Annotated in this window: 29 protein-coding genes (1 of these 29 running past the window's edge); 21 read left to right on the plus strand and 8 right to left on the minus strand. The window is 45.7% G+C overall.

Annotation, left to right across the window (positions count from 1 at the left end):
- The first annotated feature begins 1,000 nt into the window (after positions 1–1,000).
- Positions 1,001–3,895: a TonB-dependent receptor gene (locus EAG18_RS05025; RefSeq protein ID WP_125251309.1), complete on the plus strand. Its 2,895-nt coding sequence runs from the start codon at positions 1,001–1,003 to the stop codon at positions 3,893–3,895.
- Positions 3,896–4,006: 111 nt separating this feature from the next.
- Here EAG18_RS05025 and EAG18_RS05030 read toward each other — a convergent pair whose 3' ends face one another.
- Positions 4,007–4,819, minus strand: a complete 813-nt coding sequence (locus tag EAG18_RS05030) for a helix-turn-helix transcriptional regulator (protein WP_125251310.1) — start codon at positions 4,817–4,819, stop codon at positions 4,007–4,009.
- Between the two features lie 79 nt (positions 4,820–4,898).
- On the opposite strand from EAG18_RS05030, the gene EAG18_RS05035 reads away from it, so the two are divergent.
- On the plus strand, positions 4,899–6,071 hold the full coding sequence (locus EAG18_RS05035; protein WP_125251311.1) for an MFS transporter: 1,173 nt from the start codon (positions 4,899–4,901) through the stop codon (positions 6,069–6,071).
- A gap of 34 nt (positions 6,072–6,105) precedes the next feature.
- Here the strand turns inward: EAG18_RS05035 and EAG18_RS05040 are convergent, their stop codons facing one another.
- Positions 6,106–6,801, minus strand: coding sequence for a S24 family peptidase (locus EAG18_RS05040; RefSeq protein WP_275557231.1), 696 nt, complete (start codon positions 6,799–6,801; stop codon positions 6,106–6,108).
- A gap of 239 nt (positions 6,802–7,040) precedes the next feature.
- Between EAG18_RS05040 and EAG18_RS05045 the strand changes: the two genes are divergently transcribed.
- Entirely contained in the window at positions 7,041–8,453 is a 1,413-nt protein-coding gene (locus EAG18_RS05045; RefSeq protein WP_125251312.1) for a glycosyl hydrolase family 18 protein, read from the plus strand.
- A 55-nt stretch (positions 8,454–8,508) separates the two neighbouring features.
- Here the strand turns inward: EAG18_RS05045 and EAG18_RS05050 are convergent, their stop codons facing one another.
- Entirely contained in the window at positions 8,509–10,551 is a 2,043-nt protein-coding gene (locus EAG18_RS05050; protein WP_125251313.1) for a glycoside hydrolase family 97 protein, read from the minus strand.
- 191 nt (positions 10,552–10,742) lie between these two features.
- Between EAG18_RS05050 and EAG18_RS05055 the strand changes: the two genes are divergently transcribed.
- Together EAG18_RS05055 and EAG18_RS05060 are read left to right on the plus strand one after the other, a co-directional pair.
- Entirely contained in the window at positions 10,743–11,390 is a 648-nt protein-coding gene (locus EAG18_RS05055; protein WP_125251314.1) for a methylamine utilization protein, read from the plus strand.
- Entirely contained in the window at positions 11,371–12,612 is a 1,242-nt protein-coding gene (locus EAG18_RS05060) for a hypothetical protein (protein WP_125251315.1), read from the plus strand. The genes EAG18_RS05055 and EAG18_RS05060 overlap by 20 nt, the downstream gene beginning before the upstream one ends.
- Positions 12,613–12,647: 35 nt before the next feature.
- Here EAG18_RS05060 and sthA read toward each other — a convergent pair whose 3' ends face one another.
- Entirely contained in the window at positions 12,648–14,084 is a 1,437-nt protein-coding gene (sthA, locus tag EAG18_RS05065; protein ID WP_125251316.1) for a Si-specific NAD(P)(+) transhydrogenase, read from the minus strand.
- 35 nt (positions 14,085–14,119) lie between these two features.
- A complete protein-coding gene (locus EAG18_RS05070; protein ID WP_125251317.1) occupies positions 14,120–15,247 on the minus strand; it encodes a fatty acid desaturase in 1,128 nt (375 codons plus the stop codon).
- Between the two features lie 124 nt (positions 15,248–15,371).
- Between EAG18_RS05070 and fabR the strand changes: the two genes are divergently transcribed.
- From fabR to EAG18_RS05100, 6 genes are all read left to right on the plus strand, one after another.
- Positions 15,372–15,995: an HTH-type transcriptional repressor FabR gene (gene fabR / locus EAG18_RS05075; RefSeq protein ID WP_125251318.1), complete on the plus strand. Its 624-nt coding sequence runs from the start codon at positions 15,372–15,374 to the stop codon at positions 15,993–15,995.
- Between the two features lie 377 nt (positions 15,996–16,372).
- Complete coding sequence (gene leuA, locus EAG18_RS05080) at positions 16,373–17,920, plus strand: 2-isopropylmalate synthase (protein WP_125251319.1); 1,548 nt, start codon at positions 16,373–16,375, stop codon at positions 17,918–17,920.
- Positions 17,917–18,993, plus strand: coding sequence for a 3-isopropylmalate dehydrogenase (leuB, locus tag EAG18_RS05085; protein ID WP_125251320.1), 1,077 nt, complete (start codon positions 17,917–17,919; stop codon positions 18,991–18,993). The genes leuA and leuB overlap by 4 nt, the downstream gene beginning before the upstream one ends.
- Before the next feature lie 15 nt (positions 18,994–19,008).
- On the plus strand, positions 19,009–20,412 hold the full coding sequence (gene leuC, locus EAG18_RS05090; RefSeq protein WP_125251321.1) for a 3-isopropylmalate dehydratase large subunit: 1,404 nt from the start codon (positions 19,009–19,011) through the stop codon (positions 20,410–20,412).
- Positions 20,409–21,008, plus strand: a complete 600-nt coding sequence (gene leuD, locus EAG18_RS05095) for a 3-isopropylmalate dehydratase small subunit (RefSeq protein WP_125251322.1) — start codon at positions 20,409–20,411, stop codon at positions 21,006–21,008. The genes leuC and leuD overlap by 4 nt, the downstream gene beginning before the upstream one ends.
- Before the next feature lie 87 nt (positions 21,009–21,095).
- Positions 21,096–21,686 (plus strand): hypothetical protein, encoded by a 591-nt coding sequence (locus EAG18_RS05100; RefSeq protein ID WP_125251323.1) that lies wholly within the window; start codon positions 21,096–21,098, stop codon positions 21,684–21,686.
- A 78-nt stretch (positions 21,687–21,764) separates the two neighbouring features.
- Here EAG18_RS05100 and EAG18_RS05105 read toward each other — a convergent pair whose 3' ends face one another.
- The gene (locus EAG18_RS05105) at positions 21,765–22,139 is read right to left on the minus strand and encodes a hypothetical protein (protein ID WP_125251324.1); all 375 of its coding nucleotides are present in this window, start codon (positions 22,137–22,139) and stop codon (positions 21,765–21,767) included.
- A gap of 54 nt (positions 22,140–22,193) precedes the next feature.
- On the opposite strand from EAG18_RS05105, the gene EAG18_RS05110 reads away from it, so the two are divergent.
- Entirely contained in the window at positions 22,194–22,631 is a 438-nt protein-coding gene (locus EAG18_RS05110; protein ID WP_125251380.1) for a TerB family tellurite resistance protein, read from the plus strand.
- A gap of 21 nt (positions 22,632–22,652) precedes the next feature.
- Here the strand turns inward: EAG18_RS05110 and EAG18_RS05115 are convergent, their stop codons facing one another.
- Entirely contained in the window at positions 22,653–23,165 is a 513-nt protein-coding gene (locus tag EAG18_RS05115) for a sigma-70 family RNA polymerase sigma factor (RefSeq protein WP_125251325.1), read from the minus strand.
- 468 nt (positions 23,166–23,633) lie between these two features.
- On the opposite strand from EAG18_RS05115, the gene EAG18_RS05120 reads away from it, so the two are divergent.
- The 4 genes from EAG18_RS05120 (at position 23,634) to EAG18_RS05135 (ending at position 36,164) form a co-directional block, all read left to right on the plus strand.
- The gene (locus EAG18_RS05120; RefSeq protein ID WP_125251326.1) at positions 23,634–23,837 is read left to right on the plus strand and encodes an MbtH family NRPS accessory protein; all 204 of its coding nucleotides are present in this window, start codon (positions 23,634–23,636) and stop codon (positions 23,835–23,837) included.
- Between the two features lie 152 nt (positions 23,838–23,989).
- Positions 23,990–29,215, plus strand: a complete 5,226-nt coding sequence (locus EAG18_RS05125; protein WP_125251327.1) for a non-ribosomal peptide synthetase — start codon at positions 23,990–23,992, stop codon at positions 29,213–29,215.
- Between the two features lie 3 nt (positions 29,216–29,218).
- Entirely contained in the window at positions 29,219–33,610 is a 4,392-nt protein-coding gene (locus EAG18_RS05130) for a type I polyketide synthase (RefSeq protein WP_125251328.1), read from the plus strand.
- A 130-nt stretch (positions 33,611–33,740) separates the two neighbouring features.
- Positions 33,741–36,164: a penicillin acylase family protein gene (locus EAG18_RS05135; RefSeq protein WP_125251329.1), complete on the plus strand. Its 2,424-nt coding sequence runs from the start codon at positions 33,741–33,743 to the stop codon at positions 36,162–36,164.
- 57 nt (positions 36,165–36,221) lie between these two features.
- Here the strand turns inward: EAG18_RS05135 and EAG18_RS05140 are convergent, their stop codons facing one another.
- The gene (locus tag EAG18_RS05140) at positions 36,222–38,384 is read right to left on the minus strand and encodes a TonB-dependent siderophore receptor (RefSeq protein ID WP_125251330.1); all 2,163 of its coding nucleotides are present in this window, start codon (positions 38,382–38,384) and stop codon (positions 36,222–36,224) included.
- A gap of 235 nt (positions 38,385–38,619) precedes the next feature.
- On the opposite strand from EAG18_RS05140, the gene EAG18_RS05145 reads away from it, so the two are divergent.
- The 5 genes from EAG18_RS05145 to EAG18_RS05165 all read left to right on the plus strand — a co-directional run.
- The gene (locus EAG18_RS05145; protein WP_125251331.1) at positions 38,620–43,236 is read left to right on the plus strand and encodes a non-ribosomal peptide synthetase; all 4,617 of its coding nucleotides are present in this window, start codon (positions 38,620–38,622) and stop codon (positions 43,234–43,236) included.
- 142 nt (positions 43,237–43,378) lie between these two features.
- Positions 43,379–52,462: a non-ribosomal peptide synthetase gene (locus tag EAG18_RS05150; protein ID WP_125251332.1), complete on the plus strand. Its 9,084-nt coding sequence runs from the start codon at positions 43,379–43,381 to the stop codon at positions 52,460–52,462.
- A gap of 241 nt (positions 52,463–52,703) precedes the next feature.
- The gene (locus EAG18_RS05155; protein WP_125251333.1) at positions 52,704–53,765 is read left to right on the plus strand and encodes a TauD/TfdA family dioxygenase; all 1,062 of its coding nucleotides are present in this window, start codon (positions 52,704–52,706) and stop codon (positions 53,763–53,765) included.
- A gap of 15 nt (positions 53,766–53,780) precedes the next feature.
- Positions 53,781–56,891, plus strand: a complete 3,111-nt coding sequence (locus EAG18_RS05160) for an amino acid adenylation domain-containing protein (RefSeq protein WP_125251334.1) — start codon at positions 53,781–53,783, stop codon at positions 56,889–56,891.
- A 250-nt stretch (positions 56,892–57,141) separates the two neighbouring features.
- Positions 57,142–57,671 carry the beginning of an amino acid adenylation domain-containing protein gene (locus EAG18_RS05165; RefSeq protein ID WP_125251335.1) on the plus strand. It continues 3,427 nt past the right edge of the window, so 530 of the gene's 3,957 nt are visible here — the first part of the coding sequence; its start codon is at positions 57,142–57,144; the stop codon falls past the right edge of the window.

The raw sequence follows: 57,671 nt of genomic DNA on the forward strand, positions 1-57,671 counted from the left end.
CGTAGCGAGTCAGGGCCTTATTAGAGAAACCCTTTACAGCAATGCAGCGGGTTTTTTGCTATGTGGGATTTGAAAAGAAAGCCTCACAAGATAATCGACACCTCGAAAAGTAATCAACACCTCGCGAGGTAAACTCGCTCCCACCACAATATCAACAAAGTGCAGCACTGGACTGGTAGGAGGCGATTTACCCGCCGAGCTGTTGGGTCTCTCAAACAAAAAGAATAAAACATCCTACTWYGTAACATCGCGAGGTAAACTCGCTCCCACCACRACAYCAMCAAAGTGCAGCRCTKGTAGGAGGYGGTTTACCCGCCGAGCTGTTGGGTTTGCCAAACAAAAAGAATAAAACAGTCTGCTATGTAACATCGCGAGGTAAACTCGCTCCCACCACRAYATCAACAAAGTGCAGCACTGGTAGGAGGCGGTTTACCCGCCGAGCTGTTGGGTTTCAAACAAAAAGAACAAAGATATCCTACATGCGCTCATCTCAATGAGCTGAGGGCTTCGTAGTTTTTAAACTCGAACATTGCTGTAATACCAATTAGCCTTAATATTTGTTCAATTTGGAGGARTAAATCAGACGTTAACTGCGTTAAAGGGCTCTTATTTAGAAAATCTAAATAAGAGATTTTCTCGCTTCAAATTAGCAAATTAATTATGATAATTGATATAACCAGCTTCGTAGCGGTTCAAAACGGGTTGATCGGGAAATGGAGTAGCTATTTGATTAATAGGCTCAAATAAGCAAGAATAATCAGACTGAAAGCTCTAAGTTGATTACAGTTCCTAACCCTTTTTTGATAAAAAATGTTATTAATAAATTTCAATTTGTTGCATTTTTCACCTCTCTTTCTGATGTTATAAATCTGTTGTTGTTTTATTAAAAATAAAAAAATTCATATTTTTTATAAAAAATCTTGATCTTTTCCTCGTAAAGAAATAGTTTATGTTGTTGCTTTATCGGGAACGAAGTATATAAAAAAGAATAAGGTCATAAATGAATATAACAAACCTAATAACAAAACGAACTCCTGTGTTTTTTGCCGTAAGTTGTGCCATTGCGTCAACCTCAATGAATGTGCTTGCTGAACAAAGCTCCGGAGTTGATGAAGTAGAAAAAATCCAAGTAACAGGTTCTCGCATTTTAAGAGAGGGCGCGATCGCCCCAGCTCCAGTGACAGTTATCAGTGGAGAGGCTTTGTTAGCTAGCGGTGTAACAAGCATCGGTGAAGCATTAAATGATATGCCAGCGTTAGCAAACACCTACTCTCTTGCGAATGCTGGAAGAAGTATTGGTACCGCAGGTCTGAGTTTACTTGACCTACGAGGTATGGGCACTGCAAGAACATTGGTGTTGGTTGATGGTAAGCGCCATGTGTCAAGTAGTCCGGGTTCTGCATCTGTTGATGTTAATAATATTCCTTCAAACTGGATCGAGCGTGTTGAAATTATCACGGGTGGTGCGTCAGCTGTATACGGTGCTGATGCGGTAACAGGTGTAGTTAACTTCATTTTGAAAAAAGACATTCAAGGTTTTGACTTAAGTGTGTCTAAAGGTACTGCTGCGGAAGGGCCGTATGAAAATGAAAAGTTCAGCCTTTCTTACGGCCTAGACTTTGATGGCGGTAAGGGTAATGTCGGTATTTCAGTATCTCATGTGAGCCAAGATGGTATGAATGCTACCGACCGCGCTCAAACTAATAGGCTGATTAGCTCAATCACTAACCCAAATGATGGTGACATCGCTGGCGAAGATGGTAACTATATTCATGATGGGATAGCTGATAGGTTAACAATCACTAATGCCGGTTATTATGATGACTCCGTAAATGGTAACTTTTATCAGCAGGAAAATGGCGAGTTAGTTTGGTATACCTTTAACCCAGACGGCAGTGTTAGACCACAAAAACTAGGTACAACCTATGAAAATGACTGGGCAATTTGTTCTGGCGACTGTGATATCCTTGACCTAACCCGTTATCGAGAATTACAGCCAACGTTTGAAAATACAAACGTAAATATTAAAGCTAACTACGATATTACGTCAGATTTAAATGTATACGCCTCTGCAAAGTATACAAAATCAGAGGCGGATTCTATTGGTCAGCCGTCGTATTTTGAATATGGTGACAGCCGTGGTACAGGCGCATTTGTGATCAAAAGAGATAATGCTTATATACATGAGTCTCTAGCACAGCTAATGGATAGAAATGGCGTCGATGAATTTAATATGCACCGTTTCATGGAAGATGCTGGTCGTCGCTATGAACTGAATGAGCGTGAGACAACACGTTTTGTTGCAGGGCTGAGCGGAGTTGTAGCTGAAGACTGGGATTTTGAAGCGTCAGCTGTGTATGGTAAGACAGAGATCACGCAGACCAATGCAGGTAATACGATTAAAGCACGTATTAAGCAGTCAGCTGATGCTATTCGATTAGACAATGGTGATATTGTTTGTCGTGATGAGCAAGCTCGCGCGGCAGGATGTGTACCAACAAGTATGTTTGGTTATGGTGCAGTAAGTGATGAAGCCGCAGCTTGGTTCAATACAACAAGTGTCAGTAAGTCTGAGATTAAGCAAACAGTATTGAATGCCAATATCAGTAATAGCGGACTATTTGAATTACCAGCAGGTTATGTGGGCGTATCATTTGGTCTTGAGTATCGAAAAGAAGAAAGTGATTCCTTACCTGATGCCTTTGCTGCAACGGGTGCAACATTCTTGAATGCAATCCAAGAAGAGCATGGAGACTTCAGTGTAAGAGAAGCCTTTTCTGAAATTTCTGTCCCATTACTTGCCGACATGATGTTAGTGCAGGATTTATCATTAGATGTCGCTGTACGTTATGCTGATTATTCAACTATCGGAGATACCGTAAGCTGGAAAACGGGTTTAAACTGGACGGTAACAGATGAGTTACGAGTTCGAACCACTAAGTCTAGAGCGATGCGAGCACCAAATATTTCGGAACTATACGGGCCTCAAAGTGAGAACTTTTTTAGAAGTATCACTGATCCCTGTAAGCGTGGTGAAGTTCAAGATGCTAACCGCAGAGCAAACTGTGACGCGCTTGGTATCCCAGAAGATTTTGATGCAATAGCGACGGTTTCTTCTATACCTGGCGTACTTGGTGGCAACCCAGACCTTAAAGAAGAAGAATCTGATAGCCTTACATTTGGTGTAGTATATACACCAGAAGCAATATCGGGTCTTTCTATAACGCTTGACTACTGGGAAATTGAGATTGAAGATGCAATTAATAATATCTCAGGCCAGGACATTCTTGATAAATGTGTTGATTCGTTAAGTGGTATTGATAACCAGTTCTGTGCGTTGGTGACACGAGATGCGGACGGAGAGTTAACCGGTATTCGTTCAATTACGCAAAACGTTGCTAAACAGAACGCAGAAGGAATAGATTTTGAGATTGGCTATGACTTTGATTTATTCGAAGGTCGTATGACTTCCAGCCTAATAGGAACCTATCTGAAGAGTCGTGAAGAATTTCCTTTCCAGTCTGACTTATCAGACTCTGAAGAGTACGCTGGGACAACAGGTGAAGCAGAATGGCAAGCTATGGTATCACTTGGCTATAAGGTCAATAACTGGCACTTTAGCTCGAAAACGCGTTACTTAGATGAAGTTAGCCTATATACCGATAAGTCTCTAAATAAAAACCCAGATCCTAGTAACATTATGAGCTATGGCAGCTACTTTATTACTGATATACGTGGTGGCTATCGTTTCGACAATGGCATTACGTTGGAACTTGGCGTTGATAACGTGTTTGATAGAGATCTACCAGGCTACACTACAGGCACAGGTGCAAGTAGTGCAAGTTATGACAATATCGGGCGGATGTATTACGGTGCCTTTACTTATCAATTTTAGATGTAAATCTTAGAGTGTTAAGAATAGCTCTAGAGTGACAACTTTGAAGGGTATGCAGTTGTATACCCTTTTGCTTTTACTCAACTATCAAAACGTACAGAGGCTACTCGGTCACTTTTTTAGATATTGCCCTGGTGGTTTTCCAAATACCTTCTTAAACGCACTGCTAAATGCCGCGGTTGAGTCAAAACCTAAATACTGTGCTGCTTGTTGCTGAGAATATCCGCCTTTTAACAATTCGATTGCTTTGATTGCCCTTAATTTTTGGCGCCAGTCACTAAAGCCCATCATAAAGCACTTGTGGAATAAGCGGTTTAGTGTACGAGTGGATGCGCCCACTTGACCACTCCATTCCTCCAAACTTACTTTACATCCTGGGTTAGTATGCAGCTCGGTTACAATGGGTAAGATTCGAGCATCTTGTGCGCTTGGGATAAAAAAGTGGCAAGTTGCAGCTGATGTTAGCCTATCAATAAAGACCGTTATAAATCGCTCTGTTTTTTCATCTAGGTGGTAATCTTCCTGCCAAGTACAGATCTCCAAAATAAATTGTTTTAGTAGTTCATCGACAACAATCAACTTGGCTTTATTTCCCAGTAACTCAGTATATTTAGTATCAATATACACACTACGAAAGTCTCCACCGTAGCGACAATATGTCTCATGTGGCAGGCCTGGGGGGAGCCACAAAGCTTGGTCAGGAGGGATCACAAATGTGCCCTCTGGGGTCACAATAGTGATCACGCCATTACTGGTATATGCAAGCTGGCCCCAATCATGTTGATGTTGTTGGACATGTTCCCATTCAGCTTTTTTTACTGCCCTAGGAAGAATTGGTCGACCAAGTGCAGGTTTTAAAAAGCGCTTCGACTTTGGCTGAATACGCCAAGGGGAGATTGTCTGCTTTGATAAAGAACTTGGCATAATTGTGTATATCAGAAATTAACATATGGCCATATTATAGCCATAACTTTTAATAGTTGTGCTTTATGTGGAGATAATCATGAAGAATGCTTCTCAAGGATGGCAAAGTCCTTTTAATTTCTTAGTGCTCGCAACCGTTGTTATGGCCGTTACGTTCGCAGGTTGGATGGCCATGCTCAATAACTTTGCGATTGAAGCGGCCAACTTTAATGGCGCTAATATGGGAATGTTGCAATCCCTGCGTGAGATCCCCGGGTTTTTAGCGTTTACAGCGGTATTTGTTTTATTGGTGTTAAAGGAGCAAACCTTTGCACTGATCAGCTTATGTTTGTTGTCGCTTGGCGTCGCCATTACGGGGTTGTTGCCAACTATATACGGTTTGTATGCGACCACAGTGTTAATGTCGATAGGCTTTCACTATTTCGAGACGCTGAATCAATCGCTCAGTTTACAATGGTTTAATAAAGATGAGGCACCGGCAAAACTGGGTATCTTGCTCTCGATTAAATCCATCGCCTCTTTAATCACCTACGCGATAATATGGTTGGGTTTTAGCTACTTCTCTGCGGACTATCAGTGGATGTATCTACTAATTGGCGGTATTGGTTTTATTATTGTGTTACTTATGTTTATTGGATTTCCGACGTTTGAAATACACACCAGGCAGCATAAGAAGCTGATTTTAAGGAAAGAGTACAGCCTATATTACGCCTTGATTTTCTTCTCAGGCGCGAGAAGACAAATATTTATGGTGTTTGCGGGTTTCTTAATGGTAGAAAAGTTTGGTTTTGATGTTGCACAGATCACCGCGCTTTACATGTTGAATCATTTGATAAACATATTTGTCGCTCCCAAGATTGGTAAAATGATTGGGCATATAGGTGAGCGTAAAACCCTGACAATAGAATATGTTGGGCTGATTGCTGTGTTTATCGGCTACGCATTAGTAGAGTCAGCAAGCTTTGCAGCGGCACTTTATGTGATTGATCATTTATTTTTTGCGATGGCGATTGCACTTAAAACTTATTTCCAAAAAATTGCTCGACCAGAAGATATCGCGGCAACAGCTGGTGTTAGCTTTACCATTAACCATATTGCTGCGGTGGTGATCCCTGCAAGTTTTGGGGTGGTATGGCTGTACGATCAATCCTTGGTATTTTACTTTGGGGCTGCACTGGCTGTATGTTCGTTAGTGCTAAGCCAATTTGTGAATACACACAAGGGACAGGAAACGCTGGCTAAGTCAGTGTGATGTTGGTGCATCACACTGTAAAGTAGGGTGTGACTTATATACTGCGACCACACCAAACAACACGTCCTGCAATGCCGTGACTATCGGCATTGTCAGCGGTGATCTCCCAGCTCGGGTAGTCAGGGTTGTCGCTGATCACCTGGATTCGGTTCTGTCTCTGTTGCACGCGTTTTGCCATTAGGCCGTCTTGCGTTTGTACGATATAAACGGCATCTTTACTAGGCTGATGTTGTGATAAATCCACAAGTACCATATCGCCGTCTAATAATGTAGGCTGCATACTATCACCACGGATAGAGACAAAGGCGAGTTTATCTGAGTACACGCCAAGATGGGAGTTTAGCCAACGACGGTTGAGTGCAAATTGCTCGGTGACTTCCTCATGACCAATTACACTACCCATACCTGCACTGGCCTCAATGTCGAGTTTTGGAATGAGTGTAAGTTCATCTTGGAGCTGGCCTTGTGGCTTATCGAGAGGTTGCTCTCCTGTCAGTAGCCAATTTAAGTCAACGGCAAAGAGATTATAAAGATGTTCAAGATAAATCATAGATGGGCGGCTCAAGCCGCGACAAATACGGTAAATATGGGAAGGGGATTTACCTGTTAGTTGGGCAAATTGACGTTTATTGCCGCCTGCAAACTGCTCCACTAAAGTTACAAATCGTCTCGAAAATGCCGTACTCATTTCAGTGTTATTCTCTTTTTCAGCGCCTAAACTTGCAAGCATACTGAGCTCTGTCTTATCTGTACAGCCTACGAGCATCAATTGCACATATTATAAACGTGCTCCACTGCAAATACACGAATGGAATAGAAAGTAAGACGCTTTATCATTGTATTAGACTAAGGTCGTAGCACCGCGTGTTGTACGAAATTTATCCATGCTGATAGTCTAGAATCGCAAGTTAACATTTATTTAAACTCGGCATGGCTTGCTTTAGCCGACATACAACATGGAAAAAGGTAATGAAATATACAAATCTATTGATAGCACTTCCGCTCTTAGGTGCGATGGAAGTTGCATTAGCTGTGGACTGTAGCAACTTAACGCAATGGCAACCACAGCAGGTCTATACCGGTGGAGATGCTGTCACTTATCAGTCTTCCAAATACACAGCTAAATGGTGGACACAAAACCAAAATCCAGCACAGCATTCTGAAACTTACGGAGTCTGGCAAGCAAACGGACGCTGTGATGCGACTACGCCACTTCCCATTGTGTCGGTTACTTCTCCGAGCAGCAATGCACGCGTTGTGGTTGGTTCGCCCGTTAGTCTTGCTGCAACAGTAAGTCATCCGCAAAATACTACCATTGATAATGTTGAGTTTTATCTTGATGGTACGCTTGTGGCGTCTGATAGCACTCCACCCTATGAGGTCATGTGGCAAGCGCAGGGGCTTGGTGCTCGTGCGTTAACCGTCTATGCCACTGATACATCCGGGGCGAGAGGTGAGTCGAGTTCTGTGAGCTTTAGTGTAGTTTCTGATGATACACCTCCTGGCGATCCTAATTTTAAAATTGTCGGCTACTTCCCAAGTTGGCAAGGCTCCGTGAGCGACATTCAACTTGATAAGCTCACCCATATCAATTACTCATTTTTACTTCCTAATGCTGATGGCACACTAAGACCGCTCGAAAATTTAAGCAAAATGACAGCGCTAGTAAATTCAGCTCATGCCAATAATGTGAAGGTAGGGATTGCCATTGGTGGCTGGAATGGCGGTGACGATAGTGCGTTTGAGACATTTGCTAGCTCGGAGCAAGGTCGAGCGCGTTTTGTCCAAGAGGTTATTGCGTTTGTTGAGCAGCACAATCTTGATGGGGTTGATATGGACTGGGAGTATCCAGATCCTGGAGCTTCGGCAAATAATTATGCGTTACTGATGAAGGCGCTAAGCGTTGAGTTGCGTGCCAGAGGTAAATTTTTGACAGCCGCAGTGGTGGCGCTTGGGTACACTGGTAGTGGCGTGTTGGAATCTGTATTCCAAGATATCGACTTTTTAAATTTGATGGCGTATGACGCGAACAATGGCGATCATGCTTCTATGCAATATGCCAAAGATTCTATTGCTTATTGGCAAGGTCGTGGTTTGAGCAAGGAAAAAACGGTATTAGGTGTACCATTTTATGCAAGACCTACTTGGAAGGCATACCGCACCTTACTGCAAGAAAACCCAGCCAATGCGTGTCGTGATAGTGATGGCAGCAGCTACTATAATGGTATCCCGACGATCCGTGCAAAAACGCAGTACGCTAAGCTCAATGCTGGCGGCATTATGAATTGGGAGCTCTCGCACGATAGCAACGGTCCTGCATCATTGCTAACGGCGAAGTGGGAAATAGCTAAAGGGTTAACCCCTAGCTATCAGTGTCAGTAATACTCAGCGGTAATTTAAAATGGTGGTCGCCCTATAGAGGGTGACCACCGGTTGTTTATAGTGCTTTAAAGCGGATCGCAACCCCACCACCGGCTGCCAGTTTTAACATCAGCTTGTCAGTACTGGTTACTTTTTTACGGTAAATGTTCATTTCATACGGATTGTGCTTCCATTCAGCTTTGTCACCGTCTGCGTAAATTTGTGCTTCGAAGGTTTTACCTGGTTCGAGGAAGTCTAAAGTAATAGAAATGTCTCTTGCTTCTTCATCCGTCACTGCGCCTAAGAACCAGTCGTTACCGCTGTATTGTTTATGTTTACGTTCCTTTCTGGCAAAGACAACATAATCACCCACTTCTCCCGCAAGTGCGATACTGTGTTCCCAATCAGTCGGTACATCTTTTATAAATTGAAAGGCATCTGGCTTAGCGAGGTAATTTTCTGGTAAATCGGCCGCCATTTGAATTGGGCTATAAAGTACAACATAAAGCGCTAATTGCTTAGCTAGGGTGGTTTGTGGGCGGTTAGTTTTATCACCAAGGCCATTAAAGCCCATGTCAAAAATACCCGGAGTAAAGTCCATAGGGCCTGCTAACATGCGGGTAAAAGCAAGCATTGGCACATGTTCAGGTGGGTTTGGTGGCGTACCCCATGCGTTAAACTCTTGTCCTCTGGCGCCTTCTCGAGAAATCCAGTTTGGATAGGTGCGGCGCAGCCCTGTGTCCTTGATAGGCTCATGGGTGTTAATGCTGATTTTATGTTTGGCCGCCAGTTTTATGTTGTCTAGGTACTCATTTGCCATAAATTGGCCATCATGCCACTCGAATCTGGCATTGCCCTTGGCATCAATGCGTTTGATGTTGCCGCCATCTGCAACATAGCCCGTTTTTACCTGACGTACACCGGCTTTTTCGTAGAGTGCAAAGGCCTCTTCCATTTGATTTCGATAGTTACTAACATTGCCTGAAGTCTCGTGATGGCCAATTAAGCGAGCGCCGACAGTTTCGCCATGCTTGGCTATTTCGTCTATGTTGAAATCAGGGTAGGCTTCGGTAAAGCTAAAAACATCGCCGTTGAAGAACCAGTCACCATCCCAGCCAGTGTTCCAGCCTTCAACTAATACACCATCAAAGCCATTATCGGCTGCAAAGGTTAGGTATGCTTTAGTGCGCTCAGTCGTTGCACCATGCTTTTCTCCACTTCCCCAAGTGTTTTTATTTATGTGCATTTCCCACCAAATACCGATGTATTTACCCGGTTCAACCCAAGAAACATCGCCTAGTTTGTTTGGCTCATTGAGGTTTAAAATCAAGTGGGAGTTGAGCAAATCTTTAGCCTCATCTCCTATTTGAAGCGTGCGCCAAGATGTGTTGAACTTGCCATTGGTCTTAACTGCAATCCCATCTGACCAAGGAGTTAAATCAGCTATAAATGTGCCGGGACGGCGTTGATTTAATGTCATACCCGCATAATCTATAAGGGCGGCTTCGTGTACACTGATATGCACACCATCTTGGTTCTTTAAGGTAAATGGGGTGTGCACATGAGCAGCATCGTGCAGAGGTGTGGTGTTGTATACATATTCATAGCGATTCCATCCACGTGCTGGGATCCACCATGCGGTAATCTTATCGCTGCTGGCAAAGGTAAACTCGGTGAGCTCTTTGGTAATATAAAGGGCTTGGTTTTGAGCAACCTCATAGCGAAAGCCGACACCATCATCAAACACCTTGACGCGTACAGTATATTGCGGTGATTGGTCGGTCTGTTTGGCAAATGTGACCGCCAGCTCATTATGCTGGTCTTGGATCACGCGAGCCTCACCCCAAGGCTGCTCCCAGCTACTATCGACACTGCTACGGTGATGCGTGGTGATAGTCAACCCATCACGCATAGATGCAGCCTTCGCAAAGTCAAAACCAAGTTTAGAGGGAGCAATAATGGTTTTGTTGTTAAAGCTTATTTGGTAGGTAGGTTGGCGCTTATCGTCATTTAAAGTAAAAGTAATATTGCCATCGGGCGAGCTGACTGCTAATGATGTGGCGAAGCTTGTGCTGGTAAAAAAGCTTAAGCCAATGAGTGAAACTGATAGGGGGCGCATAGCGTTTCCTTTTTGTTGTCGACACGTCTATTCGTGTTCTTTTGCGTATAAGCTAAGCTTACTGTTGTATGCTAAAGTTCACGTAAAAGCTGCATACGTATTCATCCAGTAAATGCGATGAATGTAATATTTATTCCGCTCGGTCTACTGAAGATAAGTACAAAATAAAATAAGGATAGGACAAACCGCTTATGCAAAACCTAACTTTGCTGCGATGTCTTGCCATCGCACTAGTCGCATTACAATCAAGCGCTGTTGGTGCGCTGGAAATACAAGTGTTAGACAATGATAAGCAGCCGCTAGCGAATGCAGCCGTATGGCTTGAAGGTGAAGGCGTCGCGCACTTGGCACCGGAAAATGGTTTCAAGATGGAGCAAAAAGATAAGTCATTTGTGCCGCATATTCTAATGGTACCAACAGGGGCTCAGGTCTCGTTTCCTAATTTAGATTCTATTTTGCATCATGTGTACTCTTTCTCACCAGCCAAGCCCTTTGAGCTGAAGCTCTATCGTGACGACCCAAAAAAGGTACTTTTTGATAAGACAGGGATTGTCGAACTTGGCTGTAATATTCATGACTGGATGTTAGGGTATATCGTGGTTGTAGACAGTCCTTTATTTGCCGTAACTGATAGTAATGGTTATGTCACTCTGGATCTAGATGTGGTGCAAGCAGGCGCGTTACAGCTACATGTGTGGCACGAACGGTTTGAAAACCTAGAGCAAGTTGAGCAGCACCAGCTCTCTGGCTTGAGTAACACCAGTTCAATAACGTATCAATTAAAACAAACGTTGATTGCTCCACTACAGGACTTTTCTGATGGCTTCGATGATTACTAAATTAAGCCCTATGCTAGCATTATTTGCCATTGGGCAAACTAATGCAGTCGAAGTGTCTGGACATGGCCAGTTACAGGCTACCTGGCAGCACGATGACAACCGTAAAGCTTGGTATCAACCAGGTTGGGGGGTAACTCGCTTCGGTCAAGCCGAGTCAGATTTGGTGTTGAGTCGCGGGGTAGTGGATTGGCGCGTTGATTTTGACAGTGCTTGGTCTTTACATGGCGTAATGCAATACGTACCAGATCCAGATGATAAGCTCGGATTTACCGAGTTATATTTACAGTATCGCACCCTTCCCAAAAATGGTCGCCGGTTGATAGTGCGTACAGGTGGTTTCTATCCCAGTTTTTCCATTGAAAACCCAGATATTGGCTGGTCATCTCCTTACCATTACCAGTATTCAGCAATTAATGCTTGGATTGGGGAAGAGGTGCGTGTATTCGGTTCAGAAATAGCCGTGGAGCAGCCATCAACTCGTCGCAGCAGAGGTAAGGGGTATAAAGGGGTTGCTGGGATCTTTAAGGGCAATGATCCCGCAGGTACTTTGTTAGCATGGCGAGGGTTTACAGTTCATGATAGGCAGTCGGTATTTAATGAAAGCATACCCTTTGCCGCCGTTGCGTCGTTAAATACGCCGCAGTTACAGCATCAAGCGCAATATGTTGAGCCTTTCACAGAAATAGATGGTCGTTTTGGATACTACTTTGGGTATCATCATGACTTCTCGGCTCGTAGCGCGGTCAATGTGTATTGGTACGATAATAATGGTGATCCGAGCAAAATTAATTATCGCACAGGCCAATATGCGTGGGATACCAAGTTTATAAGCGCCGCTTGGCGCTATAAGTTATCAACACAAACACAGCTGCTGTTCCAAGGAATGGCTGGCAATACTGCGATGGGGACTAATCGCGGTGTCGATAATGACTTCAATAGTTGGTTTCTGTTATTGACTCATAAGCGTAACGCGTGGCGCTTTAGTGTGCGAGCAGAGCAATTTAAGGTTATCGATAAAGATGACTGGCAGTTCGATCCAAACCAAAGTCATGGCCATGGTTTCACTATAACTGCAAAATATCAGTTGCATTCAAATTGGATAGTAGGAGCGGAATGGCTAGGGCTCACCACTACCGTTGCGAATCGAGAAGCCTTTAATGGTAAACCCAAACAAACAGATAGTGTCTGGCGGCTCAGCGCTGAGTATCGTTTTAGCTTATAAAAAGCGTGATGTGCTAGACGTCACGCTTGTTTTAACTAATCTAGCAGGCGGTTGATCCCATTTAGCGCCGCAACACGATAGGCTTCCGCCATGGTTGGGTAGTTAAATGTGGTGTTGATAAAATACTCTATGTTATTGCCTGCACCCTTTTGTTCCATAATCGCTTGGCCGATATGAATAATTTCAGAAGCGCGCTCACCAAAGCAGTGGATGCCGAGTATTTCTTTGCTCTCAGCATGGAATAAAATTTTTAAACTACCCACTTCAGTGCCTGTTATCTGGGCGCGCGCTAGGTGTTTAAATTGTGCACGACCTACTTCATAAGGAATGCGTGCAGCAGTTAGCTCTTGCTCTGTTTTACCTACTGAGCTCATTTCTGGAATAGTATATATGCCCGTTGGAATATCAGTGATCAAACGGTCATCGCACGCTCCATGCACAATCGCATTGGCAGCAATACGCCCTTGGTCAAACGCGGCACTGGCTAGGCTTGGATAACCAATCACATCACCCACTGCAAAAATATTATCGACTTCTGTTTGGTAATGTTCATTGACTTTGAGTTGTCCACGGCTATCTGCCTTCAATCCAACGCTTTCTAGGTTTAGCGTCTCAGTGTTTCCTGAGCGACCATTGGCCCATAAGATACAATCTGCCCGAACCTTTTTTCCGGATTGCAGGTGAACAATCACGCCTTTCTCATGGGTTTCTACTTTGGCAAATTCTTCGTTGTGTCGAATAACAATACCGTTATTCCAGAAGTGATAGCTTAGCGCATCTGAAATCTCTGCATCCATAAAGGCCAAAAGGCGGTCGCGGGTATTTATCAGATCTACCTTTGCCCCAAGCCCTTTAAAAATCGAGGCATATTCACAACCGATGACGCCAGCGCCATAGATCAATACGCGCTGCGGGTTGTGCTCTAAACTTAAAATAGTATCGCTGTCATACACTCTAGGGTGGGTGAAGTCTACGCCTGGTGGGCGATATGGCCGCGAACCTGTCGCGATGACAATGGTATGAGCGGTTAAGAGTTCCTGTGAGCCATCTTGGTGCAGAACTTGAACCGTGTGGGCATCGATAAAGCTGGCGTCACCTTGGAATAAATGAATACGATTACGGCCATAAAAGCTTGAGCGCAGCGTGGATTGCTTGGAAATGACATCACTCGCATGGTGCAATATGTCTTGAAACGTATGGCGCTGCGGACGCTCGGTAAAACGGTATAAGGGATTAGCTTTGTATTCAATCAGGCGGCTGACGGAGTGGCGCAGTGCCTTGGAAGGAATAGTGCCCCAGTGAACACAGCCGCCACCAACAGCATGTTGACGCTCGATGACCGCGACTTTTTTGCCACTTTTTGAGAGGTTCATGGCGGCGCCCTCGCCACCTGGGCCTGTGCCTATAATTATGGCGTCATATTGATAGGAATCTGGAATACTTTTTGTTTTTTCTGTGGCTTTTTTGCTCACGGCCTCACCCTTATCATTGTTGAGGCCGCTGAGTGTTATGCCGTTTTCAGAAGCCTCGAGTTCAGTGCAATCCAAGCTTGTTTTTGACTTTCCCAAGCTTGTTCTAACTCTTTATATTGTTGCATTAATGCGGAGTGTTCGCATTGTGCACGTACGGCTGCTTTCTTTGCTTCAAGTACTTGCTTTTGCACCGCACAGTAGTTTTGAAGCTTTTTCAGAAGCAAATCATACTCTTGTTGTAACAATGTAAGCTTATCTTGCGCTAAAGGCAATTTTGCGAGGCTAACTTTCGTTTTATTTAGCAGCGTTTCTGCTTTGGCTTTCTCGATACGCTCTATCGGCGTTCGTTTTAGCTTGCTGGCAAGCCCGAGCGCCGCAAAGGTACGGATCAGCCATTTAGTCGGATCGTAGTGATACCAGCGAATACCGTTACGATAGTCACTTGCAAAAATATGGTGAAAATTGTGGTAGCCCTCACCATAAGTAAACAATGCTAAAAAGCCGTTGTCTCTTGCGGTATTTTTCTCTGTATATGGACGGCTTCCCCAGATGTGTGCCAGTGAATTGATAAAAAAGGTAAAGTGTTGACTAAGCACTAATCTCAGCACACCTGCGAGTAGCAGCATACCGATAACATTACCTAGCAATAAGCCCAGCGTGAGCGGAATACCAATATTGGTTAGTAATACCAATTTCATATAATGTTTATGCTGCCACATAACAATCCGATTACGCTGTAAATCGCGTGCGTTGCTGTAATCACCATAGCTGTCGCCTTGATAGTCGCGTAGCATCCAACCAATATGGCTATACCAAAAGCCTCGAGTTGCGGCATAAGGGTCTTTAACGGGATCATCTACTTGGCCGTGATGAATTCGATGATCACTACTCCAGTGTAATGCGCTGTTTTGTAGCGCAAATGCACCGCCTAGCGCAAAGATAACTTGAATAACAGGGTGTGCATCGTAGGCTTTATGTGCCCACAAGCGGTGATAACCTGCTGTAATTGAAAGGCCTGCGTAGAACATGCAGGCAATAAATGCTAGCCAGTGGCTGGTGGTATAACCGTATTCGAAGCCATACCAAGGAACCAAAGTAACGGCTGCCAGAAACGATAAGCTAAAAAACAGCACATTGGTCCATAAAATGGGAGGTTTTTTCATCAGTCAGTCTCAAAATCTTATTTCAGCGTACAACTGTACGCTAAAATAGTATTTCATTCTTGCTGCGTCAAGGTTTAGACTGCGCTTTATTGTTCTTATTTTCGAAGCGAATTGGGGAAAGTCCATGACAGGTGTCCGTGCCCAACAAAAACAGAAGACTCGTCAAGCGCTTATCGAAGCGGCATTTAACCAGCTGAGTGCGGAGCATAGTTTCTCTAATTTGAGCCTGCGTGAGGTTGCAAGAGAGGCTGGTATCGCACCTACTTCTTTTTACCGCCACTTTAAAGATATGAACGAGCTTGGCTTAACTATGGTGGATGAAGCTGGCTTAACCCTGCGGCAATTAATGCGACAGGCAAGACGCCGCATTGCCAAAGGCGGTAGCGTTATTAATACGTCTGTTTATACTTTTATGGAGTTTATTGAGCAGTCGAGTAACCAGTTCCGGTTGTTACTACGTGAACGCTCTGGCACCTCACCGGCATTCCGTGCTGCGGTGGCACGAGAGATAAAGCACTTTATACTTGAGCTTGCACATTACTTAGAGACTGAGACTAGGGTGGATGCGCATCACGCTCATATGCAAGCTGAGGCTATGGTCACTTTGGTATTTAGCTCAGGTGCAGAGGCCTTAGATCAAGACTCACAACAACGTGCAGAACTTACCGAGCGCCTGAAGTGGCAACTGAGGTATATCGCAAAAGGTGCTTCAGGATATGCGAAGCATCCAGAGCCGCCCAAAAAATAGCCTTGCATAGGCTATTTTTTTGCTTGTAATTAAAATTCAAAATTACCCTGTTCATTTCATATACTATCTGTGTTTCTCTCTTAAATTGAAAAATATTGTCTATTAAATGCTTTTTTTAGACTTGAATTTTTATTTTATATATTTTTAAGTCAGTTTTGATGGATAATTTATGCTTGATTGTCACTTTTGAAGCATGTTAAAACATAACTAATTCATCAACAGGAACACCTAGCTCAATGAAACTAACAGCGCGTTTGTCACTCCTTCTTAACCTCCTACTGGTAAACCACAGGGGTGGGGTGTAATTGCGCGAATTGAGCGACATTTACTGTAGACACCCCGCACTTGCGGGGTTTTTTTTGGCTGAGGATAAGGGTATGCAAGATAAAGTTTGGATTTTCGATACAACGTTAAGGGATGGTGAGCAGGCACTAAAGGCCAGCTTAACCGAAGAAGATAAAATACAACTGGCGCATACCATTAGTCGGCTCAATGTGGATGTGATGGAAGTGGGTTTTCCAGTATCCAGCCCCGCGGATTTTCGTGCCGTGCAGCGCATCGCCAAAGAAGTAAGAGGACCTGCAATTTGCGGCCTAGCCCGTGCTGTGGCAAAAGACATTGACGCCTGTGGTGAAGCCTTAAAAGGCGCAGAGCAGCGTCGTATCCATACGTTTATTGCAACCAGCCCACTGCATCTAGAGCATAAGTTAAGAATGAGCTTAGATGACGCGACTAACATGGCGATTAACGCCATTTCTCAGGCCAGAAAGTACACCGATGATGTTGAGTTTTCTTGTGAGGATGCTGGCCGTACCCCTTATCCAAATCTATGTCGGATTGTTGAAGCTGCAATAAATGCTGGCGCCTCTACGATTAACTTGCCTGATACCGTTGGTTACGTGACGCCCGATGAGTATGCCGCGATGATCCACCATATTCGCCATAATGTACCTAACATAGACAAAGCAAGGTTAAGTGTACATTGCCATAACGATTTGGGGCTTGCGGTAGCAAACTCTATCGCTGCGGTACAAGCAGGTGCAAGACAAATTGAATGTACTATCAATGGTATTGGTGAGCGTGCGGGGAACTGTTCACTAGAAGAGGTGGCGATGATCATGAAGATGCGTCAAGACCACCTAAAAGTTCATACCGATATTCGTAGTGAAGAAATCTACCGGGCATCACGTCAGGTCGCTAAAATTTGCAATATGCCGGTACAACCGAATAAAGCAATTGTCGGTGAAAATGCGTTTGCACACAGCTCCGGTATTCATCAAGACGGCGTGCTAAAAGCACAAAATACATACGAAATCATGGCACCTGAAACGGTAGGCGTACCGAGTAACCAGCTAAATATGACGTCTCGCTCGGGTCGTCACGTGATTGAACACCGCCTCAGTGAACTTGGTTATCAACAGTCAGACTACGATATGGATAGCCTATATGACAGCTTCTTAGCGTTAGCTGACCAAAAGGGTACGGTTTATGACTATGACCTAGAAGCGATGATTTACTTCAATCAGATCAAAGATAAAGATGAGCGCTACCAATTGCAGTTCGTTAACGCTTCATCTAACTCGCAATCTATCGCCAGCGCCACGGTTGGAGTCACAATCAATGGGGAACTCAAGCAAGAAGCGGCGACAGGTAATGGTCCGGTGGAAGCGGCATTTTTGGCTATTGAGCGGATCACAAATATGGCGATTGAAGTTGTGGAATATAACTTAGATGCAACTAGTCAGGGCGCCAGTGCACTAGGCCAAGTGAATATCATTGCTAAATTTGATGGTAAGCAGTATCACGGCGTAGGGCTTGCTTCTGACATCGTAGAGGCATCAGTAAGAGCGATGATCCGAGTATATAACCTAATCGATAGAGCACAAAAAGTGTCAAGTCTTAAACAACAAAGGAAAGCAGGATGAGTCAAGCAAGCTATAAAGTAGCAGTACTGGCAGGTGATGGAATCGGTCCAGAGGTGATGCAAGCCGCTGAGCTAGTATTGGATAAAGTGGCGGCTAAGTTCAACTTTACTTTAGATAAGTCGGCGCAAGCGATTGGTGGCGCGGCTATTGATGCGTTTGGCGAAGCCTTACCAGCAGCAACATTAGCTGCATGTGAAGCCGCTGATGCTATTTTATTTGGTTCTGTCGGTGGGCCAAAGTGGGAGCATCTGCCACCGAATGAGCAGCCAGAACGGGCATCTTTATTACCGCTTAGAAAGCACTTCCAGCTTTTTTGTAACCTGCGCCCTGCGCAGCTATTACCCGCATTGAGCGCTGCCTCGCCACTGCGCAGTGACATTAGCCAACAAGGTTTTGATATTTTATGCGTCCGTGAGCTTACTGGCGGGATTTATTTTGGCGACAAAGGTCGCCAAGGTAAAGGCGAAGACGAATCAGCGTTTGATACGCAAACCTACTCGCGCAAAGAAATCGAACGCATCGCCCGTTTTGCGTTTGATGCTGCAAGGCTCAGAAATAATCATGTGACGTCAGTGGATAAAGCGAATGTACTTGCAACTAGTGTGTTGTGGCGTGAAGTGGTCAATGACGTGGCGAAAGAATACCCAGATGTGGCGCTTGATCACATTTATATCGACAATGCTGCGATGCAGCTAGTCAAGCAACCTAGTCAGTTTGATGTCCTATTGTGCGATAACCTGTTCGGTGACATCCTTTCTGATGAATGTGCAATGATCACGGGTTCCATGGGGCTGTTACCATCGGCCAGTTTAAACCAGTCAGGCTTTGGTTTATATGAACCTGCGGGTGGATCAGCGCCAGATATCGCCGGTAAAGGCGTGGCTAATCCTATTGCACAAATCTTAAGTGCTGCGTTGATGCTGCGTTATTCCTTGGCGCAGGACGAAGCCGCGCGGGCAATTGAAAAGGCGGTAGCAGAGGCTGTGAAAGATGGTGTGGGCACACCTGACATCTACCCGCAAGGTGGGTTTACTACAATGGATGTCGCACAAGCGATCGTCGACAGGGTCTAATAAGGGTAAGAGCAAGTGGCAAAAACATTATACGATAAAGTTTGGCAATCCCATGTAGTTGCCAATTTAAATGAACAAACGGATCTGCTGTACATCGACCGTCACCTTGTACACGAAGTTACTTCACCGCAGGCGTTCGCTGGATTGAAGGAGCAGAACCGTTCCGTGCGTTGTCCACATAAAACTTTTGCAACGATGGATCATAATGTATCGACTAAAAGTCGCTCCCTTGATGCAGCCAGTGATGTGAGTAAAAACCAGCTACAAGCCTTGGCACAAAACTGTGAAGAGTTTGGTATTGTACTGTATGACTTAAACTCGATTAACCAAGGCATAGTACACGTAATGGGGCCGGAGCAAGGGATCACTTTGCCAGGCACAACCATAGTGTGTGGTGATAGTCATACTTCAACACATGGCGCATTTGGGGCGCTGGCTCATGGTATTGGTACATCAGAAGTTGAACACGTGCTGGCAACACAAACATTACAACAGAAAAAAGCCAAATCGTTAAAGATCCAAGTGAACGGTGTATTGCGCCCGACCGTGACTGCAAAAGACTTGATCCTCGCTGTGATTGGGCAATTAGGCACAGCTGGTGGCACGGGTTATGTGGCTGAATTTTGTGGCACAGGCATTGAAGCACTGTCGATGGAAGCGCGAATGACGCTCTGTAATATGAGTATTGAAATGGGGGCGAAGGCAGGGCTCATCGCACCTGATGAAAAGACATTTGAATATTTACGTGGGCGTCCATTTTCACCTCAAGGCGAAGACTTTGATGCTGCGGTGCGCTACTGGCAAACGTTGCATAGTGACCCGGATGCCGAATTTGATCGTGTCGTGGAGCTAGACGCTGATAGCGTGCAACCTCAAGTAACCTGGGGAACAAGCCCAGAGCAAGTCATTGGGATTAATGACTTAGTCCCAAACCCTGACGATGAACCTAATTTAGTTAAAGCAGATGCGATGCGCAGCGCGCTGAAATATATGGGCCTCACAGCAGGGCAAAAGCTAAGCGATGCCAAAGTTGATACTGTATTTATTGGCTCTTGCACCAATAGCCGGATTGAAGACTTACGCGCTGCGGCACAAGTGGTAGCGGGTAAACGCGTAGCAGCAGGTGTTGAAGCGCTTATTGTCCCGGGATCTGGCTTGGTAAAGCAGCAAGCCGAACAAGAGGGCTTAGCCGATATTTTTAAAGCGGCAGGATTTGAGTGGCGCGAACCGGGCTGCTCGATGTGCTTGGCGATGAATGACGATCGCCTTGGTGCAGAAAAGCGCTGTGCTTCAACCTCAAACCGTAACTTTGAAGGGCGCCAAGGGCGAGGCGGTCGTACGCACTTGGTGAGTCCAGCAATGGCTGCCGCAGCAGCAATTGCAGGTCACTTTACTGATATTCGAGGAGAGGCGTCATGAGCGTGTTTCACAAGGGCCTAGTTGCGCCACTAGACAAAAATAATGTTGATACGGACCAAATCATTCCCAAGCAGTTTTTAACTTCAACCAGTCGTGACGGCTTCGACAAAGCGCTATTTTATGACTGGCGCTATCTTGATGAAGGTCAGCCAGATCCCAACTTTGTGTTAAATTACCCACAGTATCAAGGGGCATCAATTTTATTAACACGCGATAACTTTGGTTGTGGCTCATCTCGTGAGCATGCTCCTTGGGCACTTAAACAATATGGCTTTACTGTGATCTTAGCCGAGAGCTTTGCAGATATTTTCTTTAACAACTGTGGCAATAATCAGATGCTTTGCATTGCGCTACCAGCCAGTACGCTAGATACGCTTTTCGACGCATGTGAGCAACAATCACAAGTGCATTTGAGTATTGACCTAGAAGCGCAGCAGATAAGCGGAACAGGTATTACGCCAATTGACTTTGAGGTGCGAGAAGACATTAAAGCACGGCTTTTGAGTGGCCTTGATTTTATTGGTGAGACCGAATTATTAAATGCCCAAATTGATGCGTTTGAGCAGCAGCTGGCTACGACAAGACCTTGGCAATAATACTTGTTTACTCAATTTGGTCGAATAATTTTGCCACCAAGCCAGAAGCTGATTAAGCTCTGGCTTTATTTGTTTTAGGTGTCTCCCATGAAAAAATTAACTTTCGCGCTACTCACGACGTTGAGTTGCGCAGCGTTTGCGCGTCCAGCCCCGCTGGTTTCAATTCCTAGTCATGATGCGTTTTTCGATAGTATCAAAGCGCATTGTGGCAAAGCTTATGAAGGTAAAGTAACAGTAGATAATCAAGGTCCCAGCAGCTTTAGCGATGCGCGCCTTGTGATGCACGTTCGCAAATGCAGTGATACTGAGCTTCAGGTACCGTTTCATGTAGGTAAAGATGCGTCAAGGACGTGGATCATCACCAAAACAGGCAGCGGTTTAAGCCTAAAGCACGACCACCGTCATGAAGATGGTAGCGATGATGTTTCTACTATGTATGGTGGGCATACCTTAGATGCAGGGTATAACACAGTGCAGTCGTTCCCAGCGGATGAATACTCAAAACAGCTATTCATCCAGCAAGGGATCCCTCAATCCGTAGGGAATACATGGCAAATGTATATTTACCCAGAGCAGTTCACCTATCGCTTAGTTCGTGAGGGAAGAGAGTTTCGTGTCGACTTTGATTTAACGAAGCCGGTGACTGCACCAAAAGCACCATGGGGATATAAAGACTAAGTTCAGCGCTGAGTTGTAATACTAACTATTCGAAGATTAGGTTAACTATGCAATAAAGAGCCAAAGTAAAGTGTGTGATTACCTTGCCACACACTTTATTTCAACTGTTAAATCATTTTGATAGGGTCTTGGCTCTAATGGGAGCCTGTCAAAATCTTGTACACCACTGAGTAATGTCACTTGTGGGTGAGCACCTTGGCATAAGCGTTTTGCGTGACGTAGCAAGAACACACTTTGCTGCCTGAAGTGTGCATAACTATCAGGCTTTATAGCCAGCTTAAAGTAGATATCACTATAAGTGATTTGCTCATAATGGACTTTATGGTCAAAATCATAGTGTTTCTCAGCCTCACCTTTTGGCACCTGAGTGTATTGACATGCGCTAAGTAATGCTACACCCACTGTTAGGGAACTTAGCTTTAACGCGCTTGGTCTTAATGATAACTTAGGCATAACTATCCTTTTAATCTGCTACATTCATAGTATATCACATAGGAGATGAGCAACTTGCTTAACCAACTAAAAAAGCTGTTCCAAAGCTTGCAAGAAACCGCTTCAAAAGAAGAGCTCGATTTTAACACTGCTTTAGCTGCGTTGTTGGTGGAGGTAATGCGAGCGGACGGTAAGTTGCAGCAATCAGAGTTCGATAAAATCGCAGAGCTGCTAAAAACGCGTTGTGAATTACCACAGGCTCAAGTCACAACCCTTATTGATGAGGCGCAGCAGTTGGTCGAGCAAGCAGTGGACATGTACTCATTTGCTAAACAGATAAACAACCATACCAATGATGTAGAGCGCATCGAGGTAATAGAGCTGCTGTGGCATGTGGCATATGCAGATGGCGAGCTAGACAGTCATGAAGACCATATTATTCGTAAAATTGCCGGTCTATTTTACGTTGCACATGCCGATTTTATTGCCGCTAAGCTCAGAGCTAAACCTTAAGCTAATTCGCTGCTTTTGCCATTAATGACTGACTAACTCTGTTTGGCAGCTGCTGATTGCCTCTTTGATCATAAAGTTGACTAAAGTTGGAGAGATTTTATAAAGGCTGGCAATCTCTTTTTGCTTTAGCCGACCATTACGATAAAAGGAGAGAATGTTTTGGTGGCGTCTTGAGAGCTTTCCAATCGTTTCATTGATTTTTCCGCTCAGCTGTTCATTCTCATATTTTGCTTCAAGATCGACCTGCTGATCGGTAAGTTGCTCTAGATGACCTGCCTCAATATCCACAATATTTTCACGGTTAAACTTTCTGAGCATATCAATGGCGATATTTCTTGCTACTTGATAACAAAAGCTTGTTGCATTTTTGACTGCTAGGTTTTGACAATTAGACATACCAGCCAATCTAATATAAGTATCCTGCAGGGCATCTTCTGCCAAATATGGACAGCGCAAAATACTGCTTAGGTACACAAGTAATTTTGATTCGTTTTCAGAAATAACACGCGACCATTTTAGCGCAAATTGAGACACAGCGACTTACTCCTTAAGTATTCCAAAAATAACAACAATGCAAATGATAATAATTATCAGTTATTCTATTTTTTATCTGGGAGCCATGTCAAGTGAAAAGTTTACTTTTTGTGTATTGTTTTTTCTTCAAATTAACAAAAGTATTTGTTTTGGGTATTCAGCTGGAGAGGTAGATAAATTAATTTCTAACTTATTGTTTTTAAAGCGGGTAAGTAAATTTTTGTATCCATTATGGCCCGTGAGTCATAGAGAAAATAGTGGGGTATTCGCCGTGAATGCAGTGTGATTAATGCTAAAAGTTAATGTTATTAATGTGTTTTTTATTTTGATTTAAGGTTTCTATTTGGGCTTTTGTGTTAATTGGGCTGTGAGGCAGCACAGTATTAACGAATAAATAAAACTAAATAATTTTGTCCGTGAGGCGTCATTGCTAGCAACTTAGTTTATTTACAGTCTGGGTGAAAAGTTATGAGCTTTGATAATGAGAATTGCACATTTAAAGTATTGATAAATCATGAGGAACAGTACTCTTTATGGCCAAGTTATAAAACTATCCCTGGAGGATGGCAAGAAGCTGGCTGCGAAGGAGATAAGCAGACTTGCCTTGATTTTATCAACGAACACTGGGTGGATATGAGACCGCTGAGCTTGCGTCAGGCATCTTCTAGTTAATCATCCGCATTCTTTTTTAATCTATTTAATGTCGATGGGTTTATGGAATTTAGGTTTCATCATTGAGCCCATATTGTCCAATTTTGTTCGTTAGCAAGCGTTTTCAATTAGCCATGTGCTGCTATAAACATCGGAGATCCTCGGAGTAATCTATGTCTGCCATTACCATTACAGACTACCTTGCGCGCCATGCCGAAGCTCAACCTGAGCAACTTGCGTTAGTATGTGTCGAACGCAAAGCAACCACACAGTGGAGTTATCAAGCATTACTAGACAAGGTAATGTCTCTTGCAGGTCACTTTCAACATCATGCAAAGATAGGCGACAGAGCGCTAATCTTGATGGAAACCGGCATTGAATATGTAGCCAGCTTTTTAGCGTGCCAATACTGTGGGATCACCGCTATTCCCAGTTTTCCTCCAGAGTCAACAAAACCACAACACCTAGCGCGAACGATAGGGATTGCTAAAGACGCCAGTGCGACCTTGATCCTGACCACATCACGTTTTAGCGACACGGTGCAAGCGCTGACATCACAAACTCCCGATGCTTCGATGTTGAGTGTTGATACGCTTGCGCCATTTGATGGCAAAGCCGAGCGCGCTGACGTTGCACCAAGTGACATTGCTTTTTTGCAATATACCTCAGGCTCTACTGCTGCTCCGAAAGGCGTTATGGTCAGCCATGAAAACTTGATTGCCAATGAGCGCGTTATTTGCGAGCGAATGGCCACAACCGCTGATGACGTCATGATTAGTTGGTTGCCGCTGTTTCATGATATGGGACTAATTGGCGGCCTGCTACAGCCACTCTTTGTTGGTTATCCGCTGGTATTGACGTCACCTCGTTACTTTATGGAACGACCAGTGAGATGGTTGCAGTTACTGAGTCAATACAAAGGAACGATTTCTGGCGGGCCTGACTTTTCATTTCGCTTATGCTTAGAGCGCATCAAACCACAGGTAATGGAAACGTTAGATCTTAGTCATTGGCGGGTTGCTTTTTCAGGCGCTGAGCCTATCCGGCATGACACCTTGATTGATTTTGCAGAGCGCTTTGCTGTATGTGGGTTGGACAAGCAAGCCATTTACCCTTGCTACGGTCTTGCCGAGGGTACCCTGATGGTGACAGGTAGTCACGCAGGACAGGGGGCATATGTTGCTGCATTTGATAGCGAAGCACTGGCAGCAGGAAAAGCAACTGAGGTGCCGAGTCAGGATTGGCGAAATACCGAGCAATACCGCCATCAGGTTGGATGTGGTGTGGTTGCCAGCGAGCATTTTTTGCGTATTAGCGACCCGCATACACAGCAGCGTCTTGATGATGGTGAAATTGGCGAAATATGGACCGCAGGCCCAAGCATTGCTGTAGGGTATTGGCAAAATGAAGCTGCGACACAAGCAACATTTGTAGAATTGGACGGTAAGCGTTGGTTAAGAACCGGTGATGTCGGTTACATCTATGATGGTCAGTTGTTTATTTCTGGACGAGAAAAAGACCTGATCATCATGAATGGTCACAACGTTTATCCGCAAGATATAGAAAGGATCATTGAGGCGGAACTAAACTTTGTACGCAAAGGTCGAGTCTCAGCGTTTCCGGTACCCAGTACCCAAACGGGTGAAGGGATCGGTCTTGCGATTGAAACCAGTAATAGTTACCGCAACTCAGTTGCGGCTGAACACACCGCAGAAGTTATCAGAAACTTTGTAAGTACCCAATTCGGACATAGTCCCGAGTTAGTGCTGTTACTAGATCAAGGCACGTTACCGAAAACCTCCAGTGGCAAACTACAACGTAGTGCCTGTCTCAAACTGTATCAACGTGAACGGTTGGTACCGTATGGGGCATTTGATAGCGAAGCGCTGCGCAATCTCACTATGGCGGAGTGTAACACTGAAAAGTGGTCTGATTTTGAATTGACCATTGCCCAACTGTGGCAGCAAGTGCTCAACTATCCAGTCACAAGTGATAAAGCAAACTTTTTCTCGTTGGGCGGGAACTCACTCAAAGCGGTGCGCTTAATTGCTGCGATACAAACCCAGTTTGATTGTCAATTAGACACCACTTGTTTGTTCACCGCACCAGAATTTGGTGCATTTTGCGAGTTCGTAAAACAAAACAAAGCGCAACTCAGCACGCAAATACAATTGCAGCCGTCTCAACAAACAGATTATCCATTGAGTGCTCAGCAGCAACGGCAACTATTCCTTTGGCAATTACAGCCAGACAGTAATGCCTATCATATTGGTGCAAAAACTACGTTAACCGGCGCCTTGTCCAATGCGCATATTCAGCAGGCATGTAGTACAGTATTTGAACGCCATCCTATCTTGCGACAGCAATTTATTAAAAGTCGTGATGGTATGTGGCGACAGTCAGCGTCTTCTCGTGGAATGGTTTGGTGTGAAGAAGATTTATCACTGTGTACGCAAGATATACAGTCGCAGTGGATAGCACAGTGGTATCGCACACCTTTCGCACTTGCAGAGGGGGAGTGCTTCAGAGTAGCACTGATAAAAGTTGCGCCACAGCAGCATAGATTACTGATCGCTATGCACCATATCGTTGGTGATGCGTGGTCATTTGAACTGCTACTTAAGCAAATCGCTGAGGCTTATCAAGCTTTGGAAGACGGGGTGGAGACAGCGCAAGCACTTCCGTTATTGCAATATGGTGATTTCGCTCAGTGGCAGCAAGATTGGCTTGAAAGCGCAGAAGCTTTGCAGCAAAAAGCATACTGGCTGGCTCAGTTGTCAGGTGATGGGGATGAGGAACTTATTACACCGCAGTATGGCAATAGCTTAGCAGAGCCTGCGTCTGCGCTACTTGGCGAACGAATCGAGTATCGTCAGGTGCAGCAGCTTCAGGCTTTCGCTCATCAACAAGGTGCCAGTTTGTATATGCTGTTGTTGGCGTCCTTGCAAGTCACGTTTTATCGTTTATACGCCAAGGCCAAGCCAAGAATTGGCGTCCCGATTGCAAACCGTCGTAGTGCTGCTACTCAAGAAATGTTGGGCTTTTTTGTCAACACCCAAGTGATTAGCGCACATATCCAGCCTGCGATGTCATTCACTGAAGTGCTAGCACAGGTTAAGCAGCGTGCCCTTGAGGCGCAGCAACATCAAGACTATCCGTTTGAAAAGTTAGTTGAAGTGCTAAACCCAGAGCGCCAATTGGGGAAAAACCCATTATTCCAGTTCATGCTGAACCATGTGGAATACCAAGCGAACCCATGGGGTGCATGTACATCACTGCGTGCTGAAGGTGTGGAGGCACTCAATCAGCAAGCGCAGTTTGACTTTAGTGTAGACTCAAAATTGTTTGATGACGGTCACCTTGATATCGAGCTGCAATACAACAGTGCGCTATTTTCAGACGCGCAAATGCAGACCTTTATACAAAGTTGGTTGACGGTACTTGAGCATGCTACTCAAGCGCCACAAAAAGCAATCGCGGAGCTGACGACGGTAAAACAGCCCGCTGAGTTATTAGCGCTGGGTCAAGGTAAAGCGAGCAGCGAAGCAACACCTCAGTGGCTGGCACAATTGGCACATCATGCCAACACCAATCCAGACGCAACAGCCATTATTTATCGAGACCAAAATTACAGCTACAGCTGGTTGTGGCAACGGGCACATGCCGTAGCTCGTCAGCTTAATACAGCAGGCCGTGACGAAGAGCTGGTCGTTGGTATTTTGTTACCACGAACACCAGAGATGTTAGCCTGTACTTTAGGATGTCTGCTTGCCGGCGCGGGTTATTTACCATTAGATGTCAACTTCCCAGATGCTAAATTGGCGTTCATGCTGAAGGATGCAAACTGTGGCAAGCTCATCAGTGATGGTAGCAAAGTCAATATAACTTGTGCGGGTGGCGTTTACACTCCTGCTGAGTTATTTGAGACTTTGGATAGCGATAACAGCAATGAAATTAGCGCTACAAATCCGCATACCGTGGCGTATTTGAACTATACCTCGGGCTCTACGGGCACACCAAAAGGTATCGCGATAGCGCATGGCGCATTGGCAAAATATATTGAATCGGCCATCGACTTTATTGGCTTAACAGTGAATGACGTGGTGCTGCAATTTGCAACTGCCAATTTCGATGCCTTTGTTGAGCAGGTATTCCCAACTTGGACTGTCGGCGCAACAGTAGTGCTCAGAGAAGACGCACTGTGGGATGCACAAACCTTGTATCGTCAAGCAAAGCGCCATCATATTAGCGTGATGGATCTCAGCGCCGCTTATTGGCGTTCAATTGCTGCATCATGGGCACAGCAAGCTAAGCGTGATGGCGCGCTGGTATTGCCTCACCTACGCCAAGTTCACTCTGGTGGTGAAGCCATGTCTGTTAGCGGCATTGCGGATTGGCGTGTCGCTGGATTGGCCGATGTGAAATTATTAAATACCTATGGACCAACAGAAATAGTGGTTGAAGCCAGTGTGTTTGATTGTCGCACACTTGGCTCATCGACGACTGTACCTGTAGGTACGGCAATTCAGGGGCGGCAGCTTTATATTTTAGATTCGGCATTACAGTTAGTGCCCCATGGTGAAGTTGGTGAGCTTTACATTGGTGGTGACATTCTTGCTCGCGGATACTGGCAGCAAAGTGCACTTACCGCTTGTAAGTTCATTGCTGATCCATTTAGAGACGATGGTGCTCGCATGTATGCTACGGGCGACTTAGTGCGTTGGCAAGGTGATCAGTTAGCATATATTGGTCGTCGCGATCATCAAGTGAAAATCAGAGGCTTTCGCGTCGAGCTTTCAGAAGTCGAATCACAACTAAGTAAGTTGCCTCAGGTCAATCACGCCGTGGTTCAACTTAGAGAAGGTCAAGACACTGCTAGCCTCGTCGCATTTGTTGAGGCTGAGCACACTTGTGAGTCTGAGTTAAAGCAAGCATTGCAACAGCATTTACCTCATTACATGATCCCAGATGTGATTCAAGTGCTTGATAAGTTACCGCTTTCTGATAGCGGGAAATTAGAGCGTCATAAGCTTCCCAACATCGAATCGACACTTGTTGAACCGCTGTTATCACAACAAACAGGAAGTGCACTAGAGCAACAGTTGCTGCAAGTATTTGCGCGCCACCTACAGCGCGATGCCATTGCCATGGAGCAAAACTTCTTTGACTTAGGCGGTCACTCATTGATGTTAATGGCTATCTTCGATGAGCTAAAACAAGATCACCCATCATTAGTCTTAACGGATCTATTCCAATACCCCAGTATTGCCAGCTTAGCGGCTCATTTAACCAGTCAGTCAAGCACCCAAGTTGCGTCGTCAAACGCGCCAAATAGTAAAAAACAAAAGCAAGCCATGAATGCCTTTGCTGCCAAGAAGCGAAAATCAAGAGAAGCATAAACGATGACAGAGCAAACATTTAACCCTTTAGATATTGCCGTGGTAGGTATGGCAGGCCGCTTTCCTGATGCGGATAATGTTGACGCATTATGGCACAACGTTCGTAGTGGCCACTGCGCGATTAACACCCTCACTGACGACGAGCTTGCAGCCGCGGGGGTAAGCGAAGCACAGCGTGAACATGCCGATTATGTGAAGGCAGCTATCCCATTTGCCAATAAAGATCAGTTTGATGCTGAATTTTTTGGTTACACACCAAAAGAAGCCACCCAGTTAGATCCGCAGCAGCGACTATTTTTGCAAACCTGCTGGCATGCGTTAGAGCAGGCAGGCCTAATGGAAGCAGGCCAGTTTACCGGCGTATTTGCAGGATGTGGTGTGCCTGCATATTTGCTGAAACACCTACTTCCCCAGCAGCAAGATAATGACATTACTAGCTTATTGGCGCTCACCAATGGAAATGAAAAAGACGCACTGGCAACTCGGATCAGTTATGAATTAGATTTAACTGGGCCGGCGGTAACGGTGCAAACTGCTTGCTCAACTTCTTTGGTGGCAGTGCACATGGCCTGTCGCGCGTTGCAAAACTATGAGTGTGATAGTGCGCTTGCAGGTGGGGTGTGGCTCAATCTGCTAGACGACCAAGGCTACCTTGCCCCAGCAGGTGGAAGTTTATCGACTAGCGGTAAATTGAGCGCGTTTGGTGAGCACGCGGATGGCATTTTAATTGGTAGCGGTAGCGCTGCTGTGGTACTCAAACGTGTTGAGGAAGCCATAGAGGATGGCGACCATATCTTAGCGGTGATCAAAGGCTCGGCGGTTAATAATGACGGTAGAGACAAAGTAGGCTACACCGCACCGAGTGTCACAGGGCAGGCGGGTGCAATACGTGCGGCGCTCGAGTTTGCTGATGTTGATCCCCGCTCAATTGGCTACATAGAAACCCACGGTACAGGCACTAAGCTTGGCGATCCTATCGAAGTCGCCGCCTTATCGCAGGCATATCAACACACTGAAAAACAATACTGCGCGCTTGGCTCAATCAAAGCGAATATTGGTCACTTAGACTCAGCGGCTGGCGTAACAGGTTTAATTAAAGCAATACAAGCTTTACGCCATAAAGAGATCCCACCGAGTATCCACAGCACGCCACTCAATAGTAAAATCGACTTTGAGGCGAGTCCTTTTTATTTACCGCAGCAGGTGCAAACGTGGCACAGTGATGTTCCTCGCAGGGCTGCGGTCAGCTCGCTTGGCATGGGTGGAACAAACGCACATGTGATTGTTGAAGAGTATCAAGCGCCCGAGGGTGAGGGGACAAGTGACACCGCGCCTTGGCATATCTTGCCTATATCGGCGGCTAACCCAGACAGTATTAAAAAACAGTGCCAGCAGCTGGCTAAAGTTATAGAGCAGCACCCGCAGCAGCTATCTCTGGTTGCGGCGCAGTTACAACACAAGAAGCGTCGCTTGTCAGCCTGCCATGCTATTGCGGTGAAAGATGCGACTCATGCGCTCGAGATATTAAGTCGTGAGCAGATTGATTGTACCACCACGAAAGCTGAACCGGTTGGTTTGTTGTTTTCAGGTCAAGGTTCGCAATATGTCACGATGGCACAGCCTCTATACCAGAATATCACTGCATTTAAAACGCACTTTGATGATGTAATGGCACGCGTGCCAAGTCAGCTCCAGTCGGAGCTACAAGCCGTGTTTTTCCCATCAGATGAGCAGATTTTGGCAGCCAATCAGCTCTTAAATCAAACCCGAGTTACACAACCTGCACTCTTTATTGTGGCGTATGCGATGGCGAAATGTTATCAGGCGCATGGCGTGCAAATACATGCAATGTTAGGCCACAGCATTGGCGAATATGTTGCTGCGTGTTTGGCTGGCGTTATGTCGGTAGATGATGCCATTACACTGGTCATCGCACGCGGTGAAGCACTACAGCAAATGTCAGAAGGGGCGATGTTATCGGTGATGGCAAGTGCGCAGCAAGTACAGACTTATCTGCATTCTGAGTTAGATATTGCCGCGCAAAATAGCCCTCAAAATACGGTGGTGGCAGGGACAAAAGCAGCGATCAAAGCGCTGCAAAGCACCTTAAAAGAGCAGCAAATAAGCTGTACACGTTTACACGTTTCTCACGCATTTCATAGCCACCTGACAGAACCGGTGTTGGCAACGTTTGCAGAGGCACTAGCAAAGGTTGAGCTACACGCCCCAACACTGCCATTTGTCTCTAATGTTACCGGAGAGTGGATCACGGCGACTCAAGCAACGTCAACACAGTATTGGCTGGATCATATCCGCAAGCCAGTTAAGTTTGCCCAAGGTGTACAAACGCTAGCGCAATCATGCCCAGTGCTAATAGAAGCAGGCCCTGGCGATACGTTGCAAAAACTCAGCATGCAGAATCTTGGTGAGCAAGTACTCGCGCTACACTCAATTGCACATGTAAGAGATCTGAAAGCGGCCATTCCTCCTTTTATCAACACGCTTGCGGCACTTTGGCAGCGCGGCCATGAGATTAGCTGGCAGCAAGTCACTGACTATCCACGTGGTCAAATGATGATCACACCAGAGTATGTATTTGCAGATACGCGTTTTTGGCAAGAGGCACAGCCGTTACAAGCACAGGTTGTTGGATCGCAAGACACTCCCCCTGAGTTACTTACGCCAATCTGGCAACAAACGCCACTGCTACCAAGCGCAAGCAAAGTGCCGAGCGCAGAGCAATGGCTGGTGATTTGTGATGATAGCCCACTTTGCGGTGTGCTAGTGAACGCACTTCAAGCTCAGCAAGTTGCAGTACTTCAGCTGTGGCATAGTCGTGATTTTGAACAGCAGCAGGCGCAAGTATACCGTGGCGATACGCAACAAGCTGAAACCCTAGAAGTGATTACGGCACAATCTGGCAGCATCGACAGAGTCCTTGATTTAAGATTACTCGGTGATGATGTATTGGCATTTTCGAGCCACTTGGCACTGTTTCAATGGGCGGTGGCTAACAAAACCGCGGTAAGCCTTGTGACCACTGGGCTATTTTCGGTGTTGGGACATGAAGCCATATCACCGCAAAAAGCGACACTTTTAGGTGCAACGCGGGCATTGCGCCACGAAGCATCAGAGTTAGCAATACAAGTACTTGATGTTGATGAAGCGATTGCCAACGCCGCGAACAATAGGCTCAATTCGACGTTACTTCAGCATTTACTTTACGATCAGAGCGTGGAAGTGGCTATCCGTGGTAAAAACGCCTTTAGCTTGTCACAACAGACACTGGCGGAGGTGACAGCAGTGCCAGCCCGCACTGAGCAAGCCGTTACCTTTATTACCGGCGGCCTAGGCGGTGTAGCCCTTGTTCTTGCCGAGCAACTTGCACAGCAAGGACATAAACTTGCTCTACTCAGTCGCAGAGCAATACCAGATCCAACACAATGGCAGCGACTGGCAGCGAACGCTGACACAGAAGATGAAAGGGCGCTGTTTACGCAGTTGTGTGCATTACAAACCACAGCAGCTGATTTAATGGTATTACAAGGTGATGTTACTGATTTAACCGAGTTGAGCGATGCGGTCTATAAAGCTGAGACCAACTTAGGCAGTATTACGCATGTTGTGCATGCCGCAGGAGTTGCTGGAGGTGGCGTTCTGCCACAGCTAACCGCTGAGCAAGTGACGATGACATTGGCGGCAAAAGTCTCGGGTGTGGACAATTTACTGACCGTATTTGCACAGCACTCGTTAGCAAAAATGATACTGTGCTCTTCGCTCGCTTCCGTACTCGGGGCGTTTGCGCAAAGTGACTATTGCGCTGCGAATGCCTATCTTGATGCCGTCACTTATCGCGCGTTACCATTTCCCGTTTGCACTATTAACTGGGATGGATGGGACAACATAGGCATGGCCGCAGGGCAGCAAGTGGCAAGTGGGCTTGGTTTAAGTCGTGAACAAGGCGCAGCATTATTCAAGCAGGCGCTGACAAGTGATGTACCACATATTTATGCCGCAGCCATGAGTTGGGCGCAGCGTGAAATCAAACTTCAAGCATTACTTGAGACCCTGAGTCGCGTTGACTCTGCGCAGCCGCTGACGTCACAAGGTAAAGCGCGACCATCTTTGGATGTTGAGTTTGAAGCGCCCGAAAGCGAGCTGGAGCAGCGCCTAGCTAACTTGTGGTGTGAGTCTCTTGGTTATACAGAAGTTGGTATCTTCGATAACTTTTTTGCGTTAGGTGGAGACTCTCTGATAGCGATACAGATGATAGCAAAAGCAAAGCAAATCTTTGCTGTTGAAATCACACCAGCTGCCTTTTTTGAAGATCCCACGATTGATAACTTGGCATTTCTAGTTGAGGAAGCGCTGGTCGCAGAGCTAGAAAATCAATAACTGAAACGGGTGATAATCACCCGTTTTTTATATCTCACCTCATCTTAAACAAGTGATTTACTCCCCCTCGAAACCAATTGCAGCACGACTTCAATTGGTTTTATTACCCAGTAACAAGAAAAGGATAGGTATGAACTCTAATACACTGCTCATTCCATTATTATTATTTGGCTCCGTAGCATGTCAGGCCGACTACTCGTCAATTCAAAGTAATAACAAACAAGACGACAGCAAGCTTAAAGCGAAGATCACGCGTACTGAGTTTGGTATTGCGCATGTTACAGCGCATGATCTGCGCTCTTTGGCTTTTGGCTCTGGCTATGCACAAGCACAAGATCATGCTTGTGTTTTAGCGGATAGTTACTTGCGAGTACGTGGTGAGCGCGCTAAATATTTGGGTGCTGACTTGCATCGTGCGGGCGACAACCGTCATGTAATGTCTGATTACCTGTTTAAGATTGCCGATATTCACCAGCAAGCTAAGTTAGCCTTTCCCCACCTTTCTGAAGATACACAAGCAGCAGCAGAGGGCTTTGCGGCGGGCTTTAACTTGTATCTCGCAGAGGTAGAAGAGGGTAAAGCGAGTTTAGAGCCGACCTGCCAAGGGCAAAACTGGGTGCAACCAATCACCGCAATTGACGTACTTGCTAATATCGCCGCGGCAGGCAGTGGAGCCAGTCTTGGGCAGTTTGCAACGGCTATCTTACAAGCACATCCTGGACAGGCTAATGAATGGCTGCCAAGTGCAGCGAAGCCAGTCTCACTGACCGCTCCCCTTGCTGCTGTCCCAAGTGCAGATACGCTTGTTACTCAAGGCTCTAATGCTTGGGCAATTGGTGGTGCACTGAGTGATGATGGCAAAGGGTTATTGATGGCAAACCCGCACTTTCCTATGACCGGGCAAATGCGTTTTTGGGCGTATCATGCCAACATTCCAGGTCAGCTAGATGTAATGGGGGCATCGTTACTTGGCTTCCCCGCAGCGGTAAATATTGGTTTTAACCGTAATATCGCGTGGAGCCATACCTACTCAGCTTCAACACAGAGTGTAATTTATCGTTTAACGCTCGATGCAACAGATCCATTAAAATATGTTGTTGACGGCGAAACGAAGCAGATAGCGGTCAAGGATGTCTCAATTGAAGTGCTTAGTGATTCAGGTGAAATATACAGACTACACAAACCTGTGTATAAAGCTGAAGGTGGCATGCTGGTCGAAATCCCTAAAGTGTTAGAGTGGAGTGAGCAACATGCCTATGTATTAAAAAATACCAATATAAATAGCTTTGCGGCAATCGATCATTGGTTGGCATTGAATAAAGCGCAAACACTCGCTGAGTTCCAACAAACTTTTAAAGATCACAATGGCTTGATGTTTAATAATGTGATTTATACCGATAAAGACGGACAAACATTTTATATCGATGCTGCCAATGTGCCAGACCTTCCGCCAATTGCATTACAGTATCTCAATGATAACGCGCAGGCGAAGCAGTACTTTGCAAAGTTCAGAGTCCCAGTGCTGCCAGGTGACTCGGCGGCGTATTATTATCAGCAAAGTGTACCGTATGAAGCAAAACCAAAGCTAACACGTACAGATTACGTGCAAAATGCAAATGACTCATATTGGCTCGCCAATGCGAGTGCACCGATAGCTAAAGTTTCTCCACTTTATGGTCAACACAGTGTATTGCAAAGTCGCAGAACACGACATTCCCTAGCTAAAGTGAGTCACCCAGTCGGGGCTGATAATAAATTCAGTGCTGATGAAGTGGCGACCATTTTGTTATCGAATACTGCGCTTATAACTCCAATAATTGACGATGTCATTGCCGCTTGTAAACAAGGTTGGCAACGCAAAACCATCACGATTGATGAGCAATCAATTGCGCTCGCGCCAAGCTGTGCAGCCTTGCAAAAATGGGATGGGCACTTCAATCAAACATCGATTGCGGCGCATCTAGTGCGGGAATTTGTTGCAAGAGTCAATGATAGGGAAGACTTTGAAGTCAGTTTTGATGCGCGAGATCCCGTGAATACGCCGCGCAATATTCGGATTGATGAAGCGTTATTTAAAGAGCTGGCTATCGCGGGTGAAATTATTCGCCATGCAGGCTTTACACTGGAGGCATCGCTTGGAGAGCTACAATTCTTTGAACAGCATGGGCAGCGTTTTGCGTGGCAGGGTAATATGAACGTTGAGGGGGGGCTAAATGTATTTGCAACGCAAAATCGCCTTGACCAAACCATATTTGCACCTGTGGCAACGCCATCTGTAACAACGCCATACAATAACAGGCCACTGTGGAGTGGGTTGTCACAACGTGGATACGAGCTCCACTTTGGTTCGAGTTGGATGATGGTTGTGGACTTTGAGCAAACAGGAGTGAAGGCACAGGGCCTGTTAACCTATTCTCAATCACAACATCCAGATGCAGAGAATAGTAATGATCAAACCCGCCATTATAGTGAACAGAATAAGTTGGTGACGTTACCTTTTAAAGCTGCTGACATTGCCACGACGCAAATATCGACAACCGTTATTAAGCAATAACTATTTTGTAAAGACATTAAAAAAGGGGCTGCTAGCCCCTTTTTTGGTCAACCGCTATTAAAAGCGGTATTTTACGCTGAAGTTATATGCGCGAGGTTCACTGTACTTCTTCGGTACGAAGCCGTAAGTATCGTAGAAGCTTTCATCAGTTAAGTTACTGACATTTAGTTTGAAGCTAAGCTGCTTTGAGTAATCATACTTAACATGAGCATTGATCAGGGTCTGGCTGTCTTGCTCTGCACGTACGGCACCACGACGACCACCGGCTGGAAGGCCAAGGTCAACGCCCGGTACGTTAAGAATGTCTACTTTTCTGTCGGTATCCCATGTCGCGTTTAAGCCAAAGCTCCAAGCTTCATAGGTATACTTAGTGCTGACATTGAGTGTTTGTCTTGGTGCATATAGGTTAATGTCTTCGCCGTTTTCGTCAACGACATCAAAATCACTATAGCCAAGGTTAACTTGCCAGTTATCAGTAATATCCGCATTTAGTTCGATTTCAAAGCCATCAGCTTCTGCACCATCTACAGGGCGATACCTTGCTGGTCTTTGATCCGCATACTCAGGAATAACGACACCAAAGTCTTCTTTTAAGCTATCAAAATAAGCCACGTTTAGGCGTAAACGGTCATCAAGTAGATTCGTTTTCACGCCTACTTCGATATTGCGTGCGGTGATTGGATCAAGTTGCTTTAGGTTTACGTCAACTTTGTCTAGCTGAGGTTCATAAGCATCTGTGTAACTGACATATGTACTAACTTGTTCGTTGATGTCGTAAACAAAGCCTAGGTATAAGCTTTCACCGCTTTCATCTCCTTTATCGCTAGAGAAGCCACTCCACGCAAAGTCACGCTCATTGGTGCGTTCATAATCGAAAAACTTGATACCTGCGATTGCGTGTAGATCATCAGTAAGAACCAATTTACTGCTGATGGCCAAGCTTTGTTCTTTTGTTGTTTTATCCCAATAACCAATAAATTGCTTGTCGGTCGCATTCAAGTGTGAAGCCGGGTGGCGATTATAAATTGACTGAAGTGGATAAAAAACGGTGCGTTTGTTTGCGTCCAACTCTTCATAACGATCATCCGTTGATTCGAAGTCAGCATTGAGATAAGTCACATTGACCTGATGCGAGCGGTCGAATAGCTCAAAGCGGCCCACTAAACCTAAAATAAAGTTGGTACCATCTACAGTTTCTACCCAGCGACGATCACCACCTTGTAACCCCAACCCTGTTTGCTTGTCAGGGTTACCACTAAAGTAGGTCATGGTAATATCAGCTTCTGTTTTGCTGTACTGCGCACCAAAGTTAAGCGCCCAGTCTAAGTTGAGCTGATGCGATAATTTAAAGTGGTAACTTTGATGAGTATTGCCATTGAAGCTATCCGGTGAAGATAGATTGGTTTTTTTGTCAATTTCTACCGATGAGCCATCAGAATAAAAAATAGGTAGTCCCCAAGGTGACAGCTTTAGTTCACTATCTTGGTAATGTACGGTGAATGACGCTTCAGTATCATCAGAAAAATAATGGTGTAGCTGAGTGTAAGCAACGATTTTGTTGCTATTTTCTTTGTCTACAAAGCTGTCTTTATCTTCATAAGCAAGAATAAGGCGGCCAGCAAGCGCTTTATCATCTGTTAACGCACCAGTTGCATCAAGATGCGAGCGCACTTTATTCCAAGAGCCAACCTCAGCACCGACTTCAACAAAACCATCTCTGTCGGGTTGTTTAGTGATCACATTTAAGGTCGCGGATGGCTGTCCTGCTCCAGCCATTAAGCCTGCAGCACCTCTTAGTACTTCTACGCGGTCATAGACAATGGTATCTAAACGACTTTCTTGAGGGCCTGCAATAGAGGTTGGTAAGCCATCTTTTACCAACGCATTGATAAGATAACCGCGAGAGGTAAATTCGGTATTATCACCTGCACCAAACTTATATCGAGAAATACCAGTTGCTTGAACTAAGACATCTTCCAGATCATCAAGCTCAAAATCGTCGATAAAGTCATGGCTTAATACCGTGACAGACTGTGGGGTTTCTTTGATGGTAAGGTCCAAACCTGTTGGGCCTGAGTTACGTTTAATTGGTTGACCAACCACATCAATCCGTTCGATGTTTTTGGTGCTGTTCTGCGTATTGGCTAAAGTAGTAGGTGAGAAGTATATCAGTGACAGCATAAGAGATAATGCTGCTGATTGATGAGCTTTGCTTCGCATGGGTTTTTTCATTCCTGATTTTGTTATTTTGGCCAGTTATGCCATTTTGACTTAATGGTTTATTAAGCAAATTGGTATAAAACGCACTTTTGGCGCGCACCCGTAGGACGAAAAGTCGAAACAAAAATTTAGTAAAAGGAATCATTTTTATTTGCGACTGTTTTTTTCATTTTTTCACTCGTCTACTTGCCAAGTAAAAATGGCAGTTGCATTGTCCTAAACTGGAGACAAGAAAGTGGAAGCACCAACGAGAAAGCGCCAACGAAAATCACGGCTACACTCGACATCAACCCAACAGCTAAATGACCTAATAAAACAAAGAGCAAATGCGGCTCAGGTTAGCTTGTTAAGTCGCTCTGAGATACAAGAACAAGCGCCTTTGACCGCGGCTCAGCAGCGCCTTTGGTATGCTTGGAAAGTTGCTCCGCATGATAAAGCATATAATTTAGCTGGCTCTTTGCACTTTGATGGGCAATTAGATGCGGAGTTGGTCAAACGCAGTTTTGACGTGTTGCAGGCGCGCCATGGCGCACTACAGATCCAGTTCTGCGAAACCGAAGCTGGGGTGTATCAGCAGCAAAATCCACAACTTAACTTTGAATTTTCAGTGGTCTCAATGGCGCAAGCAAATGCCAATCAACCAGCTGATAAGTTAAGCCATGCAATGCGTCCATTCGATCTATTATCAGAGCCGCTATTGCGGGTAGTATTGGTGAATCACGACAACCGCTGTGAATTGCTGATTGTGATGCACCACATCATCACTGATGGCACTTCGATGCAAATTTTATTTGATGAGTTTGTGGATGTTTACCAAGCATATACGCTCGGAAAAGCGCCTGCGACACAAAAACAAGTCGACTTTATCGATTATGCCCGCTGGCAAGCGACACAAGACAACAGCACCAAGCTCGCGCAGCAAAAGCGCAATTGGGTGGCGCAGCTTCCGACACAAATAGAGGCCATCACGTTGCCAGCTGCGGAGTCAGCAAGGCGTCTAGAGACTTACACAATGGCGACGCATAGCGCCACATTGACAGAGAACATAGTGCAGGCGGTGAGTAGTACCGCTGAGCGCTTTGGCACCACGCCTTACTTGGTGATGCTGACCGTTTTTCAAATGACACTACAGCGTTTTTGTGGTCAACGAGATGTCTTAGTCGGTGTCCCCGTGGCAAATCGCCATATAGCAGAGACCTTAGAAGTGATAGGCTTTTTTGTGAATACGCAAGTGAGTGCGCTACGTGTTACTGAGCACGATAGTTTTTCGACACTCATAGCGCAAGCCAAGCAGCATCACCATTTTGCGCAGTCTAACCAAGATTTACCCTTTGAGCAGCTCATTGATGCACTGGCGGTTGAGCGAGTGAACGGCACCCATCCGATCTTTCAAGTGATGTTCAACTATCTGCGTCGTGATAAGCAGCGCGCCAAACAGTTACGTGACGCGACACTCAGTCATGCGCAGGCACATCGCTTTACTATGCCTTTTGACTTACATTTGGATGTTATCGATGTACAAAATGAAGAGGTTCAGTGTCACTTTTATTATGCAGAAGAGCTTTATCAAGCACCGTTTATCGCCCAGTTCCAGAGAGCGTTTTTTACCGCACTCAACCACCTGACTTCATGTTCGACAACACCAATTACACAAGCAAGTTTATGGCAAAGCGATACAGCAAGCCGTTTGCCTATCGGTGAATCGACTCAACCAGGTGCCGATCTGCTCGCACAGTTACAATACTATGGTGAACAACAGCCTGAACAGGTGGCTGTAGTAGGTAAATCCGGTGTCCTGACTTATGGTGAACTGGTGCAGCTTAGCGATAAAGTGGCTGCAATACTACAGAGTAAAGGAATACTTGCACAGCGCCGTGTGGGTCTGCGAATGTCGCGCGATATTACCGCACTGGTAAGTATTTTTGGGGTGCTAAAAGCGGGCATGGCATATGTTCCGATTGATGCCTCACTTCCTGAATCGCGACAACAGTATTTAATAGAGAACAGTGAAGTTGCATTGGTTATTTCGGATCTTGAAACGACGCTAGCGATACAATGTGAGCAGGTGCCGTATCAACAGTTAATGGCACAAACGCCTGCGCCATTAACGCCGCCATTACGTCATAGCAAACAACTGGCTTATGTGCTTTRTACATCAGGTTCAACTGGGCTGCCAAAAGGGGTAGCAGTGACGTTTGCCGGATTAAATAATTACTTAGCCGATGCCTGCGAGCGCTACATGGCAACATGCTCACGAGCCGTGGTCAGTTCAACGTTGTCATTTGATGCCACAATCACCAGTTTACTAGTACCTATTTATGCTGGTAAACGTGTTGATATGATTGCGCAAGATGACGGACTGCTGGAGCAAGTTGCAGAGTGTATTCAACAGGCAACAGACAATACATTATTTAAGCTCACTCCCGCACACCTTGATGGCTTGCTGAGCTTAGGTCGTCATATCACTTCTTCGCTGCATCATTGCTTTGTTATCGGTGGAGATAAACTGATGTCGGGGACAGTGGCGAAGTTGCAACGTCATCTAATCAATAGTCGCTTTATTAACGAGTATGGGCCAACGGAAACTGTGGTGGGGTGCTCCGCATTTTTAGTGACCCCACAATCCTGTGCCGCGCATACGGTGCAACCTATTTCTAACGCACTGAACAATACCGCGCTGTTTGTGTTAGATGAATATCTTAACCATTGCCCTGCGAATGCGGTTGGCGAGTTATACATTGCTGGCGCTGGCTTAGCACAAGGTTATCTAGGTCGTGCTGATTTAACGGCAGAGCGTTTTATTGCCAACCCTTTTAGTGATGACGGTAGTCGGCTCTATCGGACAGGCGATATAGTGCGTTATGAGGCCGATGGCACTTTGCTTTATCTTGGTCGCAGTGACAACCAAGTGAAAATTCGAGGCTATCGTATTGAGCTGGCAGAAATTGAAGCCCAGCTATGCGCGCTACCAAATGTTGACGAGGCGGTAGCGATAGTAGAGGAAGGGGCGACTCACTCTCGGATCATTGGCTATGTGGTTGCAAGCGAAGTTGATGTGCCCGGGGCGCTTAGTCATCTCGAAAAGCATTTACCCCAATATATGCTCCCTGCGCATATTATCGCCTTAGACAGCATTCCGCTAACCGTCAATGGTAAGGTAGATAAAACCGCGTTACCTAAAGCCAGTCTCCAATTAACCCGCGACTATATTGCGCCAGAGGGGGAAATGGAGCAGCTGATAGCCAGACTTTGGCAAGCGCAGCTTGGCCTTGAGCAGATAAGTCGTCACGATAGCTTCTTTAAACTCGGTGGCGACTCTATTATTGCTTTACGGTTTATTGCCGCTTTGGGTAAAGCGCTTGGCTATGCTGTACCGCTTAAGACCTTATTGCTGAATCCGGTGCTAGAGCAGTTTGCAGACGCGATTAATCAGCCGCAGAGTGCGATACTGACACTGGAAAAAAGGCCGCAAAATATACCTGCTTTGGCATCCCCTGGACAAAGAAGCTTGTGGGTTGCACACCAGTTGGCGTTGAATAAAGGCGAAGCGATGAGTTACAACATGTTTGGAGGGGTGGATCTGCACGGCGAACTTGATGTAACAAAGCTACAGCTGGCATTAGATAAGCTTGTTGAGCAACAATCTGCACTACGTACGTGGTTTGCTGAAGTGGATGGTGAAATTAGGCTAAACGCCGCGGCGCATACACGCATCGTCATCGAAGAGTTCGATTTCAGTGCCTTAGATGATGAGGCTAAAGCCAAAGCGCTGGCACATCAGCAACAGCAGTTGTCGTTACATCAATTTGACTTGGCCGCGCCCCCACTTGTGAAAGTGAACGCAGTTTGGCTTGCACCAAAACACCTGCGCTTGTTAGTTAATATGCACCATATTATTTCAGATGGTTGGTCGATTGCGATCTTCATTGAGTCTTTGAGCAATTTGTATGGCGGTAGCCATCAAGATAAGGATGCTGAACTGATATTTGAGTATGACGACTTTGCACATTGGCAACAGCAGCGCTTACAGAGTGAGGAAGCTAAAACGCAGCAAAGTTATTGGCGTAATACATTACGTGATGCTCCGACTTTGTCGTTATTTCCTGCACACAAACCACTGTCAGAGCAATCCAGTGATGTTGGAGCAGAGCTAAGTCTGGTGTTCTCTGAAGCGCAAAGCCAGCAATTGCGGCAATTTGCACAATCACAACATGTTTCGCTAAATTCAGTCATGATGACCGCTTATTTACTGTTTTTGCAGTACGTAACTAAACAGCAAGATTTAGTGGTAGGGACCGACTTAGCGGGCAGAGAAATCCCTGAGTTAGAAAAAATCATTGGTTATTTTGTGAAAGTGCTGCCAGTGAGAACACAGCTATCAACAACGACCTCAATGGCGAACGCGGTAAAAACCGTGCACCATACACTCGCAGCGACGATGGAGCATCAATTACTGAGTCTGGATGAAATCATTAAACAGGTAAATCCACCTCGGGATCAGTTTAATGCGCCAATTTTACAGCAGCTATTTGTGATGCAAAACGCACCCAAAGCAAGCTGGCAAGCTCAAGGCGTGTCGTTTACGCCAGCGGTGATCGACTTACCTAAGTATAGTAAGTTTGCGAATGCGTTATTTGTCACGCCTAATGATGAGATTGAATGTACTTGGCTTTATAGAAAGGCATTGTATGACGGATCAGCGATGCGTGTGTGGTTGCAGCAGTGGCGCACATTATTGTTGTCATTGATTGCTCAGCCAGATACGGCCATCAGCGAGCACTATCGAACGCTTTCGGCTGCCAGCGGCCATAAACCCAAGTCAAATAAGTTTGCTAAATTTAAAGCTAAGTAATAGCTGCGATAGCACAACAGTAAAAGCCAAGCCTAGCGCTTGGCTTTTATGATCAAAAAGTAAATTTCAACAGCCTTGTACCGTCTTACTGATACTTTGGCCGCCTCGCGGTGTCAACTTTGAAGATAGGCATGGTGTAAATATGCAAGATGATTTTTTAGCGGATATTGATAGCGATATATTGAGTTTACTACTGGAGCAGGACCCGTCTGATGGGATCCCTCGTATATCCGGCAATACCGCCCCTTTGTCATACTTACAGCAGCAGCTATGGACACTGCAAGCACTTGATGAGTCAAACACCAGCTACTTGATGCCTGTGGTTTTTGCAGTAACGGGGCAGATTGATCCAAGTAAACTAGAGCAAGCACTGCAGGTTGTTATTGCCAATCACGGAGTATTTAGAACGCAATTTGTCACCTCTGATGATACCCCAACTCAGGTCGAGCTTGATGAGGTCAGCTTTTCTTTAGCGCAAGTACAAAGTGACATGACAAGAGCCGACTACCTTGCCAACGAAACATTAAATCAGTGGCTGTTAGCAGCAAAAGACTTATCACAGGCACCACAACTCAAAGCACAGCTCATCACCTGTGCTGAACAAAAGCAAATATTAGCGCTGAGCTATCATCACCTCGTGTCAGATGGGTGGTCTAATAATCTAATTTTAGCGGATTTAAAAAGTGCGTATCGGGGGCTGGCACTCTCAATGCCAGCGCTGCGCTACCTTGACTTTGCACATTGGCAGCGTCACGCGTTATCACAACAGCATCCTGCGGTGGCATTTTGGCAGCAATACCTTGAAGCGCCGCGACAACCCTTACGCTTGCATCAGCAGCACACAACCACCACTAAGTTGAAGTCGGTAGGTGGGCGTCAGCAGTTTACGCTTTCAGCGCCTTTATGTGCCAGCCTTAACGACTTTTGCAAGCGCAATCAGGTCACGCCATTTGCCTCTTTATTGGCAACATGGCAACTATTGCTATCGCGTCATCATGGTAATGAGCAGTTTGTAGTGGGCGTGCCAAATGCGGGTCGCTCAGAAGAGCAGGTGCAAGATATTGTTGGCTGCTTTATCACCACACAGGCTTATCGCTGCGAAGCGCATTGTGGACGCTCCTTTATAGAAACGGTAAAACAAATACAGCGTCATGCACTGACTTGTACACAATACAGTGATGTACCGTTTGAATACGTGTTGTCGGTGTTACCTGAGCATCGCGGCGATCTGCGCCAAGGTGGCTTTTTTCAAGTTGGGTTTGATTGTCAGCCGCAATTACAAGGGCAGCTCGACTTTGGAGATTTCTCACTCGCTCCAGTAGCAGGTGGCAGTATGCAGAGTAAATTTGCGATTGCGCTATCGGCACAAACCAGTGAAACGAGTGTTGTCTGTGAGATAGAATACGATTGCGCACAGTTTGATACACCATACATTGAAGTGCTGCAACGAGAGTTTTGCCAACTACTGACACTGGCACTTGGGCATGATGCTGAGAAAATCGGGAATTGGCTTGATGTCGCCTACGAAAACCAGCCTGCGTATCTACCTGAAAGCCGCGCGAGTAAAGGTAAAAAGCTAGCACCAGAAACGCGATTAACGCATGAGTTAGTTCGCCAGCAAGCGCTTAGTTCACCGACGGACACTGCGCTTATCTTCCAAGACCGCCACTATGATTATCAATGGTTAGAGGCGCACAGTAATTATATTGCAGCACAACTACAACGTCATCATGTCAAAGAGGGAGAGGTGGTTGGTATAGCCTTGCCACGTACCCCATATTTGATTGCTAGCTTGTTGGCGTGCTTTAAATCAGGTGTGGCGTATTTACCCCTTGATCCTAAGTTGCCACAAGACAAGCTCACGCACATGATAGAAGATAGTCAGTGTGCGCTCATCGTCGGTGAGCAATTGCCTGCGTCTTCATGCGCGGTGATTGCAGAGGCTGAATTAATATGCCCAGACTTATCTGTTTGGTGCCAGCAAGACGCCGCGCTTGCTGTACATCCTGAGCATATTGCGTATCTAAATTATACCTCAGGCTCGACAGGAAAAGCCAAAGGGGTGGCGGTGCCACATGGGGCGCTGAGCCGTTATATTTTTACCGCAGCGGATTTCATTTCGCTTACCCAACATGATGTCGTATTACAGTTTGCAACAGCAAATTTTGATGCGTTTGTAGAGCAAGTTTTTCCTACTTTGGTTGTCGGTGCCGCTTTAGTGATGCGAGATGACACGTTGTGGGACGCGCAAACCCTGTATGAGCAAGCCAGCAAGCACAGTATTAGTGTGATGGACTTAAGTGCGGCCTATTGGCGACAAATTGCCGAAGATTGGTCGTATTTAATGCCAAAGCATCAATGGCAATTACCCGCGCTTAGGCAAGTGCACTCAGGCGGTGAAGCCATGTCAAAACAGGCCATTAGTGCATGGCGAGCAGCAGGGCTTGAAAAGGTGAAGTTGGTCAATACTTATGGCCCGACAGAAATCGTAGTTGAAGCGGCTATTTTTGACTGTAGTGCACTGGATGTTGAGCGTATCAACTCTGTTCCCATAGGTAGCGCGATTGCTGAACGGCAACTGTATGTGCTAGATGAACAGCTCAATCTGTTGCCACATGGGCAGGTTGGCGAGTTGTATATTGGTGGTGAAATTTTAGCGCAAGGTTATTTAAGACGCCCAGGACAAACTGCGGCGAGCTTTGTCGCTGATCCGTTTAGCGATAGTGGTCAACGTCTATATCGCACCGGTGATTTAGTGAGATGGAATGCTCAAGCGCAACTTGAGTTTATCGGTCGAGTAGACAACCAAGTTAAAATTCGCGGCTTCCGTGTTGAAGTTGAAGAGGTTGAGCTTAAGTTACGTGCAATCGAAGGCGTCAATGATGTTGCTGTGATTGCACAGCAACACGCAGAGTCGACCCGGTTGCTAGCCTACCTATGTTCAACCCGTGATGTACATGATATTCAAGCAGATACTCGAACTATACTGCCAGAATATATGGTGCCTTCAGTATTTATGCTTTTGGACAGCCTACCGCTTAACGCCAATGGCAAGGTCGACAGAGCTGCCTTGCCAACCCCAGCGGCATCACCGCAGGAGACACAAATAACAGCATGTATTGGTGAAGTGGAAACATTGATCGCTGAGATTTGGTGTAAGTTATTTAGCGTTGAGCAAGTTGGTCGTGATGATAACTTTTTTGCCTTAGGTGGTGACTCTATTATTTGCCTGCAAATGGTGTCACTAAGCCGACAAGCTGGATGGGAAATCAAGCCAGCGGATGTTTTTGAAGCGCAAACTATTATGGCGATTGCACCTTTGGCCACGCGATTGGAAGAGGTCAATAGCAGTGAGGTCGAGCATGTTGCCGGTAGTGCCCCTCTGCTGCCTATTCAGCAGGCTTTTTTCGCGCAGCGTGGACACGCTCCAAACTACTATAACCAAGCCGTGATGCTGCATGTATCGCAAACGATAGACTGTTCAGCGCTACAACAAGTGGTCACACAATTAGTGCAACATCATGATGCCTTAAGGCTGCGCTTTTGCCGCGATAGTGAAGGCAACTGGCAGCAGTCTTTTACTGAATATAGTGCGTCAATGTTGGCGCAGATATTTACATTACATGAAGTTGAAAACGCCCAGATAACCGCGCTGGCAGACGATATTCAACGTAGTTTGGATATTCAAAATGGGCCAGTGATGCGGGTCGCGGTGATGCAAGTGGCAGATGGTAGTTACCGCGTCTTACTGGTTGTACATCATTTGGTGATTGATGGCGTGTCATGGCGAATTTTACTGGATGATTTGGCAGCAGGGTATGAGCAGCTTATTGCTGGTAAGACGTGGCAGCCAATTGCTAAATCCAGCAGTGTCAAAAAGTGGGCTGAAGCCTTGCAGCAATACGATGCGCACTTTGCTGATGAAGCTGAGTTTTGGCAAGCACAAACCGCCGCCAGATTGCCGTTGCCGTATCAAGATAAAACTGCCAGTGCAGCAGAAACTGAGTTAGCTACCGTTGAGCTGTATTGTCCACAAGCACTGACAACACAGTTGCTGACACAAGCTAGCCGACCATACCGCACGCAAGTCAACGACTTATTGTTAAGTGCACTGAGTGAAGCACTTTACCGCTGGTTAGGGGCGGATGAATATGTGCTGCATCTAGAAGGGCATGGTCGCGAACCTTGGCAGCCATCTATTGATTTGAGTCGCACCATAGGGTGGTTTACGGCGATGTTCCCGCTGAAATTATCACGCCAAGATAACTGGCAAGAAACCATTCTTGCGACCAAAGAAATGCTGCGTGCTATCCCAAACAAAGGCATTGGCTATGGCGCTCTCAAATATAACAGCGCGAAACCGACAAGTAGCGCACCAGAATTGGCAGATATTGAGTTTAACTATCTTGGGCAACTCGACAATAACTTTAGCAGTGATGGTATATGGCAGCCTGCGCGTGAAGACAGTGGTGCGAGTACCAATCATGCCGCAACGGTTACAAGTGAGTTGTCGATACAAGCCCAAGTCTTAGGTGGGCAATTACAAATACGCACCAGTTTCGTCGCTACGCGATTGAGTAGAGACACTATTGAGGCGTTCACTCAGTTATTCCAGCAATGCTTGGAAGAGTTAGTGGCGCATTGTGCGTCGACAACGGCCACATTCAGTGCCTCAGATGTACCCCTAGCCCAATTACCAAAAGATACCCTAAGACAATTAGACGCGACACAGATAAGTAAAGTGTATCCGCTTTCTGCGATGCAAGAAGGTATGCTTTTTCATGCTCAATACAGCGACAACAGTGCGTATGTGAACCAAATGCAGTTTGCGGTTACAGGCCTAGATGTAGTGGCGTTTAGCGAAGCATGGCAGCATGTTACGGATCGCCATGAAGTGCTGAGAACGGGGTTACTCACCAAAGAAAGCCCAGCGCATCAGTATGTAGTACATACGCATGCGGCAGACATCACAGCACTGGATTGGTCCTTTGAGGGCGGCGATGTAGAAGCGAAACTTGAACAACTTGCCAAGCAGCAGGTGTTATTGGGTTTTGATTTGGATAAAGATATAGGCTTTAACCGCGTGCTTATCATCAAGCTAAATACGCACCAACACCGCGTGATATGGACAAACCATCACCTTTTCACCGATGGTTGGAGTGCCTCGCGCATGATGGGTGAATTATTAAGTGTATATCAAGACCACACGTTAATGCCTGCGACAGGTCAGTATGAGCAGTATATTGGTTTTTTACAGGCGCAAGATCACACTCAAAATCGTGATTATTGGCAGCAACAGCTGCGCCAATTAGATGAGCCTTGTACTTTGTTTGCGCAACAAAACACGCAACAGACGTCGCAAAATGGTGCGGGACATACCCGTTGGGTCATGGCACCTGAGCAGACCGAACATCTTGTCTCGTTTTGTCGTAGCCAGCAAATTACGGTAAACACCTTAATTCAAGCAGCATGGTCATTGGTGTTGAAAGCCAGCATAGGACACCAAGCTGTGTGCTTTGGCTCAGTAACGTCAGGAAGACCACCAGAACTTGCTCACAGTGACAGCATGCTTGGCTTGTTTATTAATACCCTACCGACCATTGTCACCGTGAGTCCTGAGGTCAATGTGGCAACATGGTTGCAGCAACTACAGCGCCAAAGTCTGCGGGCTCGTGAGCATGAATATACACCTCTTAGCGAGGTGCAAAAATGGGCCCGAGAAGGGGGAATAGATTGTCCAAATGGGTTATTTGACACACTAGTGGTATTTGAAAATTACCCAATTGCTGAAGCGCTTCAGCAAGCCGATAAAGCTACTACGCAATTTGAGTTACTGGCCAGCCGAGAAGAAACCGATTATCCACTCACGGTTTCCATTTCGCAGCAAGAAACGGTGGACATCGCATTCCATTATCAGCAAGCAGCCTTAAGTGATGCAGATGCCGAACAATTACTCGCACGCTTCTTATTGATAATCTCGCAATTACAAGAGCAGGTTACACAGCCTGTGGCGCATATTACAGGTCTCAGTGATGCACAGAGCGCTTCACTGATTGAACTGGGCGCAACAAAATACCATGGTGTAGCGCAGCAGCAGGACATATTGGCGTGTCTATATCAGCAGGCAAGCGTACATCAGGATACCGCTCGACTCTTTTGTGAAGCGCAGTCTCAAAGTTATCAAGCGCTATTGGCACGCAGTGAAAAAATTGCAGTTGGCTTGCAATTACAGGGTGTAACCAGTCAACAGCGCGTTGCGCTTTATATGCGTACAGGACTGGATACGTTGGCTTGTATTCTTGCGATTTGGCAGCTAGGCGCTGTCTATGTGCCGCTTGATGTAGACTCACCAGAATCGCGTTTAAATGACATACTTGCGCTAAGTACACCGCAATTGGTACTGCACCAAGAGCGTGCGCTAACGCACTGTACAATGCAGCAAATATCGCTTCAATGTCTGATAAGTGAGGTGGATGAACAGTCATTGCAGCGACCAACATTTGACCCTCAGCAGCTCGCTTATTTGGTGTTTACGTCTGGCTCTACAGGCAAGCCAAAAGGGGTGGCGGTGACACGAGGTGCACTATTAAGTCACTGTTTGGCGATTGCAGATGCGTATCACTATGGTACTGAAGATCACGCATTGGCATTTGCGTCATTGGGCTTTGACGCTGGGCTTGAGCAAGTGTTCGTCCCCTTATTGACCGGTGCGAAGCTGACGATGGTGAATGGTAAAGCATTACTCCCGGAACAATGCAGCGAGTTGGTTGTGGCGAATCAAATTAATATTGTTGATTTACCTCGTGCTTATTTACAGCACTTGCCCCATCTGGATGGCGTTCGTCTATGTATTGTAGGAGGGGAAGCTTGGCCAACAAAAGAGTTATTGCAATGGCGTAAGCGCGCGCCTCAGACACGTTTCATTAATGCCTACGGCCCGACAGAAACCGTGATCACACCGACTATCTGGCAAGATGATCATAAGGTTGAAATAGACAGCTTATATGTGCCCATAGGGGCGGTGGTTGGGCATCGTCATGCTTATGTGTTAACTGAAGAACTTAACCTAGTACCTGCTGGTGGAGTCGGTGAGCTATATATTGCAGGTACTTTGGCGCAGGGTTATTTTGGCCGTGCTGACCTGACGGCTGAGCGATTTATTGCTAATCCATTTAGTGACAAAGGAGAACGTTTATATCGTACTGGCGATTTGGTGCGCTTTAATGAACAAGGGCAGCTTGTGTATCAAGGTCGTGCAGATCAGCAGGTAAAAGTGCGTGGCTATCGGATTGAATTAGCTGAGATAGAAAAACGCATTATGGCGATGGCGGAGATAAGTAGCGTACTGGTACGGTTACAGCACACCGAGCAAGGAGCGCAGTTGATAGCCTATGTGATCGGTGAGAATGTGGATCTGGCTGCGCTGCAAACATGTGCACAGCAGCAGCTACCCGATTATATGCAGCCTGCCCATTGGCTAACATTGACGCAATTGCCATTGACCATCAATGGTAAGGTCGATGTCAATGCGTTGCCACAGCCGACGCTACCCAAAGCGGAGACTAAGCATCAAGAGATGAACGCACAGGCGCGCCAGCTTAGCGTAATATGGAAAACATTACTGGGTGTTGACGCAACACCGCATAGCCAGTTCTTTTATGACGGTGGCGACTCCATTTTAGCGATGCGATTGACGTCACAAATCAACCAAACGTTTGGCTTACAGTTGAAAGTTAGAGATATTTTTGAGCATAGTGAGTTTAGTGCGCTGGCTCAATACATCACAGCACAGCGACAAAGCACAGATGATAACCGCGGCATTACTTTGCAAGCGCAGCCATTCGCTCAGCAAATACCGGTATCAGCAGAGCAGCGCAGTTTATGGGTCACTGACAAACTGAGTGAAGCAAAAGACCGAGCCGCGTATAACATCACCACAAGTGTTAATCTCTTTGGAGCACTTGAACCCCACAGCTTACAGTGCGCTTTTGCGCAGTTACTGGCTTACCACAGTACGTTTAGTTATCGCTTTGTTGAACAAGAAGGTGACGTGGTCGCGGTGTACAGTGAGGACAATGAATTACAGTGGCAGTATGTTCAACTTGATGATGACTTAGCGCAAAACACTGCAGCAGCTGCGAAGCTCCGTGAGCATTTTGAGGTGACACCATTTAATTTAGCTGAGGATGTGTTATTGCGTGTATTGTTGGTTGAAATTGCACCTGAGCACTATCAACTTACCATTAATATGCACCACATAGTGAGTGATGGTTGGTCTATGGGGAACTTGGTACATCAGGTCGGTGAATTTTATTTGGCACAAATTGAGCAGCGCCAAGCCCAACTGCCGCCACTGCAAGTGCAATATGGTGACTATGCACAGTGGCAACAGCAGCGTTTAGCAAGCCAAGAAGCAAAGGATGTTGCTCAGTTTTGGCGTACGAAGCTTGCAGATGCTCCAGCGCAAAGCGTGATCCCGTTACATTCTCCACGTCCTGAGCGCACCGATACGCAAGGCGATGTAATAGATTTTCAGATTGCGGCAACAACTCGAGAGGCCATTGAGCAACTTGCGCAGCAACAACAATGCTCTGTGTTTAGCGTGCTATTGGCAAGTTATGCTGCTTGGCTGTTTGAAACAACAGGGCAGCAAGACATGGTATTAGGTACGGATCTATCAGGTCGAGAACATGCGGATCTTGAACCTCTGATCGGATATTTTATCCGTGTCTTGCCGCTACGAGTTCGTCTTAATGGCGCAGTCGGGTTCACCCAGCTATGTGAACAGGTTCAGCAAACGCTATTGGATGTTCAAAGTAATCAGCTGCTTACACTAGATAGCGTGATAAATGAGGTAGGCGCGCAAAGAACAGCGGGCTTGTCACCGTTATTCCAGCAGCTTTTCGTTATGCAAAATACGCCAAAACCAGATTGGCCTATCGATGGGCTGGAAATGGAAGGGGTCGCTTCGGTGGATACGTCAAGTAAATTTGACTCGGCAATTTTTATTGATGCGCAAGAGCAGGCTTATCATGGTCGCTGTTACTTTAAAACGGCGCTATATCGCCGTGATAAAATCCAAGTCGCACTTGATAGGTGGATGCAATTGTTAACTCAGCTGGTGGAAAGCCCAACAGTTGGCATTGCGACATTGAAACCACACACGCCAAAGCAGGCTGGTCAAAGCAAGTTTAAGTCCAGCAAATTTGCTAAGTTTAAGAAGTAGTCAATCCGAGTGCGACTTAAGCCAGCGCTGAACTCCCTTCATTTATTCAACAATAAAGAGACGCATTGAGCGTCTCTTTATTGATTCAAATCAAGTAAATCTTCGACTTTGTAGTAAAGAAAGTACGACTTGCCACGTCATATCGCTAAGCAGACCAACTCAAGGTAGCAGGGCGATGATCTATTGGAGGTCCGATAGAGCATTACCGCGGATTGGTATGAGTCTATGACAGGAGAAAACGATGACGTCCACTGTGCGAAAAGGTAAATTTTCATCTCTTAAAAAAGGGGTAAAACCCACGGCTAGCGCTACTCAAGCCGCAACTTCAACAACATTCTTCAAAGGTGCGCAAGGGTTTCCAGCCGTTATCCAGCCAACCAGTAAAGATTTAGACCCGTATGTGTGGGCTGAAACAAATCGAGACTTTATAGAAAGCAACTTACTTAAGTATGCGGGCTTGGTTTTCCGTGGCTTTGGGTTAAAGACCCCACAGGAATTTGAGCAGTTTGCCAATGCAATTCAGCCAGGCTTATATGGCAACTATGGCGATCTGCCTAAAAAAGAGGGTGGTAAAAAGACTTATAAGTCTACGCCTTATCCTGAAAACAAAATGATCCTTTATCATAATGAAAGTTCACATCTAGAGCAGTGGCCGCGTAAACAGTGGTTTTTCTGTGAATTACCTTCTCCTGTTGGCGGTACGACACCCATAGTAGATTGTCGTCGAATGTTATCAGTTTTGCCCAGTGAATTGGTGCAAAAAATAGAAGAAAAAGGCTTGCTGTACCTACGTAATTTCCATAAGAGTGTTGACGTAAGCTGGCAGCATTTCTACAAAACTGACAGTAAAACTGAAGTGGAAGCGAGGCTGAATGCAGCAAATATTGAATATCAATGGCTAGAGAATGACGGCCTCCAAACAAAAACCAAAACCCATGGCGTTATTGTTCACCCAGTGACAAAGGAAAGGTCGTTTTTCAATCAAGTGCAACTGCATCATATTGCCTGTCTAGAGCCGGAAGTCAAAGAGAGTTTGATCGAGTTAGTGGGAGAGCAGCGTTTGCCTCGACACGTGTATTTTGGTGACGGCTCTGCTATTAGTGATGAAGAGATGGCCATTATTGGTGCTGCATATGAAACATGTGCGGTGCGTTTTGAGTGGCAGCAAGGTGACGTAGTGATGCTGGATAATATGCTCGCTGCACATGCCAGAGATCCATTTGAGGGTCCAAGGAAAATTGTAGTTGCTATGGGTGATATCTATACGCAACAAGATCTAAAACAAGCAAATCAAGCACAGTAAAAGGTAGTGCATATCATGATCCAAGAATATATCTCTGCTTAYCCACAAGGCCTGTCATTGAGTGAGCAGCAGCAATGTCTAGGTAATACACTGGAGCCATTGGCATATAATAGCGTGCTGGCGCGCATGTCAGAGCAACACAGCACAGAACATCTCCAAGCTAGACTTAATGAAATCATTGATGACAATATCATTTTGAGCTTTACGTTTAGCGAGGTGTCAGGCTTTCGTGGTTTAAGACAGGTACCTCACTTAAGTACCAAGCCCGTCATTGCCACCATGACGTTGGAAGCCGATGCCAGCATTAACTTAGCAACACTTGATAGCTTGCAACCTGTGTCTTTGAACCCTGCTGCGGGTCAAAATTTACAAGTGGTCAAAATTAGCCACCAGGATGAAGCATACCTGTTGGTGCGTACCCATGCGCTATGCGTTGATTTGGCCAGTACAGAGAAAATTGCACAGCGCTTGTTAGATCTTAATTTAGCTGTTGAAGAAAGTGTCCAATACCCTGATTTTCTCGCGTGGCTTGAAGAGCTGACTAGCAGCGAAGATTCACTTCAAGGTAAAGCTTATTGGCAGCAGTATATTAGCCAGCTTAATAATGCAAAAAATCACTTTGCATTACCGTATCACAAAGCGCCAGAGCAAGGGGCGTTACAAAACCTACAGTGCGTTGATGAAGCATTAGCTGAGTCTACGACAGAAGCGATCACAGCGCTTAGCGCACAATTAGAGGTAGATGCACAAAGCATATACTTATCATTATGGTGGTTACTACTAGCGCGTGTTTCAGGGCAAAGCTTTGTGACCAGTGTAGGTTATGATCCGCGCCAAATGAGCGAAGAGTTGGCTGATGCGCTTGGTGTGTATACGCAGGCATTACCGGTTCAAGTACCACAAGCTAAACAGCAGGTATTAGCAGAGTGGATTAATCAGTTTGCCTTTACCTTGTCTCAGCACATGGAGTGGGCGGAATGTTTTGAGCGCCCTGAAGCGCTTGCCAATAGTAGTGTAGTTGCACACTTTGCATCAGAGGTAGTGAGTGCAGAAGCAACCGTCGCGATTGCCGATAACGCAGAATTATCCTTAACTATTGCCGATGACAGGGTGCGACTGCAATTTAATAGCTCAGCTTATTCACATCAAGCCGCAAATATCTTGTTACAGCAATTTGTTCATTTATTGGCACAAGCCCCGCAATATTTGGCAACAGCCGTGGCTGATATTACCCTTGTTACTGCGCAAGAACAGCAGCGTTTTCTCGCGTTAAATGCAGATCAAGGGCTAACTGCTACCCACGTGCTGGCACAACTTGAATATTTTGCAGACGCTAAAAGTGAGCACATTGCATTGGTAGATGCTGCACACTCACTTAACTACAGCCAACTTGCTATTTTGGTCAATAAGACAGCGCAAGCTTTACAAGCCCATGGAGTAAAGCAAGGCTGTGTCGTGCTGTTATCGCTACCTCGCAGTTGGCAGCAAGTGGTGATGTTACTGGCGGTGATGCGTGCCGGTGCAGCATATTGCCCAATTGACCCAAGTTGGCCAGAGCCGCGCAAACAGCGTGTGATGGACGCGTCTGGTGCAATGCTTCATATAGATGAGCATAATGTTGAGCAGTGGCTACTAGAGGCGCAACAGCTAGAGTTAGACAGTAGTGTGCTACCTGAGTATCAGTTAGCAGACATCGCTTATGTATTGTTTACTTCTGGTTCCACGGGAGTGCCAAAAGGTGTGCCTATTGCACATCAACAACTTGCACAATACTGTACTGCGTCTTCACACGCACTTGAGCTACAGCAAAACCAGCGCTTTGGTCTCACCTCTACCGTTGCCGCAGACATTGGTAATACTACGCTATTCAATGCTTTTTATAATGGTGCCACGCTTATTGTTGCCAGTGAGCAGCAAATGCTCGATGGCGACGCATTTGGTCGCTTTGTGGCCGAGCACGCGGTCGATTGCGTCAAGATAGTGCCTTCTCATTTACAAGCATTATTGGAAGTCATGCCAGCCAGTCTGCCAACTAAGCTGATCTTAGGTGGCGAGGCGGCCAAGCCTGCATTAATTCAAAAGGTACATAAGTTAGCGCCGCAAACACAGGTGTTTAACCACTATGGGCCGACAGAAGCCACTGTGGGTGTGATGTCACACTCATATGAAAACAATGCACGCTTTGATGCCGCAGTGCCAAGACTTAGCCAAGTCTTTTCTGGCTCACAAATCTTTATCTTAACTCCACAAGATGGCTTGTGTGCAACTGGTGAGCAAGGCGAATTATGTATTGCGGGTAAGCAATTGTCAGCAGGATACATTAATGCTGATTCCAGCGGTGTTTTTGTCGATAACAGTCAATGGTCTGAGCGCCTTTACCGTACAGGTGACGTAGCTCGTTATTTACCTGATGGCTCTATTAGTTTATCTGGTCGTAAGGATGACCAAGTGCAGATCCGTGGCTTTAGAGTAGAGCCCAATGAAGTGGCACTGGCTATTACACAGCACTTAGACAACGTAGATTGTTTTGTGGCGGTACAACAGTATGGCAATGAAGCTGTTTTGGTTGCCTTCTTAACTCAGTATTTAGATAAACAAACCGTAGTAAATGAGCTGTTAACTGGAGAGGAAAACCTTACGTTACAGACGCAGTTACGCGATGTATTGCCAGATGCCATGGTGCCAGCTTTCTTTGTCAGTGTGACAGAGTTACCGCTGCTTGCTAACGGTAAAGTAGATCGTCAAAGTTTGCCTAAAATTGCAGAGCTGACTTTATCTACTTATGTTGCGCCTAGCAGTCAATTAGAAACCTTACTTGCGTCCACGTTGGCGGATATTTTAGAGGTAGAAAGAGTAAGTTGTGATGCCAGTTTCTTCGATTTAGGTGGGCACTCTCTGTCTGCTATCAAGTTTGCTACACGCATAAAGAAATTACTCTTATTGAATATTGAACCGGGCGTTGTGTTTGATAACCCAAGCATTCAATCTTTGGCCCAAGCACTAAATAACTTAAGTGGTGATCCGTCTAGATTGGAGAAATTAGCATTGACGCAAATTAAGTTGGCGACACTGACGCCAGAACAGCAGGCGGCATTGCGCGAAAAAATGGGTCTGAAAGCCACATAGGTATCAGGGTAAGGGATAACCCAAGATAATTTTGAGACGATAATACCAATTATCTTAATTAAGAGGTCTATTTTGAGGTGAGAAAATCTTGTCGATTACTAGGCAAAAATTTTGCTATTTAGTTGTTCTAAATAAGAAATTTTTAACGCCGTTAGCGTCAGATTTACTCTTTCAAATTGAGCAAGTATTAAGTCTAATTGGTATAAAGTGGGAGCCTGAGGCTCCCACTTTTATTTGAATGGGTATGGGTATGTCAAATAATGAGTTAGCGGATGAACTGGTCGATGGTCTAGATTTGGACTTGTTGGCACAATTATGGAGTGAGCCCGAAGCACAAAGCGACACGACAACTATCGTCGCCACTGATCACAGCTCAGGTACGCTTTCGTTTCAGCAAAAGCGTTTGTGGCTACTTCAGCAAATTGATCCAACCAGTAACGCCTATGATGTATTACGTGCATATCGTGCGCCTGATGCGTTAGATTTGTTACAGCTCCAGTGCGCACTGGATGCACTCGTTGAATGTCATGATATTTTCCGCACTTATTATCAGTTTGACGGCACGGCAACTCAGGTGGTCGCGTCGCAGTGTCAGGTGCCATTAACCCTCATTGAAGTAGACACTGAGCTTGATGGTGATGCGCTTTTTGCACAGCAAGAGGTCAAAGCATGGTGTGATAAGCCATTTAATTTAAGCCAAGTGCCGCTACTAAAAGCTGCATGGGTGCGTACGGCTCAAGGCGGATATTTATTATTACGCAATCATCATATTGTGAGCGA

The organism is Pseudoalteromonas sp. J010 (genome assembly GCF_003934235.1).
GTDB classification, from domain to species: domain Bacteria; phylum Pseudomonadota; class Gammaproteobacteria; order Enterobacterales; family Alteromonadaceae; genus Pseudoalteromonas; species Pseudoalteromonas peptidolytica.

Excerpts from the sequence above, each read along its gene's own strand:
- EAG18_RS05025 (WP_125251309.1), top strand. The coding sequence starts at position 1,001 with ATGAATATAACAAACCTAATAACAAAACGAACTCCTGTGTTTTTTGCC.
- EAG18_RS05100 (WP_125251323.1), top strand. The coding sequence starts at position 21,096 with ATGAAAAAATTAACTTTCGCGCTACTCACGACGTTGAGTTGCGCAGCG.
- EAG18_RS05055 (WP_125251314.1), top strand. The coding sequence starts at position 10,743 with ATGCAAAACCTAACTTTGCTGCGATGTCTTGCCATCGCACTAGTCGCA.
- EAG18_RS05040 (WP_275557231.1), bottom strand. The coding sequence starts at position 6,801 with ATGCTTGCAAGTTTAGGCGCTGAAAAAGAGAATAACACTGAAATGAGT.
- EAG18_RS05060 (WP_125251315.1), top strand. The coding sequence starts at position 11,371 with ATGGCTTCGATGATTACTAAATTAAGCCCTATGCTAGCATTATTTGCC.
- EAG18_RS05130 (WP_125251328.1), top strand. The coding sequence starts at position 29,219 with ATGACAGAGCAAACATTTAACCCTTTAGATATTGCCGTGGTAGGTATG.
- EAG18_RS05140 (WP_125251330.1), bottom strand. The coding sequence starts at position 38,384 with ATGCGAAGCAAAGCTCATCAATCAGCAGCATTATCTCTTATGCTGTCA.
- EAG18_RS05125 (WP_125251327.1), top strand. The coding sequence starts at position 23,990 with ATGTCTGCCATTACCATTACAGACTACCTTGCGCGCCATGCCGAAGCT.
- EAG18_RS05105 (WP_125251324.1), bottom strand. The coding sequence starts at position 22,139 with ATGCCTAAGTTATCATTAAGACCAAGCGCGTTAAAGCTAAGTTCCCTA.
- EAG18_RS05150 (WP_125251332.1), top strand. The coding sequence starts at position 43,379 with ATGCAAGATGATTTTTTAGCGGATATTGATAGCGATATATTGAGTTTA.
- leuA (WP_125251319.1), top strand. The coding sequence starts at position 16,373 with ATGCAAGATAAAGTTTGGATTTTCGATACAACGTTAAGGGATGGTGAG.
- EAG18_RS05035 (WP_125251311.1), top strand. The coding sequence starts at position 4,899 with ATGAAGAATGCTTCTCAAGGATGGCAAAGTCCTTTTAATTTCTTAGTG.
- leuD (WP_125251322.1), top strand. The coding sequence starts at position 20,409 with ATGAGCGTGTTTCACAAGGGCCTAGTTGCGCCACTAGACAAAAATAAT.
- EAG18_RS05070 (WP_125251317.1), bottom strand. The coding sequence starts at position 15,247 with ATGAAAAAACCTCCCATTTTATGGACCAATGTGCTGTTTTTTAGCTTA.
- leuB (WP_125251320.1), top strand. The coding sequence starts at position 17,917 with ATGAGTCAAGCAAGCTATAAAGTAGCAGTACTGGCAGGTGATGGAATC.
- EAG18_RS05155 (WP_125251333.1), top strand. The coding sequence starts at position 52,704 with ATGACGTCCACTGTGCGAAAAGGTAAATTTTCATCTCTTAAAAAAGGG.
- EAG18_RS05030 (WP_125251310.1), bottom strand. The coding sequence starts at position 4,819 with ATGCCAAGTTCTTTATCAAAGCAGACAATCTCCCCTTGGCGTATTCAG.
- fabR (WP_125251318.1), top strand. The coding sequence starts at position 15,372 with ATGACAGGTGTCCGTGCCCAACAAAAACAGAAGACTCGTCAAGCGCTT.
- EAG18_RS05120 (WP_125251326.1), top strand. The coding sequence starts at position 23,634 with ATGAGCTTTGATAATGAGAATTGCACATTTAAAGTATTGATAAATCAT.
- EAG18_RS05045 (WP_125251312.1), top strand. The coding sequence starts at position 7,041 with ATGAAATATACAAATCTATTGATAGCACTTCCGCTCTTAGGTGCGATG.
- EAG18_RS05135 (WP_125251329.1), top strand. The coding sequence starts at position 33,741 with ATGAACTCTAATACACTGCTCATTCCATTATTATTATTTGGCTCCGTA.
- EAG18_RS05050 (WP_125251313.1), bottom strand. The coding sequence starts at position 10,551 with ATGCGCCCCCTATCAGTTTCACTCATTGGCTTAAGCTTTTTTACCAGC.